Source organism: Arthrobacter sp. TmtSoilC77 (assembly GCF_059739415.1).
In genome coordinates this window covers 4,699,643-4,757,313 of the sequence record NZ_AP046050.1, presented here as the reverse complement: position 1 = coordinate 4,757,313, position 57,671 = coordinate 4,699,643, and the positions used below count along the sequence as shown (strand labels likewise).

Sequence of the window (57,671 nt, the reverse complement as noted above, 5' to 3'; positions counted from 1 at the left end):
TCCCGTCGTCGAGCCGCCTGCTGGCGGACCAACTGGCCGCCTCCGCCGAGCGGCAGTTGCGCGCGGCAGGATATGAGGTGAGGATTGACGTCGTCGAGCTGCGGGACCTGGCGGTGGACATCGCCAACAACTTCGTGACCGGCTATGCCGCGCCCCGCCTCGCAGAAGTGATCGCCGGCGTCGAGGATTCAGACGGAATCATCGCCGTCAGTCCCGTTTTCAGCGCGTCCTATAGCGGCCTCTTCAAGTCGTTCATCGACGTCCTGGACCCCAAGTCCCTCGACGGCAAAGCCGTACTGCTTGGCGCCACAGGCGGCACCGACCGCCACCAGATGGTCCTGGACTACGCCATGCGGCCGCTGTTCAGCTACCTCAGGACCCGCACGGCTGCCACCGGCGTCTTCGCCGGGCCCCAGGACTGGGGAAACGACGACGGCGGCTCGCCCCTCTCAGCGCGAGTGGACCGGGCGGCCGGCGAACTCGTGCAACTGCTCAGTGGCGCCCAGCCGGGCCGCAAGGCCCCGGCGCTGGAGTCACTGCCCTTCGAACAGCTGCTGGCCGGCATTTCAGCCGGCAGGTAGTCCGAACTTTTCACCGGGTCCGATCGTTGGGCCAAGCATGAAGTGTCCTGTGGATTCCATTGACCTGGTGATGAGCGAACGAAGCGGCGTGGAGATTGACTATTGCCCGCAATGCCGGGGTGTATGGCTGGACCGCGGTGAGCTGGACAAGATCATTGATCGCGTCGCTGCCGACTCCATGCCGGCCCCTGCGAGGCAGGCGCCGGCCCCGCCGCACCCTCCGATCGCACCGCCGCCCGTCTACAACCCCTTTGAATCGCGGCCCCAACAACCCCGCTACGATGACCGCGGCGATCGACGCGACTATGACCGCCGGGATTATGAGCGCAGGGGTGACTATGACCGTCGCGACGAATATGGCCGTAAACGCAAGAAGAAGGAAGGCTTCCTGGGAGACCTTTTCGATTTCTAGCCGCCGTTAGTCTTCCAGGAGCTCGATGAATTCACGGGCCTGTTTGATGGTGATGTCCGAGTGGCGTGTCAGTGCCAATGCTGCGCCCTCCACATCACCGCTTTTTGCCAAGGTACGGATCCGTCCGTAGATCTCGTCGTTGAGCATGTTGCTGCTCACTTCGCGCGTTACATCGCCCTTGCTGACTATTGCCCGGTACCGGTACGGGAAGCGCTCGGGCTCGTCGTCGTCGTCCGACAGGAGATCCTTGGGCTGCGCCTCCGGCGTGAAGGGCTGGGGGTGTGCGGCCAGAGCGCCCACGGCGTCGCGTGATGCCCGTAGACCCTCACCGGTGGCCTGCAGATACAGCTTGATCGCTGCCATGCCCTGGCCCTGGGCAATAAGCGAGTAGAGCCGCCTGTGCTGTTCCTCGTTCAGCTTCGCCGCCGATTCTTTCGCCAACTGCACTGGATCCTTGGGTGGGTTGGCCGCAGCGGCGCCGGCCTTGGTCTCGGCCGAACGCTTGCTGAAGGAACGCATAAGCAGCAGTACGCCCGCAATGACCGCGATCAAAATTACGAGCGGGATAAACAAGGAATCCATGGCGTTGTCAGAGCCGATCTACGTAGTTCTTAGCAGTGAGTAAGTCTGAATGGGTTGCCTGGCGGAAGACCTTGATGGCTTCGATCTTGCGCCCGCTGCGGACCAGGTTCTGCAAGTCGAAGGCGAGCTGGGGATTGAGCTGGCCATTGGGAAGCACCGCTGGCTGGTGCCCGCTTTGGGCGCCGGCCGTCCTGGCTGCTTGAGCCTGATGAGCAGCGCGGCTTTGTTCCGTCTGCTGGGTGTGCTGGGCCTCGTTCTGGCTTGGCTTGGTGGAAGCCTCGATTTTGGCGCGGGCAGCAAGGGCCGCCTGAACCTGGGAGGCTTGGTGCGCTGCGGACCGGGCCGCAAGTTCGTGTTGATAACGCTCGGCATCCGAAAGGCCTGTGTCGCGCGGTTTGAAAGCCGCTGAAAGCGCCCACAGCAGGCCCAGGAGGACAATTAGCGGAAGGGCAATCATCAGCACGTCACCAAAGTTCATCCCCATGCTTAGAGCTTATGCCAGAACTTGGTTATCCACAGCACATTCCATTCCCGGCATAGACTTCTGAGAGGACAGTGTCAAATTAGGGCCCTCTTTGTAAGACGCATCACATTTGCGGCATGTTTAGCATGGATTTTGGGCTACGACGACCAGCCGGCCGTGCCGGGTCTGTGGATGATTTTCCACCAAAACTTTCTTTGCTCCACAGGCTGTGATGAGTGTTTCCGCAGGTCAGAAGCTAGTTGCCGCAAAAAGAATTTCTCTATCCACAGGGTAACGCACAGACTGTGCACAACGTGGGGGCGGTATTCCACAGGTTATCCACATGTGGGCTTGACAGTGGACTTTGCGCCCGGACTGCGCACCGCTAACGTGGCTCGGGTACCTGTTTCAGTATGGAATTTGCCCTCTCAGTGACCTTCAGGCAGCCGCGCGCAAACGTGCTTGGGGAGACTTCTGTGGATAAGTTGTGGAAATTGGGGAAAGCCGAAAATTGTCGGACCCCCATGGATATAACAGGAGCACTCGGCTGGTCCGGAGGCTCGGGCAATCCATCCCAGGTACACCTGCGCTTTACGCACCACTGAGGACTAACTCTCTGCAGCGGTACACAAATGGAGGACGGCTTTGTCAGTTACGCACTTGGACTCAATCGAGGGCGCACGCGCTTCGGACTCGAGCCGGAAACCTCCGCAGGACATCCCCGCTGAGCAGTCAGTCCTTGGCGGCATGATGTTGTCCAAGGACGCAATCGCAGACGTCGTCGAAATTGTCCGTGGCCACGACTTCTACCGTCCCGCCCACGAGACCATTTACGAGTCGATCATTGACCTCTACGGCCGCGGCGAACCTGCCGACGCAGTTACGGTCTCCGATGAGCTGACCAAGCGCGGAGAGATCAACAGGATCGGCGGACCGGCCTACCTGCACGAGCTCATCCAAACCGTTCCCACAGCCGCCAACGCAGGCTATTACGCCGAGATCGTGGCAGAGCGCGCAGTGTTGCGCCGACTCGTGAACGCCGGCACCAAGATCGTCCAGATGGGCTACGGCCAGGACGGCGAAGTGGAAGACCTCGTCAACCAGGCACAGGCCGAGGTCTACGCGGTTGCTGAAAAGCGTACTGCCGAAGACTACGTGGCGTTGAAGGACGTCATGGAGTCCACCGTGGACGAGATCGAAGCTTCCGGGCATCGCGGCGAAGGCATGGTTGGCGTTCCCACCGGTTTCTATGAGCTCGACGAACTGACCCATGGACTCCACCCGGGCCAGATGATCGTTATCGCTGCCCGCCCTGCCGTCGGTAAGTCCACGTTCGCGTTGGACTTCGCCCGCTCCGCCGCTATCAAGAACAACCTGGCCACAGTCATGTTCTCCCTCGAAATGGGCAGGAACGAGATCGCGATGCGCCTGCTTTCCGCCGAAGCGACCATCGGACTGCAGGACCTTCGTAAGGGCACGATCAAGGACGAGCAGTGGTCCAAGATCGCCACCACCATGGGCCGAATGAACGATGCCCCGCTCTTCATTGACGACAGCCCCAATATGTCGCTCATGGAAATCAGGGCAAAGTGCCGCCGGCTGAAGCAGCAGCATGACCTCAAACTCGTGATCCTCGACTACCTCCAGCTCATGAGCTCGGGCAAGAAAGTGGAGTCCCGCCAGCAGGAAGTCTCCGAGTTCTCGCGTGCCCTCAAGCTGCTCGCCAAGGAACTTCAGGTCCCCGTCATTGCGCTGTCGCAGCTGAACCGTGGTTCCGAACAGCGCCAGGACAAGCGCCCCATGGTCTCCGACCTCCGTGAATCCGGCTCCATCGAGCAGGATGCCGACATGGTCATCCTCCTCCACAGGGAAGACGTCTACGACAAAGAATCGCCGCGTGCAGGCGAAGCCGACATCCTCATCGCCAAGCACCGTAACGGCCCCACCAAGGACATCGTCGTGGCGTTCCAGGGTCACTACTCGCGTTTCGCCAACATGGCTGGCGATGCCGGTGGTGGCGGCGGGTTCTAGCTGCAGTCGCGGGGCCCCGGCGGGCTGGTCAGGGCCGGGGAAGCACCAGCAGGTACCCGGCGGGGAGCGCACTGCTCCAGCGTCGCGGCTCCCGGACCACGAATTGTGTCGCCAGCTGATCCGGGGTAAGCAGGCTGTTGGGGGCCGGCGATGGCCCCCATTGTCCGCTGCCGTACGGGTACAGCGGATCCAGCACGCGTACTGCGGTCACCGGAATTTCCGGGAACTGGGCAGGATCGCCGAGTGACTCGAATCCGCTCATTACCCAGGCGTGGCGACCACTCCACATGACCAGCCCCACCGGGCGGCCCGTACTGGCCATGGCCCGCGCCGCTGTCTGGAGGGCATCGTCGTAGTCGGCAATGCTGACAACTTGGTAGGGGCCCATTCCCACCGCGGTCAGCACTGCTGCCCAACCGAACGGGTTGGCGCCGTTGAATGAATCGGAAGACCTCATTCGCGCCATGTCCCATAGCTCGTTCTGCTGGGCGCGGCCGGCCCAGGTACCGCCGCCGGTGTCATCGATGAGATTGTGCATCATCTGTATGCTCGCCGCTACGCACCAGTCGAACGTGTACTGCGGTACGAAGTCGCCCTGTTGGTAGAGGTTAAGGGAGTACGGCTGAGGCGTCGCGACTGGTGCCGGGAGAGGTGCCGGGACTGGTGCCGGCACCGAAGTCGGGCTGGGGGACGCCGGCGGGGGTGCTTGAGTGGCGAGGGCGACTTCCCCTCCGGCTGCCTGCGCGGAGTCGGCTGGTTGCGCCGACTCGACTGGTTGCGGCTGGTTGGAGGCGGCCTCGTCCACGCCGTTCGCGGACGAACAGCTTGAAAGGAGGACGGCCAGGGCGAAGAACCAAGCCAGGAGACGGGCACGGGCACCGGTCATGGTCAAGTTTAGCGCGAGGCAGGAGCGCCCCGAAGGCCTAGCAGCCCTCGAAGTCGCTCAGAACCCTGACCTTCGCGGCCGAGCTGGATTGGGGGTCGAACGCGTAGCCGATCCATTCCTTGGCGAGCCGACGCGCCAGCTCCACGCCCACAACGCGCTGGCCCATGGTGAGGACCTGGCAGTCGTTGGACAGGATGGATCGCTCCACGGAGAAGGAGTCGTGTGCAGCGGTAGCCCGGATGCCCGGAACCTTGTTGGCGGCGATGGCCACGCCGATTCCTGTGCCGCAGAACAGGATGGCCCGATCGGCCTTGCCGTCGCGGATCATTTCACCGGCCGCGATGCCCACGTACGGATAGGGCTTGCTGAAGTCCTCGTCCGCAGGGTTTACTCCGATGTCGATGACCTCTGTGACCCGGGAGTCAGCCTCAAGGTCGGCCAGGATCCGGTCTTTGTACTCAACGCCTGCTTCGTCGGCGCCCACAATGATGCGCATGTGATTCTCCTAGTTGCTTGCTGCGAAGTTGCCTGCAGTGGCGGGAACTGCGGTGAAATGCGGCCCGACGGCGGCAAACACCATGGCGAGCGACGTCGCCCCTGGATCCGGCGTGCCGATGCTCTTCTCGGCCAGCGGCCTGGCGCGGCCCTTCAACGGACGGAGTTCTGCCGTGGCCGCAGCTGCCTTGGAAGAGACGTCAGCCGCGGAAGACCAGGCCTCCTCGGCCATGGATCCGGCAGCAACGGACGCCGCGAACGTCGAAGCGAACGGCAGCAGGGCATCCACCATGGTCTTGTCGCCAAGGTCCGCCTTGCCGAGGCTCGTGATGCGGTCCGCGAAGGCGCGAACAGATTCGGCGAGGACTACCGGCGTCGGGGTTTCTGCGTCTCCCAGCCGCTCGCCAAAGGCACGCAGTCCGGCACCCCACAGGACTCCCGACGTACCGCCGGCCTTGTCGGCCCAGGCGTCTCCGGCAGCAATGAGCAAGGAGCCAGCGCCGGCTCCACGTGCATAAGCAACAGATGCCGCTGCGAGGGCTGCCGCGGATCCGCGGACCATGCCGCGTCCGTGGTCGCCGTCGCCAGCGATTGCGTCCATGTCGCCCAGTTTTGTTTCGGAGTCCCGCAACAGGGCGGCAGTAGCGTCCAGGGCGGAGAGGCATTGCCCAGCGTATTCGCGCGACTCGCTGGTGGAGGAGTAGTCAACAGCGTCAGTGGCAGAAGCGTCGACGCCCGGGTCTTCGAACGAAGCAGCCTCGAAGCCAACAGCCCCACGACGGTACGCCGGCGTCAACGCGGGAGCGGTCCAGTACTGCTCAAGTTCATCATCCAGCCACGTGAGCGTCAGCGAAGCGCCGGCCATGTCCAGGCTGGTCACCAGTTCGCCGACCTCCGGCATGACCAGCGTGTAGCCAGTCTCGCGGAGGAGGGGAGCCACAGTGCGCCAGAGAACGAACAGTTCCTCGTGCTTCGTTGAACCCAATCCATTGAGCATCACGGCCAGCCGCGTTGAACCGGACCCGGGCGTCTCAGCCAGCACGCGCTTCACCAGCTCCTGGCCAAGCTCGACGGCGGACGGCAGCTCGGTATCGAATAGTCCAGGCTCGCCGTGGATACCCAGGCCCAGGCCCATCTGTCCCTCGGGAAGCTTGAACAATGGCTGGTCGGCGCCAGGGAAGGTGCAGCCACTGAATGCAGTGCCGATGGTCCTGGTAAGGCTGTTGGCCTTGCGTCCCACGCGGACCACTGACTCGAGATTCAGCCCGGCCTCCGCGGCAGCACCCATGACCTTGAAGACCACGAAGTCCCCGGCAATGCCGCGGCGCTTTTCGATCTCCTCGGGGGAGGCGCTGGCGATGTCGTCCGTGACCAGCACGTTTTCCGCCGGGATGCCTTCGGTGTTCAAGCGTTCGCTGGCCATGCCGAAGTTCATGACATCCCCGGCGTAGTTGCCGTAAGTGAAGACGACGCCGGCGCCGGAGTTGGCAGCCTTGGCCACGGAGTAGGCCTGTTGGGTGGAGGGCGAAGTGAAGATGTTGCCCACCACGGCGCCGTCAGCGAAACCCGGTCCGATGATGCCTGCGAAGGCCGGGTAGTGTCCGGAGCCGCCGCCGGTAATGACGGCGACCTTCGGTGCTGCGGGGCGGCTGCGGCGGACTGCGCCGCCTTCTACCTGGCGGACGAGGTCCGAGTGGGCGTCACAGAAACCGGCGAGGGCTTCGTCAGCGAAGTCGGCGGGATCGTTGAAGATTCTGGTCATGGTGGGTCCTGGGTTTCCTTCGAGCAGCTCGAACTAGTGGATGTGGCTGCCGCCGTTGATGTCGATGGTGGTGCCCGTCAGGTACGCGGAGTCCTCGGAGGAGAGGAACGTGATGACGGCGGCAACTTCCTCGGTGGTGGCGTTGCGGCCCAAGGGGATGCCTGCGTTGATGGCAGCTTCCTGCTCTTCGGTGCTGCCGACGCGGATGTTGGTGTCCACGGCGCCGGGGGTGATGGCGTTGACGGTCACACCGGTCTCGCCGATTTCGCGGGCAAGTGCCTTGGTGAAGCCGAGGATGGCGGCCTTGGCCGCGGAGTAGGGAACCTTGCCGAACACGCCGCCGCCGCGCTGGGCGGAGACCGAGGACATGTTGACGATGCGGCCCCAGCCGTTGGCGATCATGTCCGGAAGGAATGCCTTGGTGACGAGGTATGTACCGGTCGCGTTGACGTCCATGACCTTGTGCCACAGCTCGAGGGTGGTCTCCAGGAACGGGATGGGCGAGGTGATGCCGGCGATGTTGGCAAGGGCGCCCACGGGCGGGAGGTTCCCGGCGGCAACTTCCGCGGCGACGGCTGCCTGGGCTGCGGTGACGGAGGCTTCGTTGGCCACGTCGATTTCGTAGCCGAACGCGGGGACGTTGAATTCGTTGGCTATATCGGCGGCAACCTTGGCGGACTTCTCGCCGTCGAGGTCCAGAATGACGATGCCCCAGCCTTGGTTGGCGTAGCGGCGGGCGGTGGTCAGGCCGATGCCGCGATCGGAGGTAGCTCCGGTGAGGACGGCGGTGCGCTGGATGGTGGTCATGGTGCTCCTTGAATGGTGGTTGGTGGAAAAAGTTCAGATGAGGTCTGTGATGTAATTGGCAGCTTTGGCTGCGGCTGCCGGGCGTTCATCATGGGTGACGTCCCTGGTTTCGAGCTCCAGGGAGAAGTGGCCGGTGTAGCCAACTTCCCGCAGGGCTGCGAGTCCGGCAGGGAAGTCGGCCTTGCCATTGCCGATGCTGAGGTTGATGTTCCCCGGTTCGTTTTCCGTGGCGGGCACAGCGTCCCGTAAGTGGACGTGTTTGATGCTGGCGGAGAAACGATTGACGAAGTCCAGGGGGTCGCCTCCGGAGGCGACGATGTGGCTGAAGTCCATGACGATTCCGACGTCGGAGCCCGCCAGGCGGTCGGCGAGCAGTTGGGCGCGCTCCGTGTTCCAGCACAACCGGTAGTAGTGCAGGGATTCGGTCCACAGCTCGACGCCGAACTCTTTGGCGCGGGCAGACGCGTGGATCAGTTGAGCTGCCACAGCGTCGATGTCCTCTTCCAAGCTCTTCACCGGGTCATGGTCGATCGCGCCGCACGGCAGGACCAGAGCCTTCGCGCCGGTCTTTGCCGCCAAGGCGAGCAGCATCTCCAGGTGCCGATCGCGCGCTTCCTGCGCACCGCCGTCGAGCAATGCGTTCAGGTCCCCGACGTCGCCGTTTACCGAGCGGACCCGCAGGCCCGCGTTATTGACGACGGCGGCGACCGTCTCGACTGCCTCAGCGTCCAGTACGTAGGGCACGTGGTCGCAAACGCCGGGCAGCGCGCCAAGGTCGATTTCTTCGAAGCCGAGGGCGCCCATGGCTTTCAGGGCAGTCGCCAAATCCTGGTGTCGGAAGCTGATGGAAGAACAGCCCAGTCGGTGATGGAACATCGTCGTTGATCCTCAAGTTAGGGCCCTCGCCGGAGAAGGCCTTAGTGATGGAGACCACGTTAGCCGGGTTGACTGTTGACAGTCAACCTTTGAAGTTGACTGTTGACATTGCTGGTGTCCTCCGTCACAGTTGACGTATTATGTTGACTGTCGACAGTGAAGTTGCCTAAGAAGCGCCTCACTCTTCGAAAGGGAAATACACAAATGAGCAATGAAGCTCTGACCATGCGTGGTCCGGTTCATGGAACCAAGGAAGCAAAGCGCGTTGCCGTCGGTTCGGGCGTTGGCGCAGTCATCGAAACCTACGATTTCATCGGTTTCGGCACCGCCGCTGCACTGTACTTCGGTACAGCGTTCTTCCCGGGCGCCGACCCGGTGACTGGCACCCTGGCCTCCTTCGCGACCCTCGGCGTCGGCTTCGCTGCCCGTCCGTTGGGTGGCATCATCGGTGGCCACCTCGGCGACAAGCTCGGCCGCAAGCCGGTCCTGGTGGCTTCGCTCATCCTGATGGGCCTGGCAACCTTCGCTATCGGCCTTCTGCCCACCTACCAGCAGGTGGGCCTCCTGGCTCCCGCGCTCCTGGTGATCGTACGGGTCATCCAAGGCCTGGCCTTCGGTGCCGAGTGGGGCGGCGCAATCCTCATGAGTTACGAGCACGCACCGTGGCGAAAGAAGGGCCAGTTCACGGGAATCGTGCAGGCCGGCTTCCCGGTTGGCCTGTTGCTCGCAAACCTCGTCTTCCTCAGCAGCGTGGGACTCGGCAGCGAATGGGCCTGGCGCGTACCGTTCCTCGCAAGCATCGTGCTGGTTGCCGTGGGCCTCATCATCCGCTCCAAGGTTCCCGAGTCCCCGGTCTTTGAGGACGTCAAATCCAAGGGCGACATCGTGAAGTCTCCCATCGTGGATGTCATCAAGACCGACTGGCGCAACATTGTCCGGGGCATCGGCCTCCGTATTGCCGAAACCGCCGGTTACGCAGTGTCCGTGACCTACATGATTTCCTACCTTCACACCAACAAGCTGGCGGACAAGACTGAAACCCTGGTGGCGCTCTGCGTGGCAGCCGGCATCGGTATCTTCGCCACCTACTTCTGGGGCAAACTGACGGACCGCGTTGGTCGCCGTCCTGTTTACATCTGGTCCACCGCGTTCGCCGTCGTCTTCGGAATCCCGATGTTCATGCTGGTCAACACGGGCCTGTTCCTGCTGATCATCGCGACAATCGTCGTCGCTTACGCCGTGTGCCAGAATTCCCTCGCCGGAGCCCAGGGAGCATGGTTCCCCGAACTCTTCCAGGCCAAGACCCGCTCATCCGGAGCTTCGCTGTCATACCAGATCTCCGCCATGGTCTCCGGCTTCACCCCCTTCATCACCACCCTGCTGTTCGTCAGCATGGGCTGGATGGGACCGGCGCTGCTGTTCAGCTTCTATGCAGCCATCGGCCTGTGGGCAGCACTCATCACCCGGGAAACCTGGGGCAAGCGTGAGCGTGCGCTCGCCGAAGAAGCCGCCAGCAAAACTCCCCAGACGGTAAACGCCTAAGCAGCCATCGACGTCGGGCGCGTACTCCCCATCGGCGCGCGCCCGGCTCCGAAAGGAAACCAGTGACTCTCTCATCAGTTGAAACAGCCACGGCCGCTCCCGCGGCCGAGCGGGTAGAGCGCATCCGTGCCGCCGCCTACCGCATCCGCCACCACGCCCTGACCATGGGCGAGGTCCAAGGCCAGGGTTACGTTGGCCAGGCCCTCGGCGCGGCTGACATGCTGGCTGCCGTCTACGCCGACCAGCTGACATACCGTGCCGACGACCCGCACTGGGAGGGACGCGACCGCTTCCTTCTCTCCACGGGTCACTACGCAATCGGCCACTACGCAGCATTGGCCGAAGCCGGAATCGTACCTGTCGCTGAGCTCGAAACGTACGGCTCCGACGATTCCCGCCTCCCAATGTCCGGGATGTCCACCTACACGCCCGGCATGGAGATCTCCGGCGGTTCGCTGGGACACGGCCTGACGATCGCCGTCGGAATGGCTTTGGGCCTGCGTCTTCAGGGCTCCGCGTCCCGCGTGATCAACTTCCTCTCCGATGGTGAGCTGGATGAGGGCTCCACGTGGGAGGCCGCCATGGGCGCGCACCACCACCAGCTCGGGAACCTCACCGCCATGGTGGACATCAACGCCCTGCAAGCCGACGGCGCCACGGATACCGTGCTGCGCACCGAGCCGGTCACCGAAAAGTGGGAAGCGTTCGGTTGGTACACGCAGCGGGTGGACGGGAACGACGTCGGTGCGCTGCTGGCAGCGTTCGACAACATCAGTTCGCAGTCAGCTGCTGTCGGGCGGCCATCAGTGATCCTCTGCGACACCAAAGTTGGGCGCGGCGTGCCGCTCTTGGAAACCCGCGAAAAGGCGCACTTCATGCGCATTGAAGAACACGAATGGCAGATCTGCCGCGAGCAGCTGACCGCAGGATACGAAGGGACGGCTTCCGTATGAGCACAGTTACGACGGCGGCGGGTGTGGCGGGTTCGGCCGGCCTGGCTGGTTCGGCGGGTTCGCCGGGTTCGCCGGCCAAGCCGAAGCTGAAGACCTCGGCCATGATCGCGTCCTTCGCGGACCCCGGCCAGAAGACGACTTCGGCGCCGTTTGGGCACGCGCTCGTCAAGGCAGCTGAGGCTGACTCCAGGATTGTTGGACTCACCGCCGATCTTGGCAAGTACACGGACATGCACATCTTCGCCAAGGCCTTTCCGGACCGGTTCTTCCAAATGGGCATGGCGGAGCAGCTACTCTTCGGAGCCGCAGCAGGCATGGCGGAGACGGGACTTATTCCGTTCGCGTCAACGTATTCGGTGTTCGCCGCCCGCCGCGCGTACGACTTCCTGTGCCTGGATATCGCCGAGCCGAACCTCAACGTCAACATTGTTGGTGGGCTTCCCGGTCTGACCACCGGCTACGGACCGAGCCACCAGGCAACCGAGGACATGGCGATCTTCCGCGGCATGCCCAACCTGACCATCGTGGATCCCTGCGACTCGGTGGACATTGAGCAGGCTGTCCCGCAGCTTGCGGCCTCGGACGGGCCAACGTACCTGCGCTTGCTGCGCGGCAACGTGCCCACCGTCCTGGATGAGTACGACTACACGTTCGAGCTCGGCAAGGCCAAAGTCCTGCGAGGAGGCAACGACGTGGTGTTCGTGTCCTCAGGCCTGATGACCATGCGTGCCCTGCAGGCTGCGGATGCGCTTGCTAAGCACAACGTGGATGTCGCCGTGGTGCACGCGCCCACCATCAAGCCGTTCGACTCCCACACTGTATTGGCCGAGCTGAACACCGACCGCCTGGCCGTCACGCTGGAAAACCACACGGTTGTTGGCGGTCTGTTCGAAACCGTTGCGTCCGCCGTCGTAACCGCCGGTCTCGGCAAGCGCGTGGTTCCCATCGCGCTTCCGGACCAATTCCTCGACGCCGGTGCGTTGCCAACGCTGCACGAACGTTACGGCTTGTCTGTTGACCGGATCGTAGCCAAGGTGCTGGCTGAACTGGGCTGATTCTTGCTCTGACAGCGGTGCGGGATCGGCAATTACTGCCGGTCCCGCACCGCTGCCCGTAGTATCAACAGTTAACACCGGACTGTTAGCAGTCGCCAATAGAATTTGAGGACACACACGATGGCCGTCACCGCATCCCTGCTGGGACTGGAGAAGAAGAGCCTGCGCGAACAGGCACTCGCCGCTCTGCGTAGTGCGATCACCAGCGGTGAGCTTGAGCCCGGCCGGCACCTCGTGGAAACCGAACTGTCTGAAATGCTGCAGATCAGCCGAGGCACACTCCGGGAAGCCCTGCGTCAATTGGAGCAGGAAGGCCTGGTCTCCGCCGGTGCCCGGGGTCGGCTTTCCGTGCGGCACCTCGACGTCAAGGAGATCCGCGACATCTTCGCTGTCCGCGGAGTCCTTGAATCACTCGCCGCCCGCACCCTTAGCGAGATGCCGGACAAGGAGACCGCGCTCGCGGAACTGCGTGCCGCAGTCGACAATATGGACAAGGCCGCGAAGGCATCCCTGGAGGAACGGATCGAATCCGACCTCGAATTCCACCGCACCCTCTGCCGCCTGTCCGGAAACGAGACACTGCTGCACTCGTGGGAATCCCTGGAGGGCTCCATCCGGATGTCCATCATGTTTGCCGGGTTGGAGCGCGCCACGCGGAACATGAGCGTAGGCCGCCATCACGACATTGTCGCTGCGATCGAAACCGGTAATGCCGCGAAGGCGCGGGAGACCATCATTTCCCACATGGATGGTGCGGCGGAGAATCTGGTGGGGTAGGGATAGTCACGGCTGGCGCCGGGTACGCCGTGGCGCTTCGGTGGGAAGGTGCCCGCCGATGGAAAGATGCCCGCCGTTCCTCCGCTGCCGGGTGTGCCGCTGCGCCTATTTTGAACAGGTGACTCTGATTAGGGTGTCAGGTTAGGGGCTAAGACACCGTTCGTGGGGTGTCAGAGAATTGCGGTTTGGATCCTTGCCTGACGTCCTATCGAGGCGTGGCCGACGTCAGGTTGGGGTGTAGCCAGTTCCCATGTATTACGGGTTTAGCCGTGGGACTTTACGGTCGTTCACCTCCCATGTGGGAACTTACCGCCCAGGACAACGAACCTCGTGCGGCGGCTGGCCCTCGTCGCTGGTCGGATGCCGCCATCAATGCCATCTTGTCTTGAGGGAAACTGCCAGCCTCAGTCGCACCTCATCGAGCTATGGTGCCGGGAGGAAGTCAGGCGTAGCGTCGATTTTAGCGACGAAGGACGAAGGCTTGAGCGGGACTCGAAGGTTCTCCGTTGGCACCCAACTGACCAGCCGTTGAAGGGACTGCACGTGGCTGGATGGAATGCCGATACATTGGCAGGTACGCCCGGATCCAGAGCCGTTACCTTGGTGGAGGGTTCGTCCTTCTGTATCTCTTCTCCGAATGGGGACATGGATCCGGCACTTCCGCACGGATTGTTTGTCCATGACACGCGGATCATCTCTTGCTGGAATCTCACGATCAACGGATTGGCTCTTGAGCCTTTGGCAGCGGGGGGAAAGGAACCCTATAGGGCCCAGTTTATTTGCCGTGTCCCTCGAACCGACGGCCATGCGGACAGCTCTCTGATTGTCGAACGACTGCGGGAGGTGAGTGAGGGAATGTTGGAGCAGATCACAGTGCGCAACTATTCGTCGGAGCCGTTCCATTGTGTCATTCGGTTTAGCGTAGAAGCGGATTTTGCTGATCTGTTCGAGGTTAAGGAGGCGAGGATTCAGCACCGCTGGGACAAAACCCACCAAGCGAACGAAAATTCACTACAAATTCGGGCGGCTTGGGAAGAGGTCCGCAGGGGCGTTGACATTAATACCGCCGGTGCTGTCGTCGAGCCTCGGAGTGTGACTTATCAGGCGGTCGTTTCACCGCGCGATTCCTGGACCACTGGACTGACCGTTGTCCCCGCAGTTGAGGGAAGGGAGGCACTACCGTTCAGGGGATCGGATGAAAAGGGCTTATCCCCCCAGGATCGCCGCCGACAGGAGTGGGTAGCCAAGATCCCGGCAATGCGTATGGGCAACAGTTCTGTTGAACGCACTTTACAGCGGAGCTATGACGATCTGGGCGCTCTGAGGATTGAAGATCCTGATCAACCGGAGCGGGTTGTTGTGGCGGCTGGCGCCCCTTGGTTCATGACTCTATTTGGACGTGACTCGTTGTGGGCTTCTGAGATGGCGCTTCCTGTGGACCCCTCTCTCGCCCTTGGCACTTTGCAGACCCTTGCCGACCGCCAGGGCAAGGCTGTAGACCCGCTGACGGAGGAAGAACCTGGAAAGATTCTTCACGAAGTCAGGCTCGGTGTCTCAAGTGGATTGTCATTGGGTGGTAAATCCGTTTACTACGGCAGTGTGGACGCCACGCCCCTCTTCGTGAACACCATAGGGGCGCTTAGTCGTTGGGGCTTTGCCTCCGATACGGTAGCTGCCCTGCTGCCGCATGCGGATCGCGCGCTGTCCTGGATTCGCGATTACGGTGACAAAGACGGTGACGGCTTTGTTGAATATGAGCGTCTTAACGAGCGGGGACTGATCAATCAGGGCTGGAAGGACTCGTGGGACGGCATCAACTTCGCCGATGGGACTCTCGCGGAACCTCCCATCGCACTGTGCGAAGTCCAAGCCTACGTCTATATCGCATATCTTTCGCGTGCTTGGATGGCTTACGACGCCGGCGATGACTCTCTGGGGTCCGAGTTGGCGGAAAAGGCTGCGCGACTCAAGAAGCAGTTCAACGAACAGTTCTGGATGCCGGAACGCGGCTATTACGCGATTGCGCTGGATGCAAAGAAACGGCAGGTTGACGCTTGCGCATCGAACATGGGCCACTGCCTGTGGATGGGGATCGTGGATGAGGATAAGGCGCCCCTCGTTGTCGACCGTCTGATGTCGCCAGAAATGTTCAGTGGCTGGGGGGTGCGGACTTTGGCGAGTGACATGGGGGCCTTCAACCCGGCGAGTTACCACAATGGTTCCGTGTGGCCGCACGACAACGCGATCATAGCCACCGGCCTCGTGCGATATGGATTCGTGGCCGAGGCACAGCGTATAGCCGTAGCTCTGTTTGAGGCGGCTGAGTATTCGGATGGCCGTCTTCCGGAGCTGTTCTGCGGATTCGGTCGGGATGAATTTCCGCAGCCCATACCTTATCCCGCCGCTTGTTCGCCCCAGGCGTGGGCTGCCACGACGCCGATACACCTGGTCATGAGCCTGCTGCGCTACGACGCCCATGTTTCCCGAGGGGGCTTGTGGATGGACCCGGCTATTCCGGAGTCATTTGGCGATCTGCACATCATCAACGCACCGACAGGCAGAGGTCCCATCACTATTGAAGTCATCGGCTCCCAGGCTACCGCTCAAGGCCTGCCCGAGGGTCTGACGTTTCGACAGGGCCATCGACCCTGGATGACGGAACTGGTCGAACAGGCCCGTCTTTTCGGGGAAGGTCAGCCACGAGGAGCAAGCTAGGGATTACGGGCAACTGGCTGGCGATCGCAGTAGCTGGGGCCTTTACCGGCGAAGCGCTGGTCGTTGTTGTGCAGCGCTTGGTGGGTAGGAAAGCCATGCTTGGTATGCCAGCCAGAGTGCGGCGAAGTCTGCAGAGGTAGAGGTGTCCCGCCCGGTTGTCTCTTTTATTTTGGCAAGCCTGTAAGACAGTGTCTGTCGATGGATGCCCAGCTCAGCGGCAGTTTCGTTCCAGCGGCGGTCATTCTTCAGGAAGCTAAAGAGGGTCTCCCTTAGGGCCGTCGTTTTCGGGTCCAGGTCTGCAAGGCTTCCGAGTACCTGCCGGACAATACTGTCTGCTTCTTTCCTGGATCTTGCCAGAAGCGATACAGGTACGCCGGTGAAGTCGACCCAGTTGTCGTTCGTCCCGCCGGAGGACAAGACTTTGTGTGCTTCCTCGGCTGCGACTTTTGCATCGCGGATATCCAGGTATGTCGAGGATGCTGCGGCGCGGATCCCGAGATCTTCGAGAAGTTTGCGTGTATCCGGAAGGGCCGGTTCCGGCACCATTAGGAAATAGGAGTGCCGCCCTGTTCCGGTGAGTACAGGCAGGGCAGCAATCGAGACTGCCCTCGCTGTTTTCGGACCGTCTTCGGTCTTGATGGCTATTAGTTTGTATCCCTCCGCCATCGCATTCGGTTTGAGGACGTCGTCGATATTCTCAGGTATCCGTCCTTCCAGAATCGCCTCAAGCATGACCTTAGAGCGATCGGCCCTTTCCCGGATTGTGGTCAAAAGTTGACTCACGGCTACGTCAACGACCTGCAGGATGTGAATGAGCAGGAAGCTGCTGACCTCTTCCCCGGGGAATTCTGCAACTACTAACTTCACGCCACGCTCACCAGGAAGTGTATAAGAGCGTTGCCGTGCCGTTGATGTCAGCGTGGGCAATGGCGGTCCTTGTATGATCGTCAATCCGGTCTGGGTGTCAAGTACGGTGAGCCTGGACCTAAAGAGTGCCTGCAGGTCGTCCATCAGGCGTGCTGGGTCCGCATGGGCATAGGTCGAGAGCTGGTAGAGCTTGCTCAGCTTGAGGACCTGGAGTGTTTGGGTGGTGGCCGTGGCGGCTGCAACCGTGCGCCCTATCGCGGCAAACGGTGTTTCCTCGTTTGTCAGCAGGACCGGGAATCCCAATCTGTCGGCCTCGTCGAGGAGTTCTTGTGTCAACGGGGGCAGGCTGGGGTGGTCACCTAGTGCGACGCCTGCCAGCCCGGCTTCATTGAGTCTTTGAATGAAGGTGCTCTGCTCCTTGGCACCATGCGGGACGCAGAGCCCGACGGTCATCAGCAATTCATGCGGACCGAGCCACCTTGCCGGGTCGTTAAGTTCGCAGCTATGCGCCCAGAGAACCTGGCGTTCCAAGCCGGCGGCTCCGGCCAGTACGCGGGTGCCCAAGCTTTGAGTGCTAACGAGATCGTTGACGGTCAACACTGACTGTTCCATGCAAAAACCTTACTGCAACACTAATAAGCATCAAATTTCTTACGTCTGTACCATACTTCTCTTGCGTTGCGGTTACTAGTGTGAGTCACACAACAAATAGAATCGTCAAAGGAGATGGCTCCGACATGTCACCAGATACTGCACCTTTCTCCATGCAGCGGACCGCAGTATGGCGAATCGGTGGCCAAGCGCGAACGGCTTTGGTCCACACGATGAACGTTGCATCATGAGCGCCCTTCGTCAGGGTTCCCGCATCGCGGTTTTGGGAGCTGGACTTGCAGGCTTGGCAGCTGCTACGCAGCTAAGAGCCGATGGCTTCGATGTGACCGTTCTTGAGGCCAGGGACAGGTCCGGGGGGCGCGTCTGGTCAGAATCAATCACGGCCGGGCGCGAAGAACCCTGCGTTATCGAACGGGGCGCCGAGTTCGTATTGCATGGTTACACGACGATGCGGCGCCTGCTTGATTTGACCGGCTTGTCCCTGGTTGACACCGGCATGAGCTACTACGTTCGTGCTCTGGCGGACACCCCCGACATCAGCACGCAAGACGTGGTAGAAGCAGGCCGAGCAGCTGCCGCCATCGCCCGAACCTACCCCTCACCACCGTCCGCAGAAAAGGTCCTGCAACGTTTGGACTGCGATGATCGGCTCGTGGATGCACTTCGCGCTCGTATCGAAATCTCCACCGCTGTCGCGGCAGATCAAGTCAGCGCTGACACTCTTGAGCACATTGCATCCTTCGAGCCGCGTCCGAGTTGGAGGATCAGCGGCGGAAACCAGGAGCTTCCTAAAGCCTTGGCTGCCCGTCTCGGCGACTCGGTGCACTACCGGGAAACCATTCACGCGGTTACAGACCTCGGCGAAGAAGTCCTCGTGGAAACATCGGCAGGCAGCGCGACTTTCGACGCCGCCGTCGTGGCGCTCCCATTGTCCATCGTGCGGGACCAAGCGACTCTTGCCCTGTCGGTTCCGGAATGGAAGACCAGCGCACTGAACCGGGTACTGCAAGGGGATGCGGCCAAGCTTCACCTCCCGCTGCGATCCGTCCCGGCAACGAGCGCGGTGATGTCAACGAACGGCCGCTTCTGGACATGGACTGCGCAGGACAATACCGGTTCGGTCACTCCTGTGCTCAATTCCTTTATGGGCTCTCCTGGCGCTTTGGACCGGGCACAAGGCGACGGGGATTTCAACGCGTGGATAACCCATGCCCGGCACATTCGCCCGGAACTGGACTTCAGTGAGAGTGACGCCGTCGCCACGGTTTGGCGCAACGATCCTCTCGCCCGCGGCGCTTATGCAGCTTTCGCCCCAGGCGGAGGAAGAACTGATGCGGAAGAACTGGAACGCCCGGTAGGCAACCTCCTCTTCGCCGGCGAGTACGCTGATCCTGACTTCACCGGCCTGATGGAAGGCGCACTCCGCAGCGGCGAACGAGCGGCGGTCAGGATCAGGAATGCTGTCCAGGGTCTCAAAGTTGAGGCGGCCAGCGCATGAACGCGGCCGTAGCAACTACAGACGATATCCAGTGGCCCGAGCAGGTGCCTATAAGCCCGGAGCGCGTCCTCTCCGGTGCCCCTTCGGCAAGCACTCTGGTCCTGTACGGCGATCCTGGCACGGAAGCCGGCCTTTGGAAGGTCACTCCTGGCGAATTCACCACCAAGCTGACTGGCTACAGGGAGTTCATTCACATCGTTGACGGCCAGGGCCAACTTATCGATGACCAAGGGCAGGAAACCAACCTGCGGGCGGGGACAATTGTGGCTCTCCCTGAGGGCTGGGCGGGCCGCTGGAGCGTGCAAACAGAGCTCGTCAAGTCCTACTCGATCGTCCGGGCACAGTAGAGCCGCCGGCAGCGCCCCAACCACTCTTTGCCTATACCAATGAACAACGTAAGGAACCACTCATGAATGCCAATCTCGAATTCGCTCGAGTTAGCAACACCTTCTTCCATAACGGAGAGTACATCCCCGTATCGCAGGGCCGCGATGTCGTGGACCCTTCCAACAATAGAGTCATCGGCCAAATGGCTGAGGTCGGCCACGACGACATTGAAGCCGTCGTTGCTACCGCCAACGCTGCGCAGAAGGCATGGTACGCCTATACGGCACTGGATCGTGCCGAGATGCTGCACAAAGTGGCAGCGGAGATGAAGAAGCTCGCACCCGAAATTGCTGAACTACTGACCCGTGAAACGGGCAAGCCGTATAAGGAAAGCTCTGACGAAATGGCTTGGTCAGGTTCTGCAGTGGACTATTACGCAGAACTCGGTCGGCACTCGATTGGTTCGGTTCTGGGCACCTCTGTTGTCGGCCAGACCCACTACACCTTGAAGGAGCCCATGGGCACGGTGGTCAGCATCCTTCCTGCGAACTTCCCCATTCTGTTGCTGATGTGGTCCGCGGCAGCTGCCCTGGCAGCGGGCAACTCTGTGATCGTCAAACCCTCGGAAAACGCCTCCCTGACGACTCTTTCCTTCATGCGGGTCTTCCGGAACCTGCCTACTGGGTTGGTCCAGTGTGTCTCCGGTGGTGCCGACACGGCGAAGCAGCTCGTCTCCCACAAGAACACCCACATGATTGCCTTCACCGGAAGTGTTGCGACCGGCCAGGCTGTTTCACGGGCCTGTGCTGAGCACTTCAAGCCGCATCTGATTGAAGCTTCGGGCAGTGATGCTTTCCTGGTTATGCCGTCTGCCCCTATTGACGTGGCAGCCCGCGCGGCTACCTTTGCGTCCTTCTTCAACGCCGGCCAGGTGTGCACCTCTGCCGAGAAGATCCTTGTCCATGAGGACGTTTACGACCAGTTCATGGAAACGTTTGTCGCTAACGTGAAGCGGTTGCGGATCGGCCACGGCCTCGACAAGGTCGATTTCGGCCCGATGGAAAACGCACGTGAGGTTGCCCGCGTAGAGCAGCTGGTCGCCCGGGCCGTTGAGCAAGGCGCCGCCGTCACCATCGGCGGACACAGGTTGAACCTCGGCGGGGAGCTGCAGGACGGGTTCTTCTACGCGCCCACAGTCCTGGAGGGCCTGCGCCCGGACATGGACATCTTCACCACCGAGGTGTTCGGACCCGTTGCTCCGGTCTATAAGGTCTCGAGCTTCGAAGAGGCCTTGAAGATCGCCAATGACTCGCCTTTCGGTCTCGGCGCTACCTTGTACTCCAAGGACATCGAAGAGATCACCCGAGCCACCAACGAAATCGTTAGCGGCATGGTGTGGGTCAACGCGCCGATCCTCGACAACGATGCAGGACCCTTCGGTGGCCGCAAAATGTCCGGCATTGGCCGCCAGCTGGGCGCCGAAGGGCTCGACACCTTCCGTCACACCAAACTCGTCATGATCGATCCGGCAGCTTCCAGCCACGACTTCTGGTGGTTCCCCTATAAGGACAAGGAAGCCTGGCGTGGTGCACAGGGCAGCGAAGAAGCTGCCGTCCAGAACTCCCACAGCTACGTAGCCGCTGGAGCCTGACCCCGCAACACATGAGGTCATCGGACCACAACAAGTTTTCAAACTTGTTGACAGGACTGGATGGATGACCTTCCAGGTGCAACGGTGCTGGTGAATCCAGCACCTCCTGCCGCCGTGTCTTGACTGGAATACCTATTCAGAACGCGGCGGCAGTACTTTCCCCACGGCTGCCCGGACTGGTTCAACACCGGGACGTTTATCCCCCTTTCCCAAAGGAAGAATCCCATGATCTCCACGATCAACCCGGCTACGGGCAAACAACTTCAAACGTTCGATACGCACTCATACTTCCAGATCGACGGGATCCTTACTGCCGCCGTTGACGCGCAGAAGGCCTGGCGGCTGGTATCCGTTGAGGATCGCGTACAGATCCTCCGGAACACAGCCAAGATCCTACGTGAAAACGTCAACGAATACGCGCACCTGATCACGTTGGAGATGGGCAAGCCTATTTCCGAGGCTCGGGCCGAGATTGAAAAGTCCGCCGTCGCCGCGGACTTCTACGCCCAAAACGCCGTCAGGTTCTTGGATTTCGAAAGCATAGACGCCGACGTCAAGGAAAGCGGTGTGGTCTACGAGCCGCTGGGCGTCGTGCTGGCCATCATGCCATGGAACTATCCTTTCTGGCAGTTCTTCCGCTTCGCGCTCCCGGCGCTAGTGGCCGGGAACGGCGCGATCCTCAAGCATGCGAACAACGTGCCCCGTTCAGCGTTGGCCGTACAGGACATTCTCGACAAGGCGGGTTTGGCCCCTGGTCTTTGTGCCACGGTCCTGATCGAACCAGAGAAGGTCGCTGCTATTATCGCTGACGACAGGATCGCCGCGGTCGCGCTCACCGGTTCCACTCAAGTCGGCGCCATCGTCGCTTCCCAGGCCGGAGCGGCCCTCAAGAAACAGGTCCTGGAGCTCGGTGGGTCCGACCCGTTCATCGTTTTATCCGATGCGGATATCAAGGACGCCGCACGGACCGCAGTTAGGGCCCGCTTCACCAACGCGGGACAGGCATGCATCAACGCCAAACGCTTCATCGTCGATGAAGAGATCGCCGACGAGTTCGTTGCCGAGTTCGTGATCCAGACTCGGGAACTTATCCTTGGCGATCCGTTTGACCCTGCCACCGACATGGGACCCATGGCCCGAGAAAACCTCCGCGCCACACTTCACGATCAGGTCCAGCGCACCCTGGAGGCAGGAGGACGGCTCCTGCTGGGTGGAGAACTGCCTGAGGGGCTCGGGTATTTTTACCCGCCAACGATCATCGACCGGGTCGTTCCGGGGCACGCCGCCTTTGACGAAGAGACCTTTGGCCCGGTAGCTGCTATCACCCGCGTCTCGTCCACCGAAGAAGCAATCGCACTGGCCAACCAGACCGAGTTCGGACTGGCCGCTTCCTTGTGGACCCGAGATACGGACAGAGCAAAGGCAGTCGTGCGCCGACTGGATGCCGGAGCGGTTTTCGTCAACGGAATGGTGGTCTCTGACCCGCGTCTTCCTTTTGGTGGCATCAAGAAATCGGGGTATGGACGCGAACTCGGCCGCCAAGGCATCCGCGAATTCACTAACATGAAGACCGTCTGGATCGGCCCTGACACGACCGGGACGAAGGGGAAGACATGGGCACAGTGAACCGCCCGTTGGTCAACGAGATCTCCGACTGGACGGACCTCAGCCCGGGTCAACCGGTTCAGGTGGATAACGGTGATGGCCAAGTCACCCGTGCACTCGTGGATACGCTTTTTGAGGATGGAAGCATTATCTGGCTCCGCAACGAACCGGGGTCCCGGTCGCTGCACCTGCGAGACGATCCCTTGACCCTCTACGCGATTTGAAAGTCCGAACCTGCAGCGCCGGCCTTGGAACGGCCGGCGCTGCAGCGGTTTAAACGCCTCCTGTCACAGCAGCAGGCTCGGGCAGAGACGAGAGATGCCCCGCTCCCTAAGGGGCGGGGCATCTGTTGCGATGACCTCAATTTTCTTGAGCCGTCGCTGTTCGTCGTGGGCTTGCGCAGGGTTTATGTGGGTGAGCTTTGTTGCGAGCTTCGCCTGCCGACGACGAATTCCTTCTGGTTTACTGTCCGTTCGGAGTTGTTCGTGCGGCTATGTCCACGACATTGACGAGGAGCATGGCCCGGGTCATGGGACCAACACCACCGGGATTCGGTGAGTACCAGCTGGCGACCGCTTCGGCGCCGGTCTCGACATCACCTTGCAGCCTGGACTTACCGGTGGCCTCGTCAACGCTCCGAGACACTCCCACGTCCAGAACAATCACTCCTGGCTTGAGCTGGGGGGTCTTGACGATAGCGGGCACGCCCGCTGCGGCAATGACTACATCCGCGCGGGCGATCAGCCTGCCAAGGTCAGTTGAGCCCGTATGTGCCAGGGTCACAGTGGCGTTGATGGCACGACGTGTCAGCAACAGGCCCAAGGGCCGTCCGACAGTTACGCCGCGCCCGATCACGAGCACTTCCATCCCGGTCAGGGCAATGTTGTGCCGTTCGAGCAGCTCGACAATGGCGCTCGGCGTGCAGGGGAGGGGCGAATCGATGGTTTCTCCGACGTTCAGCACGAGTCGGCCCAGGTTGGTTGGGTGCAGCCCGTCGGCGTCTTTGTTGGGGGCAATCTTTTCCAGGACGGCGTTCTGGTCGATGTGTGCCGGCAAGGGAAGCTGGACGATATACCCGGTGGTGGCAGGGTCCTCATTGAGCTCTAACAGGACTGCTTCGAGGTCTTCTTGTGAAATGTCGGCAGGAAGATCCCGGCGGATGGATTCGATCCCGACCTCAGCGCAATCGCGATGCTTTCCAGCTACGTAGGAGTGGCTTGCCGGGTCGTCTCCGACCAGAACGGTGCCCAGCCCGACAGCGATGCCGGCGTCTTTGAGCGCAGCGACGCGTCCGCCCAGTTCTGCCTTGATGCTTGCTGCGGTTGCTTTGCCGTCGAGAACGCGGCCCGTGCCGCGCAGGGCAACGGATGTTTCACGTTCCATCAGATTCTCTGACAATGGTCAGTCCTTTCGTGTGGCTCATAGGGCTCCGCTGTCCGGGCCCTTGACGGGGGAGTCCGCAGCTCCCTGAGGGGAACTGCGGACTGCCTCGGGTGTCAGCCGCGCAGACGTTCACCCTTGGGGTCATAGAACGGACGGCGCGAGACGGTGGCCGGGTACAGTCGGCCCTTGCATTGGACTTCGAATGAACCGGTAAGGTCCGTTTCGGGGTCGATTGCTGCAATGCCTACCGCACGGCCAAGTGTGTGGCCGTAGCTTCCGCTGGTCATCCGGCCGACGGGAATGTTGTTGCAATAGACGGTTTCGTCGTGAACAAAGACCGGTTCGGGATCGTCGATGGCAACATACACGGTGCGATGCTCGGGTGTGGCGGGATCGAGTTTCAGCAACGCCTCTTTGCCAACGAAGCCGCCGGGTTTATCCAGGGCAACGGTGAAGCGAAGACCGGCCGAGTAGGGATCGTCAATGGGGCCGATGTCGTGTCCAAGGTGCCTGAATCCCTTTTCGCTTCGGAGCGAATCGAGGGCGTGGTATCCGGCCAGACGGATGCCCAAGTCCTGGCCGGCGTCCCAGAGGGCATCGAAAATGTTCACTGCAAGATCAGCACTGGGGTACAGCTCGTAGCCGAGTTCACCTACGAAGCTGACCCGCAGGCTGTAGGCGTAGCCGTCGGCAATTTCAACGGTCCGGCCATGGGTGTATCCCTGGGCGTCGTCGGACCAGTCCTCCGGTGAAATCCGGGAAAGCAGTTCCCGGCTTTTCGGTCCCATGACTCCGATCGTGGCCAGGGCGGCTGTGCAGTCGAACACCGAGGCGGCCCGGCCCTTGGCCAGTCGCTTCAGATAGGCAAGGGTCTTTTGCTGTGTAAAGGAGGGAGTGACAACGAGAAAGCGTTCCTCTTCGAGGCGCGTGATGGTGCCGTCGAGCTCGATTCCTGCAGAGTCGTTGAGGAACAGGGTGTAGACCGCCTTGTTCACCTCAACGTCGACGTCGGCGGTAGAGGCTTGCTGGCAAACAGCCAGCGCGTCACGCCCGGCCACCTCGAATTTCGCGAAGGGGCTCAGGTCAAAGAGCACGACTCCTTCGCGGGCGGCTTTGTGTTCCTCCTCGACGCGGGAGAACCAGCCAGGGCGGCCGTAGCTATAGTCGTAGGCCGGATACGTGCCGGGGTCTCCGTACCAGTTGGCGCGTTCCCCACCGTTGACCTCGCCAAAGCATGCTCCGAGTTCGGCCAGCCTGGAGTGCAGGGGAGTGCGGCGTACGTTCCTAGCTGTGTCCATTTGAAGGTTTGGCCAGTGCATGGCATAGAGCCGACCAAGCCCTTCCTTGGTGCGGGCTTTGAGGTACCTACGGCTGTTCTGGTGCCGGGAAAACCGCTGCACGTCTACGCTGGATGAATCGAAACGGGGCGTCCCTGAGATAATCCACTCTGCGAGTTCCTTGCCTACGCCGGGGGCATAAATGATGCCTTGGGAATTGAAACCGGCTGCGACATACAGATTCGATACCTCAGCGGTCTCTCCGAGGGCGAAATTCGCATCAGGGGTGAAACTCTCGGGAGCGTTGAGAAAGCGGTCATATCCAGCTGTCGCCAGGGCGGGCACCGTGGTTTCAGCCTTCGCCCGGATGGGAGCGAAGTGGTTCCAGTTGGCGTCGAATTCGGCAAAGCCTGCTGTGGAGATATCCTCGACCGGGCGGGGTAGCCCGTCGGGTTCAAAAGCACCTACCAGCAGCCGGCCTTGTTCATGGCGCAAATAGTAGCTGCTGTCCAGGTCCCGGAATACCGGCAGCTGCGGCGCTGCTCCATCGATCTGCCCGGTCCTGACGTGCACATGCTCGGCTGCGTACAGCGGCACGTGAACGCCAGCTGTTGCGGCCAAATCCCGGGTCCACAAGCCACAGGCGAGGACCACACGATCACAGTGGACGGCGCCCTGGTCAGTGAGGACGCCAACGATCTTGTTGTTCTCACGCAGGATCTTCTCGACCGTGACACTCTCACGGATCTGGGCGCCCAACTGATGGGCAAGCTTGGCGAAGGCTATGGTGGCGTAGCCCGGGTTGATGTGTCCGTCATCCGGCAGCAGAAGCGCACCAAGGACGCCTGCGTGGCTGGCCAACGGCCACACCTCATGGAAACGGTCTTCTGTGAGCCACTCCGTGCGGACGCCTTGCTGATCAGCTACGTCCTTGGCGTAGAGGAGTTCATCGACGCGGCCGGGCGTGCGGGCGACGCTGAGGGAACCGGACCGTTGGAAGGACACGTCAATCCCGGACATCTGCTCCAACTGGGTGTAAAACTCCAAGCCGTACTTTGAGAGCTTGGTCATTGTGGATGATCCTCGGGCGCCGGTTACGAGGCCTGCCGCGTGCCAGGAGGTGCCGCTGCCGAGAACATTGCCTTCAAGTAAGAGAATGTCGCTCTCGCCCGCAGCAGCCAGGTGATAGGCGATGCTGCTTCCTACAATCCCACCTCCCACGATGACGGTCCGGACCCGGGGCGGAAGCGGATCGCGGGAGGTCTCGGTGAAGGCTTTGGCGCTGATGGAGCGGTCGACGAGGCGGTCCATAGGAATTCTCACTTCTGTTTGATCGGTGCACCGCGAGGGGCGCAAGGGTGATTCGTTAGTTGAAAACGACAGTGCGGTTGCCGTTCAGCAGGACCCGCTGTTCGGCATGCCATTGCACGGCACGTGCCAGGGCTAGCCGTTCAGCATCTTGTCCGGTGACTGCCAGTTGCGCCGGGCTGTAGTCATGTCCAACCCGAAGCACTTCCTGCTCGATGATGGGCCCTTCATCAAGCTCGGCGGTCACGTAATGAGCCGTGGCGCCGACCAGTTTCACGCCGCGGTCGAACGCCTGGTGATAGGGCTTGGCACCCTTGAAGCCGGGAAGAAAAGAGTGATGGATGTTGATGGCCTTGCCGGCAAGTTCGCTGCAGAGGTCATCGCTGAGGACCTGCATATAACGGGCCAGGACGGTCAGATCGACCTGGTGTTCGGCGATCAAGGCAAGAAGCTTTTCTTCTGCTGCCTCTTTGGTCTCGGGTGTCACAGGGATGTGGAAGAAGGGGATACCGTGCGCTTCGGCCACGGGTTGGAGTGTTTGGTGGTTGGATGCGATGAAAGGGAAATCGACTTTGAGTTGCCCGGACCGCCACCGGAACAGCAAGTCGTTCAGGCAATGTTCAGCCTTGGAGACAAGGAGTGCGACCCGGGGCCGGTCGGCTGCGTCGGACATGGTCCAGTTCATGCCGAACTTGTCCGCCGTCGTCTGGAAGGCTGCCTTCAGCTCACCAACGGCGACCTCGGAAGGGTAGGTAGCTTGGACGCGCATGAAGAACCGTTTGATCGACGAGTCATCGAACTGCTGGCTGGCGAGAATGTTGCAACCGTGTTCGACCAGGAAGCCTGAGACGGCGTGGACGATGCCCACGGTGTCTTGGCAGCTGAGGGAAAGAATCACTTCGCGGGTGGTGACGTGCTCCACAGTACTCCTAGAGGATTTCGGTGCGCGGCCTGGGCGGCCAGGAAGCGCCCTCGGGTAATTGACAAGAGAGCATCGGATAGACAAGCCATATCCGGTAGCTGAACAGACTCGAACTTACGCGAGCAAGACCACTGCAGCCATGCTGAAAATGCCACAAAAGATAATCCTTTTCATATCAATGCCGGATCCGTCGATTTTGTGGTGGGGGTGAGCCCGTGGCAAAGAAATGTTGGAGCCATCCAGCCTCGACACCCGAGCCCATCACTCTGGGATCGTTCCCATGTCCCAGCGCCGAAGTCCCAAACCCGTGGCCTGAACCAGGCCTGCCGCAACGCACGGCTAGCTTTAGACATCCGTATGAAAAAAATCAAAGATATGTAACTTGCCACTATTGGTCTGCTGTAGGTCAGGTGGTTTTCTTGATGTAAGAAATGAGACCCAGCGCACATTCGATCAGCCGGTACACCACTAACGGCGCCGGTGCCGACCTAGAGAACACGAGCATCAGCTGATCCTGAGGAGCGTACGGGTAGGCAGCGCACACAACATGTCGAGACGCAGCCCGGCCAGCCATGCCGGCATCGACTGCATTCCCTCCGCAGCAAGGCCCGGCTTACCCCGGCCATAATTTTTGGAGCATAGAAATGACAACTGTGAATGAACAGAAAGAAATCCCTGAATCGCCGCCTGAGGGAGTGGCGACGAAACGGCTTACCGGCAATCTGACAACATCGGGGATTGTCTTCACCGTCCTGGCCTTCAATGCGCCTCTTACTGTCTTCGTGGGCCTGATACCCTTCATCATCGGCTCCGGGAATCAACTCGGAACCCCCGTCACATACTTGGCGGCGTGCGCGTTAGTGCTTTGCTTCGCTGTCGGATTCACGAGCATGGGCAGGCGCCTGTCCAATCCAGGTGCGTTCTACGCATATATCACTGCAGGACTCGGCAAACCGCTCGGACTCGGCGCATCGTTCCTGGCCCTTCTGGCTTACTTCTTTTTCCTCGCAGGCGCGTTCGCATTTGGTGGCGTATCCCTGGAGTCGTTGGTCACAGACGTGTTCTCAGGACCTGACATCCAATGGTGGGTGTACACCTTCGTCTTGATCGCCATCGTCGGAGTGCTCGGTTACGTTGAAATCTCCCTCTCGGCCAAAATATTGACCGTCTTCATGATCTTCGAAGTTGTCATCATCGTTGCCTTCGACGTGGCTTCGTTCGTCAATGGCGGGCCCGAGGGTGTGAGCGCTGCGCCTTTCCTGCCGTCGAACATTTTCTCCGGAAACGTGGGCCTGGCTGCTCTGCTGGGCGTCATGTGTTACGCCGGTTTTGAGGCTACGGCAGTCTTCCGCGAAGAGGCGCGCAATCCAGAACGTACGATCCCGCGGGCAACTTACATCTCCATCTTGTCCATGGGATCCATGTATGCGATCAGTGCCTGGGCCCTTATCACCGGAGTGGGGGCAAGCAGCGTCGTTGCCGCATCTGCAGAAGACCCGAGCGGAACCGCCACCGGGGCCGTCGCACTTTACCTTGGCAAGATCGCCTTCGATGTCGTCCTGGCCCTGGTGTGCACCAGCATTTTCGCGGCCATGATTGCCACGCACAATATCAGTGCCAGGTACATGTACTCCCTGAGCATGGACCACGTGTTCCATGCATCTCTACGGAGGATCCACGTGAAGCATGGTTCCCCCCATGTGGCCTCACTTGCCACGAGTCTTGTCGCTCTGGTCTTCATCGCGGTACTGGCAATTGCCGGAGTAGATGGAACGTCCTTGTTCGGCATTCTCGAAGGGATCGCTGCTTATCCGCTGATCCTCCTGATGCTTCTCACCAGCGTTGCTGTCATCGTCTACTTCCGCCGGAATCCGCAGTATCAGGTGGGGGTATGGAGGAGCTTGCTGGCCCCAGGTCTGGCCGCTATCGGGTTTGCCGTGGTGGCCGTGATCGGTACGCAGAACATAGCCCTTTTGATCGGGGGCAATGAGGTCCTGGCCGGCATACTTCTGACGTTGTTCTATGGTTCGCTCATAGCAGGTATCGCTCTCGCTCTGATCTATCGCAGAAAGAACCCCGGGGTCTACGCCCGAATCGGCCGGCAGGGAGCCTAACCCGGCCAGCTGCCCCTCGAGGCCTCTCAAATCGACGAACACCTCCCGCTGAAGGGCCAGTGTCGACGCGCAAGCGTTTGCCTGGCCCTCAGTCATGCGCAGGTACAAGAAATCAGCCAACCAGACGTGCCCCAAAAGGCTCCTGTCACGGATGCAGCCCTCATAGAAGAGCATGTCGATACTCGTCCCGCGTTTCCACGTCGACAAGGGCCAAAGTTGTCACATCGTATGACCGCGCCTCACTGAGTACGGTGGATCAGAAAGCCACCGTGGACCCAACTGCGAATAACTTGTTACACATGCCGGATATGGCACTGAAATTCTTGCAAACGTACTATTCGGAGGGTCCTCGCTTAGGCGTAAGGTGAATCACATTAAGAGCTACTGAAGGAGATCACTGATGGATGGGTGTGGGCCACGCTGGTTCCTTGGCCCTGCCCCGCGAGAGATCGAAGTCGGCGTGCGGAAACACGTGAAGTTCGGTCATAGATAGTTCAGTCTATGTGTACCTGTTTCGCGAAGATGCAGCGAACTACTAGCCAGCACGCCGCTGCAGCAAGGCTGTCGCAGATCGGCCAAACGGCAGACGGACTTAACTATGAGTGTTTGCCAACTATGAACCCAAGAGTTGAGGCCATCTGTGGTCTCAAAACCATCAGCCGGGACCCCGCCAGCCTGCCACGTCCGATTAACAATCGCCGTGAACAGTCTGTTGACGGGCTGGCTCGTCGCTGAAGTAACAACAAAGAGGAGATGACCAAAATGGAGTCATTTGATGTCGTTGTCGTTGGATGTGGATTCGCTGGTGCAATCGCAGCCCGCGAATCAAGGGCTGACGGGAAGTCCGTGCTTGTGCTCGAAGGCCGCGAACGCCTCGGCGGACGCACCTGGTACAGGAAGTTCCAGGGAACAGACCAGGGAGTTGAAATCGGCGGCACCTGGATTGCCCCCGACCAGCAGAAGTTCGTACAGGCGGAGCTGGAACGCTATAAGGTCCAGACGTTCCAAAGCCCCGTGGCATCAAACTTTGGCTGGGGCCTCAACGGTGAGATGCTGAACACGGCCTTCCCCATCCCAGCCGACGAATGGGCCGCGCTCGAGCACGCCATCGTGCAGATCGACAAGGACGCAGACCGCATCCGCTTTTATGAAGCACCCCTTGGGCAACCAGGTTTGGAAGACCTGGACATACCGTTCTCGGCTTACGTTGATGCCCTCAACGTCCCGGCCAAGACACGCGACTTCCTTCTGGCCTGGCCCACCTTCTACTTCGGCGCCTACCCTCAAGAGCTCTCCGCCCTTCACGTCATCTCCTGGGTGAGCGGCTTCGGAAGCTCCGTGGGCTGGTACACCCTGCTGACTGACAAATTCGTCGGGGGAACGAAGAGTCTTATCGAACACATCCTCGCCGAAGCTGAAACCGAGGTGCGCTACGACACGGCTGTGGCATCGATCGCGGATGAGGGTGCGCAAGTACGAGTCGTTACCCGGGACGGCCAGACGATCCTCGCCAGGTCCATCATCGTAACCGCCCCCGTCAACACCTGGGAACGAATCAACTTCGTCCCCGAACTCCCCCACGCGCACCGTGCCATGGCCACCGAAAAGCAAGCAGGACAGTCCGTGAAAGTCTGGGCACTTGTGCCCAAGTTGGAAAACGACTTCTACGGCATCGGCATCGACACCACATTCAAATGGATTGCATCGGAATACACAACCGAAGACGGGACCTACCTTTGCTGCTTCGCCAGCGCCGAAGCTGACATTGATGCAACGGACCTGGACGCCGTTACCAATGCCGTACGCCAATTCCTCCCCGAAGCAACCGTCCTCGCGGTGGACTCGCACGACTGGAACAAAGACGAATTCTCTTTGGGAACGTGGATGGCGTACCGGCCAGGCCAAGTCATGAAGTACTCCAACCATCTTCAAGTACCCCACGGGCGCGTTCACTTCGCCAATTCAGACTTGGCCTCCGGCTGGGCCGGGTGGATTGACGGTGCAATAGAATCCGCATTCACGGCAGCAAATGCGTCGAACCTCATGCTGGCCTCCGAGCGCATGCACATTCCCAATCCTCCGAAGCAGGCGAAAGTATCAACCCTGTAGGGCAGACCAGTGACGGGAATGCCAGCACTAGCCCTCTTCCGCTGCGGCTCCCATTGGAAAGAGTACCCGGATCGTATCTCGACAGGTCCGGGCGATCTTCCCCGGCTGGCATCCTGCACTGCGAAGTCGTTAGCTCCCCAGCAAAGCCATGCGCAGGCTGAACTGAACCACTTACGGTTCCGTGGGGCGAGTGTTTCAAGCCAACATTCGCCCCACCAACCATCGCCAAGGCGCTCCACGCCGTAGCGACAATTAGCACTACTGACGGTCACCGAATGCAGGGATGACTTAGAGAGAACTCATCCCATTTTACGAACATTCTGCGATTCTTAGCCATTAGGCCGCACGAAGCTCCCGAGGAAGTCGATGTGGTCGACGTCGAGACCAGCCGGTCCAGCGCGGTCGAACGAGCGCGGCAACGATGGTGGTCCGGAAGGCTGAACAACCCGACCATTGGGCGGCAGGATCGTCCCGGACGCCGTCATCGACCACTGCTATCTGAGAGGGGCGGAGTCCGACTGCGCCGCCAACGCGCTGAAACTCGCCCAACTGGCCGCTGAGGCCGTCGGGCGCGGGACCTGCGACGGTTCGACGTCGATCAGGCCACCGGCGAAGTGCACTCCAGTACCGTCACCAACCTCGAATAGAACAGTCACGGTGCCGACGCTTGCGTCAGAATCGAACTGAATTCGGTTTCCCGGACGGCCGCTCATCATCTTCTTCCATCTCATCCCGACAGTCGAATGGTAAGAAAATGAGATGGAGCAGGGCCCGCGAACAGGGAAGTAGCCCAAAGAACACGGACTTGATGAGTCCACTTCGAGCCGTTCGGTAGGCATGCACACATCCTGACTGGTCGGACCCCTGATAAATATGAGAGTCTCGCCGCTAGCCAAGTCCGCCCCACGTCAGACCACCTTGACGTCAGTTTGGGGTGTAAATAACCAAGGCGGGGGCTTCTGGCCAAGACGCTTCCTCTGATACTTATGCTTTGGCCGCGGCACGGGACTGTGTGCATAGCGCGGGGCTGAAGCTCGGAGAGTCCGGAGAACCGTCGTCGCACCTCTCCAACCTGCGCGTTACCAGGGTGAGCCCGGCGTGAGTCCTACCCGGGCCGGAGAGCGTCATTGGGTGGCGGCGGACGGATTCCAATTTCCTGGCGACGGCGTGGGTTCCCAGCGTCGACTAGACCCTAGCTCCCATTTCGCTGCCGGCCGACTCGACTGAAGGCTTACTACTACGAGGGGATGAGATTTCCCGGGCGCCATCACCCCTTGGATGCTCTACCGCTGTGCAGGAAGGACACTCGTTGTGGTGCGTTAGTGCGACCACGCACCACAACGGGTGTCACCGGGCGGCCGGTGCACAATCAGCTGCCGCGTCCATTTTGGGACTACAGTTGCAAGTCGCTGGTGTTGGAGGGTTTGCTGACAGGCTGCTTGGGTAGTTTGCCGAGCGGGTACTTGAGTGGTTCCGTCTTCTCCACGTAGTTCCGCAGGGCATCACGAACGGCGAAGTACGCCGGCTTGGGGTTGTAGTTCTCGTCGAACAGGCACGGTTTCGCTCCCGGGAGCCATGTGTAGAGGTGCTTGTCCGTGAAGCCCCAGACGCTGATTTCCTTGATGCCGGCGTTGAGCGCCTCAGTGACGATGTTGCCGTAGATCTTTGCTTGGGAGACGGGGTCGTATGTGTGCACGTCCAGTTCCGCGATGGAGACTTCGAGTCGCAGGCCGTGGAAGAAGTTGGTCATCTCGGTGATGGCTCCGGGCGGAGGCCCCTGGAGTGTTTCGTGCATCTGCAAGGCCACGCCGTTGATCGGCACCCCGTCGGCAACGAGACCGGAAACGAGGTCGTACAGTTCCTGCCGCTTCCCTGGGAGTGATTCCACAAGGTTTTCGTTCAGGAACAGCTTGGCCTTCGGGTCCGCATCATGGGCGATCCGGAACGCGTCTGCGATGTAGCCTGGGCCGAGGGCGTTGTAGAAGTCGTTGTGCTGAAGGCCCCCACCCATCGTCTCCAGCGCCTCGGTTACGACGTCCCAGCGGTCCATCTTGTTCTTGTAGCGCTTCATGATCGTATTGAAGTGATTGACCATGGCGGCGCGGAACGCGACAGGGTCATTGACCTTAGATACAAGGTAATCGGGGTTGCAGCAACCCGAGATCAGGCCGTGGCCCTTGACCTGCATGTCGTTCGCTTTACCGAAGGCTGCCAGTCGGTCCAGGCCCTCGAAGTCGAAGATGCCCTCTTGCGGCTCAACGAATTGCCACTTCAGGTCGTTCTCGGGGGACAGGCTGTTGAACTGCTCGGCCAGCACCTCCGCGAACTGAGGTTCTGCCAGGTAGTTCGAGGGCCGGCCATCGGCCGTTGATGTCATGCCCTTGATTGAACCGGATCCGATGATGAGGCCAGCCTTCGCGGCCTCCTCCCGGAGCGAGCCGATGCCACCCTCGGCCCCCACTGCGGGAAGCGCGTCTGAGGTTGGGCTTGGCGTCGTCGTGGCGGTTGCAGCCTGGCTGGCGAATGCCGACATCGTCAGGCCAAGACTGACCGTGGCGAGCATGGCTAGAGTTTTTCGCGTCTTCATTGGGGCGAATTCCTTCGAGTAAGTGACTGCCAACAGCGCGTTCGGCCGCAAGGTGACTGCTCGAAATACGAGCCAGCTTCCGGTGCGCTGGGATGGTTTCTGACCCCGGGTGGGGGCAGCCGTGCCATTCCGCCGCGGCCGGGTAAGGCGGCGGCAGCGAGTTCTGCTTCGGTGGTGAAAAGGTAACCCGAAATTGTGACGGGTGCAACAATTTCTTTTGTTTGCTTGCCTGCGCACGTTGATTTGAAGCGCTGAAGACATGCGTGGGGTTCTTGCGCAGGGCGCGGGGGTCAGAGGCCCCGATCCGGAGGAAGAGGCCCCTGATCTGCCTCCCGAGGTTCAGCGCGGAACCTGTGAACCCGCCATTGTCTGTGTCGTCGGGGTCGGCGCAGTCGTGTTCCGGACGTGCTTTCCGGGTATGCCGATTGCCTTGGGGTCTATCTACTGGCGTCGTCGTGTCGCTGGCGGATCAACCCGAAGGGGACAGCGGGATGAGCACGCACGATATATCTGCCCGTCTCGATCCGTGTCACGAGGATCCCTATCCGGTGCTTGCGTGCGGCCTTCTGCACGACGGATATCGCCTCTTCCAGAGCGTTATCCACCTCAGAGGCGTCCTTGACCTGTACCTCCAGCATGCCGGGCTGTTCCAGCTCTCCGGTCGTGATTTCCATGTGTTCCTTTCACCGCACCGAGTGCGGCGGTGCGAGGCGAAGCGAGGGGCGCTACGGCGGACGCATGCCAAGCTCGATGCAGCATCCAGCAGTTGCAGGGGAGCCGGGGTCAAGAGCCCTTGGACTGGTGGGGCGTCGGGATGAACGGGTGGGTGGCCCCGAGGGAGCCGTTTACAGAAGTGCTTTGTGTCCGGCCGGGTAAAGACATTTATCGGCTGCGAGGCCAGTGTCCGGAGCGACGGTCCGGACGTCATTCATTGCCATTGGCAGTGCGATTGGCAGCCGTCCGACTGGTGTGATTTCGCCACTGAGGACCCGCGATAGTGCAGAATCGGATACTCCAAAACTGGCCGTGAGCGCGGATGTGATCGTTGAGATCGGGGTAAGGATGGCGCCACGGTCAAGGGCGACATCCACGATCAGGGGTATGCGGGAGGATATCGCGTTCAGTCGGTAGATGAGGCCGGGCCGGAATTCAAGCCCTCCCTGGTGAAAGAATGATTCGAGGAAAAGGTCGTCTCTGGCGTCGAATGGTGCGGCGATTCTGATAATTGCTAGATCTGCTTCCTCCGGCGTGGGGACGATGGTTCCGAGCGTGCCGGCTATGGCGGGATCGATTCCCTCTATGTAGAGACGTTGGCCCGGCGCAACGGGAAGGGTCGGTTCAGTTCCGTGGAGCTTGTTCTCGAGGACACAAACGGAGCGTGATTGCGCCAGCTCGCCCGCGGCACGGTGTTGCGGGCTGCCAACGACGCGGGCCGCTGTATCTTCGTCGACGAAGGGGTTGTCGAAAAGCCCAAGCCGGAACTTCACCAGCAGCAGTCGTCGAGCCGAAGCGTCGATCCGGGATTCCGCGACGAGACCTTCATCGACCAGGCTGCGGAGGATTTCGACGCATTCTTCGCCGCCGAACTGGTCCGCTCCTGCTTCAAGGATTTTCAACATGCGGCCCCGGGCGTCGAGGTGTTCTACTCCCCAGGCCCGGGCGGGTAGGACCTGGTCGCCAATAACGTTGTCGTTGACGAGTTCCCAGTCCGTCACAATGACACCTTCAAAGCCGAGGTCCTCGCGCAGGAGTTCCTGAAGTATCTGGCGGTTGTAGCCGAAACCTACTTCTTCCACCGGTTGTCCGTTTATTTCAAGACCCACCGGCATCCCGTAGTACGGCATGATGGCCGCGGTGTCATGCTCGATGGCAGTCCTAAAAGGTGCCAGATGGTCTTCGAATCGGCCGCCCGGGTACACCTGTTCGCGACCGTAGGGGAAGTGGGCGTCCTCGCCGTCCTTTTGCGGTCCCCCGCCCGGGAAGTGTTTAGTCGTGCAGGACACGCTGCCGGGACCGAGCGTGGCGCCTTGGAAGCCGTCCAGGTAGGCGGCCGTATGGGCTATGACCCGATCGAGGCGGGAACCGAAAGTTTGCAGTTGCCGCCCCCATCGGGGCTCGGTGGCTAAGTCGATTTGCGGGTGAAGCGCAGCACGGATTCCGACCGCAGTGTATTCGGCACGGGCGATCTCGGCGAAATGGCGGGTGGTTTCAGGTTCATCGATCGCGGCCAGGCCCAGCCCTTCCGGCCATTGCGAAAACGGGCCTGCGGAAAATCCGACGCCGACGTTTTCGGCGAATGCGTGGCGAGGGTCCGTGGAGATTGTGACGGGAATTCCGTGAGGCGTTTGAGCTGCGAGTTTTTGCAGGGCGTTGTTCCACCGGGCGGCTTCGCGTGCGTCGTCGAGTCCGTGGACATTGAAGTGGGTCATGTTCTTCGCCAGAACCACTACCGAGGTTGGTGATTTGCTGATGTGCCCGGCTGTCTCCAGCAAGGAGCCGCCTGGTCCTGATTCGATGACGGTCTGAAACATGAGGCCGATTTTTTCGTCTAACGAGAGCCGGTTGAGAAGGTCTTCGGTGCGCTCTTCGGGTGTTCTCCGCGGGTCCTCAAAGGGGTCCATGATCCCGTTCCCGTTCAGGTCGCGGTACTGGATTCCGTCAGGTGTTGTTGCCAGATTTAGGTGGGTCATGTGGATCCTCTCCTGGATGGGCGGTTTTATTTTTCGTTTCGGCGAAGACGCGCCGAACCCCGAGATCGGAGCGAGTTATTGTGCTTTTAGTGAGAAGGCGAGGGCACGTCCGGCAGTGTCTTTGCCGTAGCGATCGTGGAAATGGACTTCACTACCCGTCCCGCAGCGAACTCACCACTACCCCTGCGAGCCGTGCGGGCGATCCACACGCACGCTGCCCGGTTCCGGCCCGCTCATGGAAGGATCTCCTCGTTGAGGGGTCACGATGTCGTCGCGACAGCACAAGCGACAGCGCCCACCTTACGACGAAATTTGAACGACTGCTACATTTTTCGGAGTTATGGTTCCGCTAAGGCCGCACTAACCACGCGGCACTGGAGCGGGGGAAAGAAGGATCGGGCAGATTACCGGGCGGCAGATCGGTTCGGAACGCCAGGGAGATCCTTCACCGATTCCGGAAGGGCCCATTCAAAGAATGCCCTCATAGACCTGGTCATATCGGCGGTCGGGTCGATCAGCCATTGCAGCTGTATGCCGTCCCAGGTACCTATGAGCAGGCGGCTAAGGGTGTGGGGGTCTCGGGTTGGGCTGATTCGGCCTGCGGCCTGGTCGTAGGTGAAGGCGGCCGAAAGTTCTTCCGTTTTGCGCCGGTAGCGGGCGACGAACCAGTCATGCGCGGGATGCGTGGGGGTGGAGGATTCCGCTGCCAGGATGGCGAAGAGGCGCAGCAGTTCGGGCCGCTCGATGCTTGACTCCACCCGCTCCAGTGTGGCGGACGCGACCCCGCGTTCGGCGCAAGCGGCGTCGAAGTCGAACTCTTCGTTGCCGGGAGTGGTCCTGTCGGCCCGCTCGAGCACGGCCTCGAGAAGCTCGTACTTGGACCCGAAGTGGTGGACGATGCTGGTCAGGCTGAGGTCGAGGGAGCGCGCGATGTCCCGCAATGAGCCGCCGTGGTAGCCGTGTGTTGCGAACACAGTGGCGGCGGCATCGAGGATGTCACTCGATCGCTGCGCCGATTTTGCGTACGGACCCCGGGCGCCGGGGCTCTTCTGTTCACTCATGCTAGTGACCTTACTAACTATAGCCCGGCGCCTTGGGCAACACCGGCCCTTTGAAACTGCTTGAATAAAATTGTAGCAACTGTTTCGTTTTCGTGTAATGATGATCACGATCACCACGGCGACCCAGTTCCGGGCGCCCCATGTCACAAGGAGGTAGACATGCCTACACCAGCAGCAACACTCAAGCGGCGTACCTTTGTCGCGGGCTCGTTCATTGCAGCAACAGCCCTACTTGCCGGGTGCACCGCCGGCGGCGGTGGCGCCAGCAGCCCGTCGGGGGAGACCACTTTGACCGTCATGGTCGGAGCCAAGGATCTCAGCGCGGAACAGGTTGCCGAGTTCGAGAAGAACAACCCTGGCATCAAGATCAACCAGGTTCTGTTCGATGCGACCCGGCTGAACACCATGCTTGCTTCGGGCAACCCGCCCGACATTACTGTTGGCGCCGCCGTCGGCAGCGCCAACTTCAACGCGCGGGGATTGGCTACGGACCTCACCCCATACCTGAAGAAGAGTGATGTGCTGAAGGAAGACGACCTTCAGCCCGTCAACAACAGCTTCCGCTGGAACGGCACCAAGAGCGGCGAAGGTCCCCTATACGGCGTCGTCAAAGACTGGAGCCAGGACTCGACACTCTGGTACAACACCGCCCTTTTCGACAAAGCCGGCGTCCCCTACCTGAGTGACACCGAGGCAACCAGCTACGACAACCTCCTGGAAATCGCCAAAAAGCTCACTGTCACCGAGGGCACAACAACGAGGACCTTCGGACTGGGCGTCGAATGGGACTGGTCCCTCTCCCAGCCCATGTCGGCGATGGTAATGCAGCAAGGTGGGCAGCTGTACAACGAAGACCTGACCAAGATCGACTTCACCTCGGCCGCCGCCAAGCGCGCCTTCCAGTGGTACGTCGATTTCGGGAAATCAGGGGTGGGCCCGACGTCCCTGAACCCGCTTCCGGACGGCTCTGACTACTCGACCTTCGCCGCACAGCGCATGGCGATCAGTCAGGATGGCTATTGGTATGGCGGCAACTTCGCCGCCCCCGATGCGCTGAAGACTGTCCGAATGGCTCCTTCACCTGTAATGGGAGACACCCGTGTCGCGCCGACGTTCTCCGGGCAGGGTTGGTGGATCCCGGAGAAGGCGAAGAACAAGGATGCAGCTTTCAAGCTCATGGAGTATTACATGGCCGGCACGCCGGCCAAGGAGCGTGCCGCGAGTGGTTGGGGCCTTCCGGGGCTGAAGTCGCTGAGCGATAAGTTGCCGCAGGATCTTCCATTCCAGAAGCAGGCGTACCAGGTCGCGCAGAATGAACTGCAGTATGCGAAGCCCTTGCCCGACTCGCCTTACATCTCGACAGATCTCTTGAACGCCACGATCAAGACGTACCTTGAGAAATCAATCAAGGGTGAACTGAGCGTAGACCAGGCATGCTCGGCGCTCACTGATGACTTGAACAAAGCCCTCGCGCAGGGCAAGAAGCAGATCGGCTAACAGTTATGGCACGCAAGTGGTCCCGCTACCCCAAGAAAGCGTTCTACGCATTCGTCGGGCCTTGGGTAATAGGTTTCGTGCTGCTGACGGCGTTGCCCATGGTGTTCGGGCTGCTTGTGAGCCTCACCAACTTCGACGGCAGCTCTCCGCGCTTCAAGTGGGTTGGCCTGGATAACTACGTTGAACTGTTCAGTGACGGCGAGGCGTGGATGGCGCTGCTGAGGACGCTGCTGTTCACTGCCATCGTTGTCCCGCTGACCATCGGCGGATCTCTTGGCCTGGCGATGATCATCAACCGGCGGCTGAGGGCATTGGGACTGTGGAGGACTCTGTTCTTTCTGCCCTCAGTCGTCCCGGTTGTCGCCATGGCAATCATGTGGAAGCTTGTCTTCAACAGGGATTCAGGAATCCTCAACGCCATCCTGGGGGTCGTCGGCATCCAGCCGATCGCGTGGCTTCTGGACCCTACCGCCTTCTACGCTCTGGTGATCCTGATGCTCTGGGGTCTGGGCGCAGGCATGATCATCATGCTCGCCGCTCTTCAGGGCGTTCCGGCCGAGCTCGAGGAAGCGGCCACCATCGACGGCGCGGGACGATGGTCTGTCTTCCGGCACGTGACAGTACCGATGATTTCGCCCATCCTCTTCTTCCAGGTGATCACGGGCGTGATCGCGGCGTTGCAGGTCTTCATCCAGCCCCTGCTCCTGACCAGCTCGGCCGGTATCTCGAAGGTCAGTGGGGTGCCGGACAGCAACAACCTGTACATGGTGCAGGTCTACAAGGAGTTCTTCCTCAGCAACCGTTTCGGCTACGGATCGGCAATGCTGTGGGTGTTCTTCCTCATCATCCTCGGTCTGACGTTGCTCTTCCTGCGCTCGAGCCAGTCATGGGTGTACTACGAAGTCGACACGGAAGCCGAGAAAGAAGGAGCAACCCGATGACCACGACTGAGCGTGAAACACCCGCCGGGCTGGCACCCGAGGCCAAACATATCCGGAAAGCCGAAAAGGTCCGGAAGGACAAGCGGCCCCCGGCGATCCTCTACATTTTGATCCTGCTCCTGTCGGTGTTCTTTATCGGCCCATTCCTGTGGCTGATACTTGCGGCGCTGAAGACACCCGCTGAATGGGCCTCGTTTCCGATCCAGGTCCTGCCTGATAAGGCGCAATGGAACAACTTCGTCGAGGCCGTTACCCAAATGGACTTTGTGGCCTACACGGCCAACTCTTTATTCCTCGCGACAACGTATTCGGTGCTGATAACCATATCGAGCGCTACGGTCGGCTTCGGTTTCGCCCGGCTAAGGGCCCCCGGAAAAAAGGCCCTGTTCCTGGTTCTGCTCTCAACCATGATGATCCCGCAGATTCTGACGCTGCTGCCAACGTACGTTCTCTTCTCGCAAATCGGGCTGGTGAACACCTACTGGCCCTGGATTTTGTGGGGGCTGGCCGCATCACCGTATATGGTGTTCCTCTTCCGCCAGTTCTTCTCGTCGCTCCCGCGCGAACTCGAAGACGCGGCAATTATGGATGGTGCCGGCTGGCTGAGAATCTTCGTCCAGATCTTCCTTCCCCTCTCCCGCCCGGTGCTGATTACCTCGTTCCTTTTGTCGTTCACGTGGACCTGGGGCGATTACATTGGACCCGCACTGTTGTTGGACACGGACCACACGACCCTCGCGGTGGCCATTACCGCGTGGTACCAGGACCCTAACGGGAACACCATTCCCACCGTGCAGGCCGCTGCTGCCGTGCTGTACATCCTGCCCGTGCTGTCGATCTTCTTCTTCGCCCAGCGCTACTTCATCCGCTCCACCGTCTCCTCCGGAGTCAAGGGCTGAAGTCCGGGCCAAGTAGATACGTCGGCGGCCGGTAGCGACTCCTCCCCGACGTTGGCAACCGGCCCGGCCGCCACACCACACCACACCACACCAGTAGATGCCTCGGGCTGATCAACGTCCAAGCGAGAGGCCACCTCGGTGAGCCACACAGCAAGAAACTTTAGGAGCAATACGTGGAGGAAGCGCGCTTTCGGGCCGTTGATCTGATCAAACGAATGACAATCTCGGAGAAGGTTGCACAACTCACCTCTCTGGTGCCGACGATGCTGTTCGACGCAGATGGCATTCGCCCCGGAATCGCCGCCACCAAGCTCGGTGATGGGATCGGGTACGTGGAACCCCATATGGGGGGATTCCCGCGGACTGCTGCCGAGGTCGCGCGGCTCAATAATGAGGTTCAGCGATACCTGGTAGAGAATACCCGTCTGGGGATTCCCGCCATCATGCACGTCGAGGCACTGAATGGTGTCAACGCACCGTCATTTACCTCGTTCCCCACAGGGATCGGCCTTGCGGCGACGTGGGATCCAGAAGGGGTCGGTGAGATGGCCGCCCTGACACGCCGGCAGATGCGCTCGGTTGGTTTCCACCACGCGCTTTCGCCGGTCCTTGACGTTGCAAGAGATGCAAGGTGGGGGCGAGTACACGAGACGTATGGCGAGGATCCCTACCTCGTGAGCGCTTTTGGAGTCTCGTTCATCCGCAACCTGCGTGGAGCGTCGCTGAAGGATGGGGTGATTGCCACTGGCAAGCATTTCCTTGGTTACGCGATGAGTGACGCAGGGCTAAACATGGCGTCCGTGACCCTAGGCGAGCGAGAGCTCCGGGAGGTTTATGCGCGTCCGTTCGCTGCCGCCATCACACTGGCCGGCCTGGATTCGGTCATGAATTCCCTCTCCGATTGGGATGGCGTGCCCGCTGCCGCTGACTCGCGGATATTCCGCCACCTGTTGCGGGACGAACTGGGCTTCGACGGGACAGTGGTCTCCGACTGGGGATCAATCGAGAACCTGGTCGTCCACCACCGGGCCGCCAGCAATGCGCGCGAAGCAGCGGTGCTGGGACTTCGCGCTGGCATTGACGTAGAGTTACCGGCTCCCTTCGGGTACGGGGAAGCCCTTATCTCCGCCATCCAGGACGGGGAGATCAGTGAGGCACTTGTAGATGAGGCGGTCTTGCGGGTCCTCACTCACAAGTTCGAGCTCGGCTTGTTCGAGAATCCGTATGTGTCCACCGATCAGGTCACGGTGATGTCAATTGCCAAGGAGGGCCGCGAGCTCTCGTCGCGGCTGGCGCACGAGTCGGTCACGCTGTTAAAGAACGACGGTGTCCTGCCCCTCGGCAATGCACAACGCATAGCCATCATTGGTCCTCACGCCGATGCGGTGGGTACCGCATTTGCACCATATACGTTTCCCGCATTCATCGCCCTGACCCGCGCTCTGCGCAGTGGAGTGGCCAGCTCCATGGTCGGAGTGGATGAAGGTACGTTCCAGCCCGATAACTCCTACGTTGAAGGCGAGATCGGCGATCTCCTGTCAATGGGCGAGGACGAATACGCACGAGTCCAGTACGACGCCGCGTCGCTCAGCGAGGCCCTGCGGACCGCACTGCCGAATGCGACGGTAGTGGTTTCCGAAGGTTGCGACGTTGACGGCGGCATCGACAAAATCCCGGCCGCGGTTGACGCGGCGCGCGGCGCAGATGTCATTATCCTGGCGCTCGGCGGACTGGCCCGCTGGTTCTTCGCCGAGCGCACCGAAGGCGAAGGCGCAGACACCTCCGATCTGCGACTTCCTGAATCACAGCGCAAACTCGTCGATGCGCTCCATACCCTGGACACACCGATGGTGGGCGTACTCTTCTCAGGCAGGCCCCTCGCGCTGGGCGTCATCGAACCAAAACTGAACGCGCTCGTACTCGGATACTATGGCTCCGAATTCGGCCCCCGCGCCGTCACGGACGTTCTCACTGGCGCCAGCGAGCCGCAAGGACGACTCCCGTACACCATGCCCCGATCAAGCGGTCAGGTACCAATCCACTCCAGCCAACGATTCGGCAGCGGCTACCGCCGCCGCGAAGGCGACGACCATGGCGGATATGTCGATGAGGCCGCCACACCACTGTTTCCGTTCGGGCACGGTCTCACCTACACCCGCTTCACGTACTCAGCACTGGCCCTCAGCACGCCATCAGTCGCCACGGACGGAGAGGTCGAAGTGACGGTCACGGTGATCAACAGCGGCAGCCGCACCGGCACCGAAGTGGTCCAGCTGTACGTCGAGGACGAAGCACTCGGAATCTCACGACCTGCGCTTCAACTTGCCGGCTTCCAGCGCATCACGCTGGAGCCTAGCCAGGAAGCAACACTGGTCTTCACCCTGCAGCTGGCGCTCCTGGCCTACCTCTCGCTTGAAGGCAGGTGGATCGTTGAGCCAGGCCCAATGTCCATTTCAGTCGGCGCGTCTTCGGACGACCGCCCACTGCGCACTCTGCTGGACGTTACCGGCGGAACTGCGGACGTGACGGACAGCAGGGCATACCTGACTGAATCAAAGTCTCTGACCCTCACCGCGGATTTGCCATGAACCAGCCGCTGCCGCGGAACCAACGCGGTCACGCGACCGACGCGAAAGGACTGACCATGTACCACGGTCTCCTCGATAGCGGACACATCGATTTACCGCCCTCCTTCATTCTTGGCGCCGCGACCGCCGCCTACCAGATTGAGGGCGGCGCAACCGAAGGGGGACGGGGCCCCTCCATTTGGGATACCTTTAGCCACACTCCAGGGAAGACCGAAGGGGGCGCCACGGGAGACGTCGCCGCCGACCACTACCACCGTGTCGAGGAGGATCTCGGGTTGATGGAGGCCCTGAACCTAACCGCTTACCGGTTTTCGATCTCGTGGTCGCGCGTCATGCCGACCGGTGAGGGCGAGGTGAACGCTGAGGGCCTACAGTTCTATTCACGCCTCGTTGACAGTCTGCTGGCGCGCGGAATCCAACCGGTCGTAACGCTCAACCACTGGGACCTTCCACAAGCGCTGGAAGACAAGTACGGCGGCTGGCGCGGACGCAAGACCGCCTTCGCCTTCGAAAAGTACGCAGAGATCATGGGCGCTGCTCTCGGTGACCGCGTCTATATCTGGTCGACCCACAACGAGCCTTGGAACAACTCCTTCTCCGGATACGGCAGTGGAGCATTTGCACCCGGTGGAACAAGCCATGAAGATGCGCTCATCGCAGCGCACCACCTCAACCTTTCGCATGGACTTGCCGTCAAAGCGCTCCGGCGAACCATCACCCGGAACGACGCGCAAATCTCTGTGGCACTGAACATCTTCCGCGTAGCCGCTGAAACCCCGGAAGACGCAGAAGCTGCGCGCCAGTTCGACGCGGTGGCGAACCGCGTCTTCACCGGGCCCATGCTGAACGGGCAGTACCCTGCCGACCTTCTCGCCGACACACGGAAATTCACGGACTGGAGTTTCGTCCTTCCCGGGGATTTGGAAACCAGTCATCAACCGATCGATCTCCTGGGCGTGAACTATTACGAAGTCATGCATGTACGCCTGAACCCCGCCTATGACCCGGAAACCGAAAAAGACGGCGGCACCGCCTTCCCGGGCTCGGAAAGAATTGAGTTCCTTCGACGAGGAGACCTCGAGCGGACCGGGATGGACTGGGGGATTGAACCCCAAGGCCTCGAAGACCACCTCGTGGCACTTTCTGCTGAACATCCTGGTTTGCCGATCATGGTGATGGAAAACGGAGCAGCTTTTCCCGACACCGTCACCTCGTTGAACGGCAACAACGTTGTCCTAGATTTTGACCGTACCCGCTTCCTCATCGAACACGTCACGGCAACTGACCGCGCCCGCCACCGCGGGGCCAACGTTGTTGGCTACCTGGTCTGGTCACTCCTGGACAACTTCGAGTGGGCCGCCGGATACGGACCGCGATTCGGCATCATTCACGTCGATTACGACACCCTCCAGCGGACCCCGAAACTCAGCTCCCACTGGTTCTCTCAACTCTGCGCATCAAAAACCATCCCAACCCTGCGCGAGTTCTCACTCGACAGCAGGCCCGATCAGAGCCGGGCGCCTACTACTCACACAGAGGACGCCCTCGTGGCCAACCTGAGTAAGGATTAGAAACGACGTGATCGTCTAGCGCGGGGATTACACCCGCATGTGGCGTGTCTTCCTGGGCACAGATTCAACCGAAGCCGCGCGTTTGGGATTTCACCTGACGCGACACCGTGCTCGGCCGATTCAATGTTGACGGCGTCTGGATGCCCCTGGCCACAACCGCGAAATCCCCGCCGGCGGATGGAACCGCAAGCTCCGGGCGCCTCTTCCTGAAGTTGCTGGACCCCACCTGCTTAAAAGGAGAACAACATGCACGTTACCGACAAGGTCGTTCTTCAAAGACATCGCCCTCATCATGTTCGGCGTGCTCATCTCGGTCGTGCCGTTGCTGGTGCTGTTCTTCATCCGCGGCAAGCAACTCGTCGCTTGCGTTATGCAGGGAGCCGTCAAGGGATGAGGCAGCAATCCGCACATCAAAAGACTGAAATAACGCCCCGTAACAGCCGAAACAGGCTTCCGGGGTTCGCCGAAACAACAGCTAACCCCGATGTTTCAGAACCACCCGCAAAAGGAAGAACAATGTCCTATTCAATTCAGCTCTACACCCTCCGGGATGCCATCTCCGAAGACCTCCCCGCAACTCTCAGGAAGGTTGCGGAGATCGGTTTCACCCAGGTTGAGCCCTACAACTTCGTCGCTACGACCAAGGAGCTCGGCGCCGCGATGAAGGACAACGGCCTCACGGCGCCCTCCGGCCATGCGCCGCTGCTTTCCCAGGACCAGGATGAAATCTTTACCGCGGCGAAGGAACTGGGCATCAGCACCGTCATTGACCCCTACCAGCCAGCGGACCAATGGCAGAACGCCGAAACCATCCAGTCCACTGCGGCCAAGCTCAACGCCGCTGCGAAGAAAGGCGCCGAGTATGGCATTCGCGTGGGTTATCACAACCATGAGTGGGAACTCGAGTCCATTGTTGACGGGCGAACGGCGCTGGAATACCTCGCCGAGTACCTCGACCCCGCGGTAATCCTGGAGGTGGATACCTACTGGGTGGCCGTGGGCGGCCACGACCCCGTGGATATCCTCACAAAGCTCGGCGACAGGGTGAAGTTCATCCACATCAAAGACGGTCCCATAAACAAGGACAACAAGGCACAAAAAGCAGCAGGGCAGGGCAACGTCCCGGTCCTGGAGGTGATCGCCGCGGCACAATCCCTCGAAGTTGGCGTGGTGGAATTCGATGACTACTCCGGCGACATCTTCGACGGCATCGCGCAGAGCCTGGCCTTCCTGAACAGCAACGCGGCCAGCGCCGGTACGGGCGCTACCGAAGGAGCCAACGCGTGAGCATCCCCGCAGCATCCAGTCCGTCCACCTCGTCTTCCCTTCGGGGGCCGGTGGGCGTCGGCGTCATCGGAGCAGGCAACATCAGCAAGGCGTACCTGGACAACCTCACGGTTTTTCCGGACCTGAAGGTTCTGGTCATCGCCGACCTCTTCGAGGACGCCGCCGAGGCGCGCGCCAAGGAATGCGGCGTCCCCGAGTGGGGCGGCCCGGAAAAGGCGCTGAACCATCCCCACGTCGAAATCATCGTGAACCTGACCATCCCGGCAGCACACGTCGAGGTCGCCACGGCTGCGGTCAACGCCGGCAAGCACATCTGGACGGAGAAGCCTTTCTCCCTGGACCGCGAGTCCGGACTGGGGCTGCTCAAGGCAGCAGATACCGCCGGCATCCGCCTCGGAACGGCGCCGGACACGTTCCTGGGTGCGGGCCTGCAGACCGCCCGCCGCATCATCGAGTGCGGCGACATTGGAACTCCGCTGACGGGGATGACCACTTTCCAGACCCCCGGTCCGGAATCCTGGCACCCGAACCCGGCGTTCCTGTTCCAGCACGGCGCCGGCCCGTTGTTCGACATGGGCCCGTACTACCTCACTGCCCTGATCCAGACGTTCGGCTCGGTGCGCAGGGTTGCCGCCGTCGGCTCCTCCGCAAGGGCGACCCGGATCATCGGTTCCGGTCCGAAGGCCGGCGAGGAATTCGCCGTCGAAGTCCCCACCCATGTCTCCGCGATGGCGCAGTTCGAAAGCGGTGCGTCCTCCCACAGCGTGTTCTCCTTCGAGTCCCCCCGCCAGCGAATGGGGTTCGTGGAAATCACCGGCACCGAGGCCACGCTCTCGCTGCCGGACCCGAACTATTTCGACGGCGGCCTCAAGCTCTGGCGACCCGGCGCGGAAGAACCCGAAATCATCCCCGCCACCGGACCGGCCAACGGTCGCGGCCTGGGCGTGCTGGACATGGCCCGTGCCCTGCGCTCCGGCACTCCACACAGGGCCACCGGCGAACTGGCCTACCACGTGCTGGACACCATGGTCTCGATTTCCGAATCCGTGGAATCGGGCTCATTCGTGGACGTCACCAGCAACGCGCCCTCCTCCGAACCCGTCCCTGAGGACTGGGCGCCGGAAACCGCCACGCTCTAAGAATCAGCGAGGAACCACACCATGACCACCCCAGTCCGCCCATCCGACCAAACGCCTTCCCCGGCATACCGCCCAGCATCTGCCCCGCTGGGTGTGGCCGCCATTGGCTACGCGTTCATGGGGAAGGCCCACTCGAATGCGTGGCGGAACGTGGCCAGCTTCTTCGACGTCCCCGCCTTCGAGCAGAAAGTCCTCGTCGGCCGGGACGCCGAATCCGTTGCGGAGGCGGCCGCCAAGTACGGCTGGGCAGAGTCCGCCACCGACTGGCGGTCCGTCATTGCCCGGGACGACATCCACATCGTCGATATCTGCGCTCCGGGCTGGATGCACGCCGAAATCGCTGTTGCCGCCCTCGCTGCCGGGAAACACGTCCTCGTGGAAAAGCCGCTGGCGAACACGATCGCCGAGGCAGAAGCCATGACCGCAGCCGCGGCAACGGCCCGCGCGAACGGCGTGCAGTCGATGATCGGCTTCAACTACCGCCGCGTCCCCGCTCTTGCACTGGCCCGCGAACTGATCGCCGAAGGCCGGCTCGGCACCGTCCGCCACGTCCGGGCCGCCTACCTTCAGGACTGGCTCTCCGACGCCGAGTCCCCCATGACCTGGCGGCTCCGCAAGGAAACCGCCGGCTCCGGCGCCCACGGCGATATCGCCTCCCACGCCATCGACCAAATCCAACATCTCACCAATGAGACAGTTACCGAGGCCACCGGAACACTGCGGACATTCGTCGCAAGACGTCCCGGGCCCCACGGCCCCGAAGATGTCACGGTAGATGATGCTGTCTGGGCCACACTTGGACTGACGGGGGACGTCGGTGCGTCAGTTGAGGCGTCTCGAGTCGCGACCGGCCAAAAGAACAGCCTTCGCATAGAGATCTACGGCACTGCTGGTTCGCTCGCGTTTGACTTGGAAAACTTCAATGAGCTCCGTTTCCTGGACGCTACCGTTCCAGTCCGCGAACAGGGGTTTCGCCGGATTCTAGTCAACGAACCCGAGCACCCCTATCTGGCGGCGTGGTGGCCGCAGGGCCATATCATCGGTTGGGAACACACCTTCACCCACCAGATCCGGGATTTCCTCACCGCCATCCAGGAGCAGACCCCGCCCTCGCCGTCATTCGAAGACGGACTGCAGATCCAACGTGTCCTGACCGTCATCGAGGAATCGGCCGACAACCGCGGTGTTGTCACGCCTGTCCTACAACCAACCTTCGCTACGCAAGGAGCCTGACATGCCCCGCCCGTACACCCTGTTCACCGGCCAGTGGGCCGACCTCCCCTTCGAGGAAGTCGCCCGCCTTGCCTCAGGCTGGGGCTACGACGGCCTGGAAATCGCCATCTCCGGAGACCACCTGGACGCCTGGCGCTGGGACGAACCCGGCTACGTCGAATCCAAACTCGCCATACTGGAAAAGTACAACCTCAAGGTGTGGGCCATCTCCGGAGACCACCTCAAAGGCCAAGCCGTCTGCGATGACCCCATCGACTTCCGCCACGAAGCAATCGTCGGATCGCGCGTGTGGGGTGACGGCGAACCCGAAGGCGTCCGCCAACGCGCCGCCGAAGAAATGAAACACACCGCCCGCCTGGCACGCGCACTGGGAGTAGACACCGTCGTCGGGTTCACCGGCTCCTCCATCTGGCAATACGTCGCCATGTTCCCGCCCGTCCCCGAAAAGGTCATCGACGCCGGCTACCAGGACTTCGCCGACCGCTGGAACCCCATCCTGGACGTCTTCGATGAATGCGGTGTCCGCTTCGCCCACGAAGTCCACCCCTCCGAGATCGCCTACGACTACTGGACCACCGTCCGCACCCTCGAAGCCATCGGACACCGGCCCGCGTTCGGCCTGAACTGGGATCCCTCACACTTCATGTGGCAAGGCATTGACCCTGTCTCCTTTATCTGGGACTTCAAGGACCGGATCTACCATGTGGACTGCAAGGACACCAAGCTCCGGCCCACTGGCAGGAACACCGTGATCGGCTCGCACCTGCCGTGGGGCGATCCCCGCCGCGGCTGGGACTTCGTCTCAGCCGGACGCGGAGACGTGCCCTGGGAATCCTCCTTCCGGGCCCTCACCGCGATCGGCTACGACGGCCCCATTTCCGTGGAATGGGAAGACGCCGGCATGGACCGCCTGCATGGCGCCCCCGAAGCCCTCGCCGCCCTGAAGAAATTCGACTTCCCCGCCTCCCAAACCAGCTTCGACGCCGCCTTCAGCAGCAACGACTCGTGGGGGCTACCGATCTCGGCAGAAAGGTTGCCGGGGCGGCAACGGCAGTCCCCGGCGATACGCTAGTGCACGGTTTTCACACTTCTTCGGTACCAAGCGCATGGACATTGCATTTATCCGCGTTGACATTGGAGGCACGGGTATCAAAGGAGGGCTGGGAGACAAGAATCAAGGCAAAAACTCCTCGGTGACCGTACCGACTCCGCACCCGGCGACCCCCGAAGCAGTAGCCGCGGCAGTTTCCTTGGTGATCGAATGTATCTCAGTCCACCCGCAGGCTCCGGCTGCGTCTGCACCGGTAGGTGTGACATTTCCCGGCATAATCCGGCATGGCGTTGTGCACTCTGCGGCGAACATGGAGCAAAGCTGGCTGAACACTGACATCAACCAACTCCTAAGCGCCCGGCTGTGTCGGCCGGTACAGGCTGTAAACGGCGCTGATCCCGCAGGTAATGCCGAAATCAGTTACCGCGCTGGCATGTGCATAGACGGTTCGGTCCTAGCCATCACGCTGGGGACTGGCATTGTATCTGCGTTGTTCCTCAACGGTCAGCTCGTCCCCAATTCCGAGTTCGGACACCTGGAAGTAGATGGTGTTGCGGCCGAAAAGCGGGCTTCAGCAGTGGCACGCGAAAGGGACGGACTTTCCTGGAAGGAGTACAGCGACGTGCTGCAGCGATGCTTGTCACACCTGGAATTTTTTGTTCTCGCCCGAACTCGTTATCATCGGTGGAGGCATTCACAGCACGCCAACGATTACTTACCCAACCTCAAATTGGGAACCGCAGTACTTCCTGCCACGCTCCGCAATGATGCCGGCATAGTCGGTGCAGCACTTCAGGCCACCATCGCGCACTGAATCGGTTTGACGACCGCCATGATGAACTCGATTGGTAGCCACCGAAAGGATGTGCAGTGATTGCTGCTCCGACTTCGCGAAGGGCTCCCTCGCGGAGTTCGTAAGGCAGGTTCTCTCATCTACTTCTACTCGTCCTACTTAACTGGCATGCACGGGTATTCATGGGACGGGAGTAGCCGCCTCCGTGATTTGCCGACGGTGAACGGCACTCATACTGCTCGGTGGCGGGGCCGGTGTTAGCTCATGACAGAAAGCTCCTCCGGCTGTAGGCTCCGAATATGCCTGAGGGTCGGAAGCGCCTTGAGCCGCGTATGACGCGGGGCGGATTTCGCTGGCAGCTGGTCATGGTGTCCTTCATGGCCGTAAACGCAATCGTGCAAATTGCATTCCGGTGGAATCAAGCTTGGGGTCCCTTTCTTTACCTCATGCTGGCAATGCTGATTATCTGCGCGGTCTTCACCGCCTATCTGCTCTATGTGCGCCACTACGACGGTCATTTCTGGGACGAGGAAGAAGCCCGTCGCCAGGACTGGGATCGTCGGGGCCGGCAGCTTTAGGTATGTCCTCACGGACGCAAGCGAGACGGAGCCGTTCTAGTTTCTCGGGCTTTCGTGCAGGACGGACTCGTTTACTGCTGCGATGTACCGGGCATAGGCGGATGCCGAGTCGGTGGCGTGGCGTTCGATGGTAGTCGGGGAGTAGCCGAGGGTTTCGGCGATGATGGCCACGGGTGCGAGTTTGGTGAGTTCGTGGAGTGTTCCGAGTCGCGCGGCGCGGGTGTTGAAGAGCTTGCTGAGTCGGGTTGTGAGGTGCCCTGGGTGGATGTGGCGTCCGGGTGATGTTCCGCGGAATACCCACTTGGTGTTGGGGTGTGCTGCGGTCAGTTCGTGGCCTGGGTTTGCGGCGAGCTCCCGCCATGGCTGGGCTAACGGGTCCGGCAGCGCAATTTTGGTGGTTCCGAGTTGGATGGTGACTAAGTCTTCAGTGACTGTGACGTCGTCCCAGGTCAGCCGGGCGATGTTTTCGGCTTGTTGTCCGAAGACGAGGATGAGGATCGCGGCGGCCCGGTCACGGGTCTCCGGTCCGTTGGTGTGGATGATTTGTTGGAGCGCTTTGTCTTGCCCGATCTTGGGGAGTCTTGGGCTGGTGCCGCGGCGGTGCGGGACGATGGTGAGCCCCGCTGGGGCGGCCTTGGTTTTGATGGCCCATTTGAGGAAGCGCTCAGCGATGCGTCTCGTCGTGGGCCCCTCGGATTGCCATACATCAAGGTGGGACTGCTGCAGTTCCGGCAGTTTGATGTCATGACCGGTGAGCCAGTTCAGGAGGTCGATGGCGACGGTGACTTCCTGTTTGGCGCGCAGGAAAGTGCCGCGGGAGACTTCGTCCATGAGGTTCATGCGTCGCTGGTGATGCCATCGGATGTAGCGGCGGATCACGTCAAGGTTCTGTGGGTCGCTGACGCGTTCCATGGCTTGGGTGGCCCAGCTTTCGTAGCGAATCAGGAACGCATTTCGCTGGGGGAGCACCCCGTGCTCGATGAGGAGCCCTCGGACGTACTCGCGGGTGCGGGAGTCGGGCAGTTCATCGAAGGTGTCGTGACTGATTTTGGGTGCGGTAGCGAGGTTACGAAGGAAGGCCGTGACGTGCTTTTGCCGGATCCAGGTCATGCCGCTGTTGGCCCGTTTCATTGACTTCAGTGCCGCCGCCAGCGGGATCAGTTCCGTGGCCATGACTCCCGTAGCTGGGTCTGTAAGCAGGTCGTCTACGATGTCGCCGAGGACGCAGGTCCAGCAGCGTCCACCACTGTAAAGTTCGTCTTCGGCGCCGCAGCCCACACAGTCAACGTTGAGCCGAACGCCCGAGCAGCTGCGGCATGCCGGCTCCTCATCGATAATTCCCGGAAGAACACCTTCATGGCCGCAGGCGCAGACTCCACGGGTGCGCTTTGCCTGCTGATAGCAGTAGCCGCAAACGCCGCCGTCTGGCCAGCGCGCGACGGTTTGATGGTGCTGACCGCAGCGACTGCAGGGAACCGGCCAGCGGATCGGGTCCTCTGCTTTGCGTGGCCTACTCACCGTCCTCAGAAGCGACGAGGCGGACACGTCGTGCGATGGGGTTGCCTGGTTGGATGCCGAGGTCTTCACTGCGCTTCGGGGCATTGGCTGTCGCCGCGGCGCGCATCTCCACGAATGGTTCGAACAGGTCGTTGGGTGTGCAGTCCAGGATGTCGCAGAGCGCCGCGAATGTCTTGGCCGGAATGCGCTCCGGAGTCGATGTGACCAGCCTGTAGACCTGACTTTCGGAAAGGTTGATACCACGAGATTTCAGGAGCGGCATCAGTTCGGTGGTCTTCCACAGGTTCTGCTTTGCCATCAGGGCTCGCAAGTTCCAGCGGTAGCCAATCCGGCGCTGTTCAGGCATCTGGGTCCTCCAAGTTCGCGATGCGGCGTGCAATCATCTGCTGCACGGATTTCTGCTTGAAGTCCGACGATACCGACGTGTAGAGCCCGGTGGTCGAGGCGTAGGAGTGGCCAACCTGAGTCTGCACGAAGGCCGCGTCATAGCCGGCTTCGATCAGGTGGGTCACGTAGGAATGCCTGAGGCAATGCAGACCCAGCTCCTGGGGCAAGCCGACGGCATCCCGGGCAGCGGCGAACGCATCCCCGAAAGAGCCCAGGGACATCCGGGCACCCCGCTCGCTCGGCCAAAGAGCCGAGGACCGTTCAGCTGTCGGAAACTGCTGCCGCAGCCCTCCGGATGTCCAGGTCTTGAGCTGGTCCACGACCCAGTCGAACTCCGGAACGGTCAGCACGGTGCGCCGTCTGGGTCCTGAGCCTGCCGTTCCCTTGGCGAACCGTACCTGAACTGCTCCGAACCGGCCGTAGTCACTGACGTGCGGGTTCGGGCCGAAGTCTTCCAGGTCCAGCATGGTCATCTCACGTCGGCGAAGCCCATAGGCATAGCAGACCTTGAACGCCACAGAGTCGCGGAAAAGGGGCAGCCATCGTTTGCTGCCAGCGGCGTATTCCCGGTCGACAAGGTCATCGATGTAGTCGAATAGTCGCTGCAGTTCCGCCTTGGTGAACGACCGCTTCTTCGCCGGGACGGCATCATCGGTGGTGTGCCTTGGCATATTCCACTCGAAGCAGATCTGGCTCGGAATATCGCCGAAAGTCCGTTCGCAGAACTCGCCCCAGCCATAGCCAGGATGCGTCAGATAAGAGCAGAACATCGCCACGGCGTTGCTGTACGAGCGCAACGTTTTCAGGCTGATCGGTTTCTCGCCCGAGCGCAGATCGGCCAGGAAGTCATCGATGTCGGCGTGGCGCCATTGCCATGGGAATTCACCCGTGAAGCGTTGAAAACGCTCCAGCAGCTGGCCGCGCTGCTTGATGGTCTGAGTCGTGAGGCCACGTGCCAGCATCTGCGCGCGCCAGCCATCGAGCATGGCAGTGAAAACCCGTTCATCAGCCCGGAACAGCCCAATGTCCGGATCCACCAGCATCCGCGGGACGAAACCCGGAACGGCATTACCCACCACGACCCCTAAACCATGGAAACATGCATTAGATGCAGGAAACCTATAGCCATAAGCGATCCGAGGGCAAATTCAGTCGTTGGCGTGAGGAATGCGCGCGCCGGGCAAAGCCCGGCTGACCTGCGGAAACGCTGGATTCGTCATGGGGCGGGAGTTCTCGCAGCTGCTTCTACTCCCGTTGTTTGAACGCCGATAACCGACGTTATGTCGTGTTAATGCTTGAAGCTTCAACTAACTTTTATTTTTGAGAGTCTACCTCAGGCCCTCTGCCCCGCGATCGCCCTTGCTGTTTACGCCGTACGGCAAGGATTTCAGCCATTTGCGCAGCAACCCGCTGCGCAAAGGAAGCCGGCCCGAACGACGGCAACGCCAAGGCATAAAACGCCTGCCTGGCCGCCCAATTGTCCAAAGTTCTTTGGACAATTGGCCGAAGCGATTGGAACCCGGAACTATTCGAGCGCCGGCCGGGAACCCGGTGCTTCGTTGAAGCCTGTCCACTCTGACGCCGTTGGGACATGAATGTCTTGACGCTGCTTGCCAAGGACTCTCAAACTCAAAGGGACGGCGGCGGGAGGATTCCGGTGAATGGTCAACGAATCGGATACGTGCGAGTGAGCACTCTCGACCAAAACGAGAAACGCCAACTCGATGGCGAAGTCCTGGATCGCGTCTTCACGGATAAAGCCTCCGGCCGGGACACGGCAAGGCCGCAGCTTGCTGAACTTCTGCGGTTTGCCCGCGAAGGCGACACCGTGGTCGTGCACAGCATGGACCGGCTCGCCCGCAACCTGGACGATCTGCGCTCCTTGGTCCAGGGCCTCACCCGCAAAGGAGTACGCGTGCAGTTCGTCAAGGAACACCTCCTCTTCACCGGGGAGGACTCCCCCATGGCCAACCTCATGCTCTCGGTCATGGGTGCCTTCGCCGAGTTCGAACGCTCCCTCATCAAGGAACGCCAACGAGAAGGCATCGCCCTCGCCAAGCAACGCGGCGCCTACCACGGACGCAAAAGGAGCCTTAGCCCCGAACGCGCCGCCGAGCTCGTGCTAAGGGCGGACAGCGGAATACCAAAATCTGTCCTGGCCAACGATTACGGCATCAGCCGGGAAACTGTTTACCAGTACCTGCGCCAGGCAAAGCAGACGTGAGTACTTGATCGATGGACGGCCCCGATGGCTCGTCCATGCAGACCGCAATGCACGCTCGTCCGTGAGTCCGCAGAGGACGCAGTCGTGAGCTTCTGCCGCAGGAGCCCGCGGTCGTAGTTCATTCCCAGGCTGGACGGAACGTCGGTTATCGGCCCCCAAATAGGACGAGTAGACGTCCCTCGGCTGGGCCAAGAGGATTTACTCGGCAGCGCAGAGGGTTCCTAACGTCCGCGCTTGGCGCAGATACTGTGGGCCGTCTCCCTGGTGATCCGGAAGTCGGGGGCAAGGACGACTTTTGAATCACTACTGACGTCCCGCTGGAGCAGCTCGACAGCCCGCTCCGGAGTTAGGGTCTGTTTCGGCCCCAGACAGGCGCCTCATTGCTTGGCCAGGGCCATCCTTGCACGGCTCTGAGGGAAATGGTGCCTCGTTCCTCTAGTTCCAGAAGCCGGCATGTGGTTTCGCGGCTTCTTCTTCGATGTGCGGGCCCGAGACCTCGGTGGGGCGGCCTCCATCGGCGAATACAAGCCTGCAGGGGTGAGACAGAGTGGGGTTTTCCGGATGACTGCCGGTTATCGCCAGCAAACCGGTTTCTGCCAGGCCGTAAACTACCCGGCCGATGCCGGCCCAGTAGATCGCGCCCGCACACATGGCGCAGGGCTCACAGGATGTGTACAGGGTGTGGCTGGGAAGCTCATTGTGGGGGATGGACCGGGATGCCAAACGCACCAGGTTGGTTTCGGCGTGGTTTGTGACGTCGTTCTCGGTTGTCACGGTGTTCTCAGCTTCCAGGACGATGTTGCCGTTGGCGTTTACGAGAATTGCGCCGAAGGGGTGGTTGCCGTTGTCCCGGGCGTTCCGGGAAACGATGATGGCGCGGCGGAGATATTCGAGGTCGTTGTTCATGCTGGTCCTTTCACCTCAACGGCGCCAGAGACATTGGCGGTGAGGTCTTTCGTGGTTCCGACGGGTCTTTATGCCCGGGTTCATGCAACGATATGCAGCCAAACGCTGAAGAAGAAGTGATTTACTATCGGAACAGACGATAGGTGAGTGATGATGCGGTACTCGTTGGAGCAGGTCGAGGCTTTCGTGATGAGCTGCAAGTGGGGTTCCTTCTCCGCTGCGGCCAGAGCATTAGGGCGCAGCCAGTCCACCATCAGTGCTGCCGTGGCCAACCTGGAGATAGCTCTTGGGCTGGAGTTGTTTGATCGGACGACACGTATTCCCACCCTGACCCCAGCCGGCGAAACGATGCTGGTCGAGGCATTAATTGTTTACGATCGATGCCAAGCACTGGAAAGCCACGCGGATGCCATGTCGGAAGGCGACCCGGCGAGCCTCACCATTGCGGCAGGCATCCCGTACCAGAACCTGGTGGCCGTTCTGGTGGAATTCGCCGAGAACTTTCCCCACACGGACCTTGTTATCCGAAATCCTGAACACGGTGACGTCGCCGGCTTGGTCCAACGCGGTGAGGCCGCCCTGGGGATTGCTTTTGCCCAGCCCCGGTATCCCCGGGAAATTCAGTTTCATCAACTCGGGAAACTGATCCTCACCCACGTCGCCCATGCCCGGCATGCGTTGGCGGCGAAGACCACTGTGAGCTTTGACGACTTACGCGCGCACAGGCACATTGTTTACACCGCGCATGCTGCCAGCTTGCCGACCACTGAATACCTGCAGTCCGCACAGGTGTGGCGTGCCGATAACTATGAGGCTCTCATTTCGATGGCATCGGCGGGCTTGGGGTGGGCAACTTTGCCACGGCAGCTGATCGTGGACCAGATAAACGGCGGCCAACTGATCGAGCTACAACTGGAGGCTTACCCCTATACGGATTGGCTCGTATCGGTGGACCTGTTGTCTTTGAGGGGACGCCGGATAGGGAAGGCGGAAAGCTGGCTGCTTACCCGGCTCAGAAACCATAAGATTCAGGAGCTGGATAAGCACGGGAAGCCCACTACGTGGTAACGGGTTTCATGTCTCCTGTTCGATGATGGGGCCCTCCGGTGGA

At 60.9% G+C, this 57,671-nt stretch carries 46 protein-coding genes and 2 pseudogenes (1 of these 48 cut by a window edge); 28 read left to right on the top strand and 20 right to left on the bottom strand.

What is annotated here, in order from left to right:
- Window positions 1-581 carry the 3' portion of an FMN reductase gene (locus AC6I99_RS22015; protein ID WP_224167597.1) on the top strand. 43 nt of this gene lie to the left of the window's left edge, so 581 of the gene's 624 nt are visible here — the last part of the coding sequence; the start codon falls outside the window, past its left edge; the stop codon is at window positions 579-581.
- A 49-nt stretch (window positions 582-630) separates the two neighbouring features.
- On the top strand, window positions 631-993 hold the full coding sequence (locus tag AC6I99_RS22010; RefSeq protein WP_309931460.1) for a TFIIB-type zinc ribbon-containing protein: 363 nt from the start codon (window positions 631-633) through the stop codon (window positions 991-993).
- A gap of 6 nt (window positions 994-999) precedes the next feature.
- On the opposite strand, the gene AC6I99_RS22005 is transcribed toward AC6I99_RS22010, so the two are convergent.
- Together AC6I99_RS22005 and AC6I99_RS22000 are read right to left on the bottom strand one after the other, a co-directional pair.
- Window positions 1,000-1,575 (bottom strand): hypothetical protein, encoded by a 576-nt coding sequence (locus AC6I99_RS22005; protein WP_224092578.1) that lies wholly within the window; start codon window positions 1,573-1,575, stop codon window positions 1,000-1,002.
- Between the two features lie 7 nt (window positions 1,576-1,582).
- On the bottom strand, window positions 1,583-2,053 hold the full coding sequence (locus AC6I99_RS22000; RefSeq protein ID WP_224093934.1) for a hypothetical protein: 471 nt from the start codon (window positions 2,051-2,053) through the stop codon (window positions 1,583-1,585).
- A gap of 630 nt (window positions 2,054-2,683) precedes the next feature.
- Here AC6I99_RS22000 and dnaB point away from each other — a divergent pair.
- Window positions 2,684-4,069, top strand: coding sequence for a replicative DNA helicase (gene dnaB / locus AC6I99_RS21995; protein ID WP_224092586.1), 1,386 nt, complete (start codon window positions 2,684-2,686; stop codon window positions 4,067-4,069).
- A 28-nt stretch (window positions 4,070-4,097) separates the two neighbouring features.
- On the opposite strand, the gene AC6I99_RS21990 is transcribed toward dnaB, so the two are convergent.
- From AC6I99_RS21990 to AC6I99_RS21970, 5 genes are read right to left on the bottom strand one after another with little or no spacing between them, the layout of a single operon-like run.
- Window positions 4,098-4,955: a hypothetical protein gene (locus AC6I99_RS21990; RefSeq protein WP_224165879.1), complete on the bottom strand. Its 858-nt coding sequence runs from the start codon at window positions 4,953-4,955 to the stop codon at window positions 4,098-4,100.
- A gap of 37 nt (window positions 4,956-4,992) precedes the next feature.
- Window positions 4,993-5,451 carry a ribose-5-phosphate isomerase gene (locus tag AC6I99_RS21985; protein WP_224165878.1) on the bottom strand — a complete coding sequence of 153 codons (459 nt, stop codon included), beginning with the start codon at window positions 5,449-5,451 and terminating at the stop codon, window positions 4,993-4,995.
- Between the two features lie 9 nt (window positions 5,452-5,460).
- Window positions 5,461-7,212, bottom strand: a complete 1,752-nt coding sequence (locus AC6I99_RS21980; RefSeq protein WP_497961862.1) for a dihydroxyacetone kinase family protein — start codon at window positions 7,210-7,212, stop codon at window positions 5,461-5,463.
- A gap of 33 nt (window positions 7,213-7,245) precedes the next feature.
- A complete protein-coding gene (locus tag AC6I99_RS21975) occupies window positions 7,246-8,019 on the bottom strand; it encodes an SDR family NAD(P)-dependent oxidoreductase (protein WP_224165876.1) in 774 nt (257 codons plus the stop codon).
- 33 nt (window positions 8,020-8,052) lie between these two features.
- Entirely contained in the window at window positions 8,053-8,895 is an 843-nt protein-coding gene (locus tag AC6I99_RS21970; RefSeq protein WP_224165875.1) for a sugar phosphate isomerase/epimerase family protein, read from the bottom strand.
- Between the two features lie 204 nt (window positions 8,896-9,099).
- On the opposite strand from AC6I99_RS21970, the gene AC6I99_RS21965 reads away from it, so the two are divergent.
- The 5 genes from AC6I99_RS21965 (at window position 9,100) to AC6I99_RS21945 (ending at window position 15,937) form a co-directional block, all read left to right on the top strand.
- Window positions 9,100-10,437 (top strand): MFS transporter, encoded by a 1,338-nt coding sequence (locus AC6I99_RS21965; protein ID WP_224165874.1) that lies wholly within the window; start codon window positions 9,100-9,102, stop codon window positions 10,435-10,437.
- A 62-nt stretch (window positions 10,438-10,499) separates the two neighbouring features.
- A complete protein-coding gene (locus tag AC6I99_RS21960; protein WP_224165873.1) occupies window positions 10,500-11,390 on the top strand; it encodes a transketolase in 891 nt (296 codons plus the stop codon).
- Window positions 11,387-12,445 carry a transketolase family protein gene (locus AC6I99_RS21955; RefSeq protein WP_497943996.1) on the top strand — a complete coding sequence of 353 codons (1,059 nt, stop codon included), beginning with the start codon at window positions 11,387-11,389 and terminating at the stop codon, window positions 12,443-12,445. Before AC6I99_RS21960 ends, AC6I99_RS21955 begins: the two co-directional genes overlap by 4 nt.
- Window positions 12,446-12,565: 120 nt before the next feature.
- Window positions 12,566-13,222, top strand: coding sequence for a GntR family transcriptional regulator (locus AC6I99_RS21950; protein WP_224165872.1), 657 nt, complete (start codon window positions 12,566-12,568; stop codon window positions 13,220-13,222).
- Between the two features lie 543 nt (window positions 13,223-13,765).
- Window positions 13,766-15,937 carry an amylo-alpha-1,6-glucosidase gene (locus AC6I99_RS21945; protein ID WP_224092613.1) on the top strand — a complete coding sequence of 724 codons (2,172 nt, stop codon included), beginning with the start codon at window positions 13,766-13,768 and terminating at the stop codon, window positions 15,935-15,937.
- A gap of 42 nt (window positions 15,938-15,979) precedes the next feature.
- On the opposite strand, the gene pmfR is transcribed toward AC6I99_RS21945, so the two are convergent.
- A complete protein-coding gene (pmfR, locus tag AC6I99_RS21940; protein ID WP_224092615.1) occupies window positions 15,980-17,416 on the bottom strand; it encodes a transcciptional activator PmfR in 1,437 nt (478 codons plus the stop codon).
- A gap of 226 nt (window positions 17,417-17,642) precedes the next feature.
- Here pmfR and AC6I99_RS21935 point away from each other — a divergent pair, with 226 nt between their 5' ends.
- From AC6I99_RS21935 to AC6I99_RS21915, 5 genes are all read left to right on the top strand, one after another.
- Window positions 17,643-18,914, top strand: a complete 1,272-nt coding sequence (locus AC6I99_RS21935) for a flavin monoamine oxidase family protein (RefSeq protein WP_275964888.1) — start codon at window positions 17,643-17,645, stop codon at window positions 18,912-18,914.
- Entirely contained in the window at window positions 18,911-19,261 is a 351-nt protein-coding gene (locus tag AC6I99_RS21930; protein WP_224092618.1) for a cupin domain-containing protein, read from the top strand. The genes AC6I99_RS21935 and AC6I99_RS21930 overlap by 4 nt, the downstream gene beginning before the upstream one ends.
- Before the next feature lie 62 nt (window positions 19,262-19,323).
- Window positions 19,324-20,892 (top strand): aldehyde dehydrogenase family protein, encoded by a 1,569-nt coding sequence (locus AC6I99_RS21925; RefSeq protein ID WP_224092620.1) that lies wholly within the window; start codon window positions 19,324-19,326, stop codon window positions 20,890-20,892.
- Between the two features lie 225 nt (window positions 20,893-21,117).
- Window positions 21,118-22,518 (top strand): NAD-dependent succinate-semialdehyde dehydrogenase, encoded by a 1,401-nt coding sequence (locus tag AC6I99_RS21920; RefSeq protein WP_224092622.1) that lies wholly within the window; start codon window positions 21,118-21,120, stop codon window positions 22,516-22,518.
- Window positions 22,506-22,721 (top strand): hypothetical protein, encoded by a 216-nt coding sequence (locus AC6I99_RS21915; protein ID WP_224092623.1) that lies wholly within the window; start codon window positions 22,506-22,508, stop codon window positions 22,719-22,721. Before AC6I99_RS21920 ends, AC6I99_RS21915 begins: the two co-directional genes overlap by 13 nt.
- Before the next feature lie 238 nt (window positions 22,722-22,959).
- Here AC6I99_RS21915 and AC6I99_RS21910 read toward each other — a convergent pair whose 3' ends face one another.
- The 3 genes from AC6I99_RS21910 to purU all read right to left on the bottom strand — a co-directional run bounded on the left by AC6I99_RS21910 (window position 22,960) and on the right by purU (window position 27,387).
- Window positions 22,960-23,880 (bottom strand): bifunctional methylenetetrahydrofolate dehydrogenase/methenyltetrahydrofolate cyclohydrolase, encoded by a 921-nt coding sequence (locus tag AC6I99_RS21910; RefSeq protein WP_224093935.1) that lies wholly within the window; start codon window positions 23,878-23,880, stop codon window positions 22,960-22,962.
- Between the two features lie 113 nt (window positions 23,881-23,993).
- Window positions 23,994-26,468 (bottom strand): GcvT family protein, encoded by a 2,475-nt coding sequence (locus tag AC6I99_RS21905; protein WP_224092633.1) that lies wholly within the window; start codon window positions 26,466-26,468, stop codon window positions 23,994-23,996.
- 55 nt (window positions 26,469-26,523) lie between these two features.
- A complete protein-coding gene (purU, locus tag AC6I99_RS21900) occupies window positions 26,524-27,387 on the bottom strand; it encodes a formyltetrahydrofolate deformylase (protein ID WP_224092635.1) in 864 nt (287 codons plus the stop codon).
- A gap of 644 nt (window positions 27,388-28,031) precedes the next feature.
- Here purU and AC6I99_RS21895 point away from each other — a divergent pair.
- Together AC6I99_RS21895 and AC6I99_RS21890 are read left to right on the top strand one after the other, a co-directional pair.
- Window positions 28,032-29,501 (top strand): APC family permease, encoded by a 1,470-nt coding sequence (locus AC6I99_RS21895; RefSeq protein ID WP_224165871.1) that lies wholly within the window; start codon window positions 28,032-28,034, stop codon window positions 29,499-29,501.
- Between the two features lie 762 nt (window positions 29,502-30,263).
- On the top strand, window positions 30,264-31,610 hold the full coding sequence (locus AC6I99_RS21890) for a flavin monoamine oxidase family protein (RefSeq protein WP_224165870.1): 1,347 nt from the start codon (window positions 30,264-30,266) through the stop codon (window positions 31,608-31,610).
- Between the two features lie 494 nt (window positions 31,611-32,104).
- On the opposite strand, the gene AC6I99_RS21885 is transcribed toward AC6I99_RS21890, so the two are convergent.
- From AC6I99_RS21885 to AC6I99_RS21865, 5 genes are all read right to left on the bottom strand, one after another.
- A complete protein-coding gene (locus AC6I99_RS21885; RefSeq protein ID WP_224092664.1) occupies window positions 32,105-32,266 on the bottom strand; it encodes a hypothetical protein in 162 nt (53 codons plus the stop codon).
- Between the two features lie 737 nt (window positions 32,267-33,003).
- Window positions 33,004-34,197, bottom strand: a complete 1,194-nt coding sequence (locus AC6I99_RS21880; RefSeq protein ID WP_224165869.1) for an endo-1,4-beta-xylanase — start codon at window positions 34,195-34,197, stop codon at window positions 33,004-33,006.
- A 437-nt stretch (window positions 34,198-34,634) separates the two neighbouring features.
- Window positions 34,635-34,871 carry a hypothetical protein gene (locus tag AC6I99_RS21875; RefSeq protein WP_223948826.1) on the bottom strand — a complete coding sequence of 79 codons (237 nt, stop codon included), beginning with the start codon at window positions 34,869-34,871 and terminating at the stop codon, window positions 34,635-34,637.
- A gap of 171 nt (window positions 34,872-35,042) precedes the next feature.
- Complete coding sequence (locus tag AC6I99_RS21870; protein ID WP_224165868.1) at window positions 35,043-36,887, bottom strand: glycoside hydrolase family 3 protein; 1,845 nt, start codon at window positions 36,885-36,887, stop codon at window positions 35,043-35,045.
- Between the two features lie 404 nt (window positions 36,888-37,291).
- Window positions 37,292-37,948: a TetR/AcrR family transcriptional regulator gene (locus AC6I99_RS21865; RefSeq protein WP_224092673.1), complete on the bottom strand. Its 657-nt coding sequence runs from the start codon at window positions 37,946-37,948 to the stop codon at window positions 37,292-37,294.
- 159 nt (window positions 37,949-38,107) lie between these two features.
- On the opposite strand from AC6I99_RS21865, the gene AC6I99_RS21860 reads away from it, so the two are divergent.
- The 11 genes and pseudogenes from AC6I99_RS21860 to AC6I99_RS21810 all read left to right on the top strand — a co-directional run bounded on the left by AC6I99_RS21860 (window position 38,108) and on the right by AC6I99_RS21810 (window position 51,525).
- Window positions 38,108-39,445, top strand: a complete 1,338-nt coding sequence (locus tag AC6I99_RS21860) for an ABC transporter substrate-binding protein (RefSeq protein ID WP_224165867.1) — start codon at window positions 38,108-38,110, stop codon at window positions 39,443-39,445.
- 5 nt (window positions 39,446-39,450) lie between these two features.
- Window positions 39,451-40,386, top strand: coding sequence for a carbohydrate ABC transporter permease (locus AC6I99_RS21855; RefSeq protein ID WP_224092693.1), 936 nt, complete (start codon window positions 39,451-39,453; stop codon window positions 40,384-40,386).
- Window positions 40,383-41,285 carry a carbohydrate ABC transporter permease gene (locus tag AC6I99_RS21850; protein ID WP_224092695.1) on the top strand — a complete coding sequence of 301 codons (903 nt, stop codon included), beginning with the start codon at window positions 40,383-40,385 and terminating at the stop codon, window positions 41,283-41,285. The genes AC6I99_RS21855 and AC6I99_RS21850 overlap by 4 nt, the downstream gene beginning before the upstream one ends.
- 215 nt (window positions 41,286-41,500) lie before the next feature.
- A complete protein-coding gene (locus tag AC6I99_RS21845; RefSeq protein ID WP_497943997.1) occupies window positions 41,501-43,873 on the top strand; it encodes a glycoside hydrolase family 3 N-terminal domain-containing protein in 2,373 nt (790 codons plus the stop codon).
- A gap of 56 nt (window positions 43,874-43,929) precedes the next feature.
- Window positions 43,930-45,444, top strand: coding sequence for a GH1 family beta-glucosidase (locus tag AC6I99_RS21840; protein WP_224092697.1), 1,515 nt, complete (start codon window positions 43,930-43,932; stop codon window positions 45,442-45,444).
- Between the two features lie 516 nt (window positions 45,445-45,960).
- Window positions 45,961-46,731, top strand: a complete 771-nt coding sequence (locus AC6I99_RS21835) for a sugar phosphate isomerase/epimerase family protein (RefSeq protein WP_224092699.1) — start codon at window positions 45,961-45,963, stop codon at window positions 46,729-46,731.
- A 2-nt stretch (window positions 46,732-46,733) separates the two neighbouring features.
- Window positions 46,734-47,870 (top strand): Gfo/Idh/MocA family protein, encoded by a 1,137-nt coding sequence (locus AC6I99_RS21830; protein WP_224093936.1) that lies wholly within the window; start codon window positions 46,734-46,736, stop codon window positions 47,868-47,870.
- Between the two features lie 21 nt (window positions 47,871-47,891).
- Window positions 47,892-49,103, top strand: a complete 1,212-nt coding sequence (locus AC6I99_RS21825) for a Gfo/Idh/MocA family protein (protein WP_224092701.1) — start codon at window positions 47,892-47,894, stop codon at window positions 49,101-49,103.
- A 1-nt stretch (window position 49,104) separates the two neighbouring features.
- Window positions 49,105-50,106, top strand: a pseudogene (locus tag AC6I99_RS21820) (sugar phosphate isomerase/epimerase family protein); the annotation flags it as partial.
- Between the two features lie 103 nt (window positions 50,107-50,209).
- A pseudogene (ppgK, locus tag AC6I99_RS21815) lies at window positions 50,210-50,968 on the top strand (polyphosphate--glucose phosphotransferase).
- A 278-nt stretch (window positions 50,969-51,246) separates the two neighbouring features.
- Window positions 51,247-51,525: a hypothetical protein gene (locus AC6I99_RS21810; RefSeq protein ID WP_224092703.1), complete on the top strand. Its 279-nt coding sequence runs from the start codon at window positions 51,247-51,249 to the stop codon at window positions 51,523-51,525.
- 36 nt (window positions 51,526-51,561) lie between these two features.
- Here the strand turns inward: AC6I99_RS21810 and AC6I99_RS21805 are convergent, their stop codons facing one another.
- The 3 genes from AC6I99_RS21805 to AC6I99_RS21795 form a co-directional block, all read right to left on the bottom strand.
- Window positions 51,562-52,698 (bottom strand): Fis family transcriptional regulator, encoded by a 1,137-nt coding sequence (locus AC6I99_RS21805; protein WP_224164432.1) that lies wholly within the window; start codon window positions 52,696-52,698, stop codon window positions 51,562-51,564.
- A 337-nt stretch (window positions 52,699-53,035) separates the two neighbouring features.
- Complete coding sequence (locus AC6I99_RS21800; protein ID WP_224092706.1) at window positions 53,036-53,389, bottom strand: helix-turn-helix domain-containing protein; 354 nt, start codon at window positions 53,387-53,389, stop codon at window positions 53,036-53,038.
- Window positions 53,382-54,506, bottom strand: coding sequence for a tyrosine-type recombinase/integrase (locus AC6I99_RS21795; protein WP_497943998.1), 1,125 nt, complete (start codon window positions 54,504-54,506; stop codon window positions 53,382-53,384). Before AC6I99_RS21795 ends, AC6I99_RS21800 begins: the two co-directional genes overlap by 8 nt.
- 581 nt (window positions 54,507-55,087) lie before the next feature.
- On the opposite strand from AC6I99_RS21795, the gene AC6I99_RS21790 reads away from it, so the two are divergent.
- Entirely contained in the window at window positions 55,088-55,654 is a 567-nt protein-coding gene (locus tag AC6I99_RS21790) for a recombinase family protein (RefSeq protein WP_224093937.1), read from the top strand.
- Window positions 55,655-56,089: 435 nt separating this feature from the next.
- Here AC6I99_RS21790 and AC6I99_RS21785 read toward each other — a convergent pair whose 3' ends face one another.
- On the bottom strand, window positions 56,090-56,560 hold the full coding sequence (locus AC6I99_RS21785) for a nucleoside deaminase (protein ID WP_224165865.1): 471 nt from the start codon (window positions 56,558-56,560) through the stop codon (window positions 56,090-56,092).
- Window positions 56,561-56,710: 150 nt separating this feature from the next.
- Between AC6I99_RS21785 and AC6I99_RS21780 the strand changes: the two genes are divergently transcribed.
- On the top strand, window positions 56,711-57,628 hold the full coding sequence (locus tag AC6I99_RS21780; RefSeq protein ID WP_309928365.1) for a LysR family transcriptional regulator: 918 nt from the start codon (window positions 56,711-56,713) through the stop codon (window positions 57,626-57,628).
- Window positions 57,629-57,671: the final 43 nt, after the last annotated feature.

What these genes read in the sequence shown, in the direction of transcription:
- AC6I99_RS22005 (WP_224092578.1), bottom strand. Translation starts at nt 1,575, where the DNA reads ATGGATTCCTTGTTTATCCCGCTCGTAATTTTGATCGCGGTCATTGCG.
- AC6I99_RS22000 (WP_224093934.1), bottom strand. Translation starts at nt 2,053, where the DNA reads ATGAACTTTGGTGACGTGCTGATGATTGCCCTTCCGCTAATTGTCCTC.
- AC6I99_RS21990 (WP_224165879.1), bottom strand. Translation starts at nt 4,955, where the DNA reads ATGACCGGTGCCCGTGCCCGTCTCCTGGCTTGGTTCTTCGCCCTGGCC.
- AC6I99_RS21985 (WP_224165878.1), bottom strand. Translation starts at nt 5,451, where the DNA reads ATGCGCATCATTGTGGGCGCCGACGAAGCAGGCGTTGAGTACAAAGAC.
- AC6I99_RS21980 (WP_497961862.1), bottom strand. Translation starts at nt 7,212, where the DNA reads ATGACCAGAATCTTCAACGATCCCGCCGACTTCGCTGACGAAGCCCTC.
- AC6I99_RS21975 (WP_224165876.1), bottom strand. Translation starts at nt 8,019, where the DNA reads ATGACCACCATCCAGCGCACCGCCGTCCTCACCGGAGCTACCTCCGAT.
- AC6I99_RS21970 (WP_224165875.1), bottom strand. Translation starts at nt 8,895, where the DNA reads ATGTTCCATCACCGACTGGGCTGTTCTTCCATCAGCTTCCGACACCAG.
- AC6I99_RS21965 (WP_224165874.1), top strand. Translation starts at nt 9,100, where the DNA reads ATGAGCAATGAAGCTCTGACCATGCGTGGTCCGGTTCATGGAACCAAG.
- AC6I99_RS21955 (WP_497943996.1), top strand. Translation starts at nt 11,387, where the DNA reads ATGAGCACAGTTACGACGGCGGCGGGTGTGGCGGGTTCGGCCGGCCTG.
- AC6I99_RS21950 (WP_224165872.1), top strand. Translation starts at nt 12,566, where the DNA reads ATGGCCGTCACCGCATCCCTGCTGGGACTGGAGAAGAAGAGCCTGCGC.
- pmfR (WP_224092615.1), bottom strand. Translation starts at nt 17,416, where the DNA reads ATGGAACAGTCAGTGTTGACCGTCAACGATCTCGTTAGCACTCAAAGC.
- AC6I99_RS21935 (WP_275964888.1), top strand. Translation starts at nt 17,643, where the DNA reads ATGAGCGCCCTTCGTCAGGGTTCCCGCATCGCGGTTTTGGGAGCTGGA.
- AC6I99_RS21930 (WP_224092618.1), top strand. Translation starts at nt 18,911, where the DNA reads ATGAACGCGGCCGTAGCAACTACAGACGATATCCAGTGGCCCGAGCAG.
- AC6I99_RS21925 (WP_224092620.1), top strand. Translation starts at nt 19,324, where the DNA reads ATGAATGCCAATCTCGAATTCGCTCGAGTTAGCAACACCTTCTTCCAT.
- AC6I99_RS21920 (WP_224092622.1), top strand. Translation starts at nt 21,118, where the DNA reads ATGATCTCCACGATCAACCCGGCTACGGGCAAACAACTTCAAACGTTC.
- AC6I99_RS21915 (WP_224092623.1), top strand. Translation starts at nt 22,506, where the DNA reads ATGGGCACAGTGAACCGCCCGTTGGTCAACGAGATCTCCGACTGGACG.
- AC6I99_RS21910 (WP_224093935.1), bottom strand. Translation starts at nt 23,880, where the DNA reads ATGGAACGTGAAACATCCGTTGCCCTGCGCGGCACGGGCCGCGTTCTC.
- AC6I99_RS21905 (WP_224092633.1), bottom strand. Translation starts at nt 26,468, where the DNA reads ATGGACCGCCTCGTCGACCGCTCCATCAGCGCCAAAGCCTTCACCGAG.
- AC6I99_RS21895 (WP_224165871.1), top strand. Translation starts at nt 28,032, where the DNA reads ATGACAACTGTGAATGAACAGAAAGAAATCCCTGAATCGCCGCCTGAG.
- AC6I99_RS21890 (WP_224165870.1), top strand. Translation starts at nt 30,264, where the DNA reads ATGGAGTCATTTGATGTCGTTGTCGTTGGATGTGGATTCGCTGGTGCA.
- AC6I99_RS21880 (WP_224165869.1), bottom strand. Translation starts at nt 34,197, where the DNA reads ATGAAGACGCGAAAAACTCTAGCCATGCTCGCCACGGTCAGTCTTGGC.
- AC6I99_RS21875 (WP_223948826.1), bottom strand. Translation starts at nt 34,871, where the DNA reads ATGGAAATCACGACCGGAGAGCTGGAACAGCCCGGCATGCTGGAGGTA.
- AC6I99_RS21870 (WP_224165868.1), bottom strand. Translation starts at nt 36,887, where the DNA reads ATGACCCACCTAAATCTGGCAACAACACCTGACGGAATCCAGTACCGC.
- AC6I99_RS21865 (WP_224092673.1), bottom strand. Translation starts at nt 37,948, where the DNA reads ATGAGTGAACAGAAGAGCCCCGGCGCCCGGGGTCCGTACGCAAAATCG.
- AC6I99_RS21860 (WP_224165867.1), top strand. Translation starts at nt 38,108, where the DNA reads ATGCCTACACCAGCAGCAACACTCAAGCGGCGTACCTTTGTCGCGGGC.
- AC6I99_RS21855 (WP_224092693.1), top strand. Translation starts at nt 39,451, where the DNA reads ATGGCACGCAAGTGGTCCCGCTACCCCAAGAAAGCGTTCTACGCATTC.
- AC6I99_RS21850 (WP_224092695.1), top strand. Translation starts at nt 40,383, where the DNA reads ATGACCACGACTGAGCGTGAAACACCCGCCGGGCTGGCACCCGAGGCC.
- AC6I99_RS21845 (WP_497943997.1), top strand. Translation starts at nt 41,501, where the DNA reads ATGACAATCTCGGAGAAGGTTGCACAACTCACCTCTCTGGTGCCGACG.
- AC6I99_RS21840 (WP_224092697.1), top strand. Translation starts at nt 43,930, where the DNA reads ATGTACCACGGTCTCCTCGATAGCGGACACATCGATTTACCGCCCTCC.
- AC6I99_RS21835 (WP_224092699.1), top strand. Translation starts at nt 45,961, where the DNA reads ATGTCCTATTCAATTCAGCTCTACACCCTCCGGGATGCCATCTCCGAA.
- AC6I99_RS21825 (WP_224092701.1), top strand. Translation starts at nt 47,892, where the DNA reads ATGACCACCCCAGTCCGCCCATCCGACCAAACGCCTTCCCCGGCATAC.
- AC6I99_RS21810 (WP_224092703.1), top strand. Translation starts at nt 51,247, where the DNA reads ATGCCTGAGGGTCGGAAGCGCCTTGAGCCGCGTATGACGCGGGGCGGA.
- AC6I99_RS21805 (WP_224164432.1), bottom strand. Translation starts at nt 52,698, where the DNA reads ATGGCCACGGAACTGATCCCGCTGGCGGCGGCACTGAAGTCAATGAAA.
- AC6I99_RS21800 (WP_224092706.1), bottom strand. Translation starts at nt 53,389, where the DNA reads ATGCCTGAACAGCGCCGGATTGGCTACCGCTGGAACTTGCGAGCCCTG.
- AC6I99_RS21785 (WP_224165865.1), bottom strand. Translation starts at nt 56,560, where the DNA reads ATGAACAACGACCTCGAATATCTCCGCCGCGCCATCATCGTTTCCCGG.
- AC6I99_RS21780 (WP_309928365.1), top strand. Translation starts at nt 56,711, where the DNA reads ATGATGCGGTACTCGTTGGAGCAGGTCGAGGCTTTCGTGATGAGCTGC.